The sequence below is a fragment of the Microbispora sp. CA-102843 genome (assembly GCF_050936215.1).
In the GTDB taxonomy this organism is placed as follows: domain Bacteria; phylum Actinomycetota; class Actinomycetes; order Streptosporangiales; family Streptosporangiaceae; genus Microbispora.
In genome coordinates, this window is record NZ_JBNJNF010000001.1 from 443,569 (window position 1) to 499,598 (window position 56,030).

54 protein-coding genes (2 of these 54 only partly in view) are annotated in these 56,030 nt (G+C 69.6%); 25 read left to right on the plus strand and 29 right to left on the minus strand.

The genetic code is table 11. The features are described 5' to 3' along the window. The 4 genes from ACQEVJ_RS02185 to ACQEVJ_RS02200 form a co-directional block, all read left to right on the plus strand. On the plus strand, positions 1-1,034 hold the end of the coding sequence (locus ACQEVJ_RS02185) for an NHLP family bacteriocin export ABC transporter peptidase/permease/ATPase subunit (protein ID WP_433112523.1). It extends 1,231 nt beyond the left edge of the window; only the last 1,034 of its 2,265 coding nucleotides appear in the window; the start codon falls outside the window, past its left edge; its stop codon occupies positions 1,032-1,034. A gap of 71 nt (positions 1,035-1,105) precedes the next feature. Next, on the plus strand, positions 1,106-4,030 hold the full coding sequence (locus ACQEVJ_RS02190) for an NHLP bacteriocin export ABC transporter permease/ATPase subunit (RefSeq protein WP_433096613.1): 2,925 nt from the start codon (positions 1,106-1,108) through the stop codon (positions 4,028-4,030). 32 nt (positions 4,031-4,062) lie between these two features. Continuing rightward, complete coding sequence (locus ACQEVJ_RS02195; RefSeq protein ID WP_433096615.1) at positions 4,063-4,389, plus strand: hypothetical protein; 327 nt, start codon at positions 4,063-4,065, stop codon at positions 4,387-4,389. Between the two features lie 123 nt (positions 4,390-4,512). Further along, positions 4,513-4,821, plus strand: coding sequence for a YciI family protein (locus ACQEVJ_RS02200; RefSeq protein WP_433096617.1), 309 nt, complete (start codon positions 4,513-4,515; stop codon positions 4,819-4,821). A 57-nt stretch (positions 4,822-4,878) separates the two neighbouring features. Here ACQEVJ_RS02200 and ACQEVJ_RS02205 read toward each other — a convergent pair whose 3' ends face one another. The 3 genes from ACQEVJ_RS02205 to ACQEVJ_RS02215 are packed head-to-tail and all read right to left on the minus strand — an operon-like array spanning position 4,879 to position 7,186. Continuing rightward, positions 4,879-5,064, minus strand: coding sequence for a hypothetical protein (locus tag ACQEVJ_RS02205; RefSeq protein ID WP_405088079.1), 186 nt, complete (start codon positions 5,062-5,064; stop codon positions 4,879-4,881). After that, entirely contained in the window at positions 5,061-5,921 is an 861-nt protein-coding gene (locus ACQEVJ_RS02210) for a methyltransferase domain-containing protein (RefSeq protein WP_433096619.1), read from the minus strand. Before ACQEVJ_RS02210 ends, ACQEVJ_RS02205 begins: the two co-directional genes overlap by 4 nt. Continuing rightward, positions 5,918-7,186 (minus strand): cytochrome P450, encoded by a 1,269-nt coding sequence (locus ACQEVJ_RS02215; RefSeq protein ID WP_433096621.1) that lies wholly within the window; start codon positions 7,184-7,186, stop codon positions 5,918-5,920. The genes ACQEVJ_RS02210 and ACQEVJ_RS02215 overlap by 4 nt, the downstream gene beginning before the upstream one ends. 322 nt (positions 7,187-7,508) lie before the next feature. Here ACQEVJ_RS02215 and ACQEVJ_RS02220 point away from each other — a divergent pair, with 322 nt between their 5' ends. Genes ACQEVJ_RS02220 through ACQEVJ_RS02230 form a run of 3 tightly spaced genes read left to right on the plus strand, consistent with a single transcriptional unit; the run spans position 7,509 to position 9,723 of the window. Beyond that, positions 7,509-7,880 carry a hypothetical protein gene (locus ACQEVJ_RS02220; RefSeq protein WP_433096623.1) on the plus strand — a complete coding sequence of 124 codons (372 nt, stop codon included), beginning with the start codon at positions 7,509-7,511 and terminating at the stop codon, positions 7,878-7,880. Positions 7,881-7,915: 35 nt separating this feature from the next. After that, a complete protein-coding gene (locus tag ACQEVJ_RS02225; RefSeq protein WP_433096625.1) occupies positions 7,916-8,872 on the plus strand; it encodes an ABC transporter ATP-binding protein in 957 nt (318 codons plus the stop codon). Further along, on the plus strand, positions 8,869-9,723 hold the full coding sequence (locus ACQEVJ_RS02230; protein WP_433096627.1) for an ABC transporter permease: 855 nt from the start codon (positions 8,869-8,871) through the stop codon (positions 9,721-9,723). Before ACQEVJ_RS02225 ends, ACQEVJ_RS02230 begins: the two co-directional genes overlap by 4 nt. Positions 9,724-9,732: 9 nt before the next feature. On the opposite strand, the gene ACQEVJ_RS02235 is transcribed toward ACQEVJ_RS02230, so the two are convergent. Continuing rightward, entirely contained in the window at positions 9,733-10,929 is a 1,197-nt protein-coding gene (locus ACQEVJ_RS02235) for a cytochrome P450 (protein ID WP_433096629.1), read from the minus strand. Positions 10,930-10,980: 51 nt separating this feature from the next. Here ACQEVJ_RS02235 and ACQEVJ_RS02240 point away from each other — a divergent pair, with 51 nt between their 5' ends. Genes ACQEVJ_RS02240 through ACQEVJ_RS02255 form a run of 4 tightly spaced genes read left to right on the plus strand, consistent with a single transcriptional unit; the run spans position 10,981 to position 14,537 of the window. Continuing rightward, positions 10,981-12,195 carry a flavin monoamine oxidase family protein gene (locus ACQEVJ_RS02240; RefSeq protein ID WP_433096631.1) on the plus strand — a complete coding sequence of 405 codons (1,215 nt, stop codon included), beginning with the start codon at positions 10,981-10,983 and terminating at the stop codon, positions 12,193-12,195. Then, positions 12,192-13,091: a Rieske 2Fe-2S domain-containing protein gene (locus tag ACQEVJ_RS02245; protein ID WP_433096633.1), complete on the plus strand. Its 900-nt coding sequence runs from the start codon at positions 12,192-12,194 to the stop codon at positions 13,089-13,091. Before ACQEVJ_RS02240 ends, ACQEVJ_RS02245 begins: the two co-directional genes overlap by 4 nt. Continuing rightward, a complete protein-coding gene (locus tag ACQEVJ_RS02250; protein ID WP_433096635.1) occupies positions 13,088-13,897 on the plus strand; it encodes an alpha/beta fold hydrolase in 810 nt (269 codons plus the stop codon). Before ACQEVJ_RS02245 ends, ACQEVJ_RS02250 begins: the two co-directional genes overlap by 4 nt. After that, on the plus strand, positions 13,875-14,537 hold the full coding sequence (locus ACQEVJ_RS02255) for a VOC family protein (protein WP_433096637.1): 663 nt from the start codon (positions 13,875-13,877) through the stop codon (positions 14,535-14,537). Before ACQEVJ_RS02250 ends, ACQEVJ_RS02255 begins: the two co-directional genes overlap by 23 nt. On the opposite strand, the gene ACQEVJ_RS02260 is transcribed toward ACQEVJ_RS02255, so the two are convergent. Beyond that, entirely contained in the window at positions 14,532-14,699 is a 168-nt protein-coding gene (locus ACQEVJ_RS02260) for a hypothetical protein (RefSeq protein ID WP_433096639.1), read from the minus strand. The two genes, ACQEVJ_RS02255 and ACQEVJ_RS02260, sit on opposite strands and share 6 nt — an antisense overlap. Before the next feature lie 179 nt (positions 14,700-14,878). On the opposite strand from ACQEVJ_RS02260, the gene ACQEVJ_RS02265 reads away from it, so the two are divergent. Genes ACQEVJ_RS02265 through ACQEVJ_RS02275 form a run of 3 tightly spaced genes read left to right on the plus strand, consistent with a single transcriptional unit; the run spans position 14,879 to position 17,064 of the window. After that, positions 14,879-16,306 (plus strand): NAD(P)/FAD-dependent oxidoreductase, encoded by a 1,428-nt coding sequence (locus ACQEVJ_RS02265; RefSeq protein WP_433096641.1) that lies wholly within the window; start codon positions 14,879-14,881, stop codon positions 16,304-16,306. A gap of 23 nt (positions 16,307-16,329) precedes the next feature. Continuing rightward, positions 16,330-16,896, plus strand: a complete 567-nt coding sequence (locus ACQEVJ_RS02270) for a hypothetical protein (protein WP_433096643.1) — start codon at positions 16,330-16,332, stop codon at positions 16,894-16,896. A 45-nt stretch (positions 16,897-16,941) separates the two neighbouring features. Continuing rightward, a complete protein-coding gene (locus ACQEVJ_RS02275; RefSeq protein ID WP_433096645.1) occupies positions 16,942-17,064 on the plus strand; it encodes a hypothetical protein in 123 nt (40 codons plus the stop codon). 427 nt (positions 17,065-17,491) lie between these two features. On the opposite strand, the gene ACQEVJ_RS02280 is transcribed toward ACQEVJ_RS02275, so the two are convergent. The 8 genes from ACQEVJ_RS02280 to ACQEVJ_RS02315 all read right to left on the minus strand — a co-directional run bounded on the left by ACQEVJ_RS02280 (position 17,492) and on the right by ACQEVJ_RS02315 (position 26,926). Beyond that, entirely contained in the window at positions 17,492-18,265 is a 774-nt protein-coding gene (locus ACQEVJ_RS02280) for an ABC transporter ATP-binding protein (protein WP_433096647.1), read from the minus strand. Continuing rightward, positions 18,262-19,281 (minus strand): FecCD family ABC transporter permease, encoded by a 1,020-nt coding sequence (locus ACQEVJ_RS02285; RefSeq protein ID WP_433096649.1) that lies wholly within the window; start codon positions 19,279-19,281, stop codon positions 18,262-18,264. The genes ACQEVJ_RS02280 and ACQEVJ_RS02285 overlap by 4 nt, the downstream gene beginning before the upstream one ends. Then, positions 19,278-20,045 carry a class I SAM-dependent methyltransferase gene (locus ACQEVJ_RS02290; protein WP_433096651.1) on the minus strand — a complete coding sequence of 256 codons (768 nt, stop codon included), beginning with the start codon at positions 20,043-20,045 and terminating at the stop codon, positions 19,278-19,280. The genes ACQEVJ_RS02285 and ACQEVJ_RS02290 overlap by 4 nt, the downstream gene beginning before the upstream one ends. A gap of 24 nt (positions 20,046-20,069) precedes the next feature. Continuing rightward, on the minus strand, positions 20,070-21,062 hold the full coding sequence (locus tag ACQEVJ_RS02295; protein ID WP_433096653.1) for an ABC transporter substrate-binding protein: 993 nt from the start codon (positions 21,060-21,062) through the stop codon (positions 20,070-20,072). Between the two features lie 139 nt (positions 21,063-21,201). Continuing rightward, complete coding sequence (locus ACQEVJ_RS02300; RefSeq protein WP_433096655.1) at positions 21,202-24,474, minus strand: AfsR/SARP family transcriptional regulator; 3,273 nt, start codon at positions 24,472-24,474, stop codon at positions 21,202-21,204. A 78-nt stretch (positions 24,475-24,552) separates the two neighbouring features. Then, positions 24,553-25,692 (minus strand): serine hydrolase domain-containing protein, encoded by a 1,140-nt coding sequence (locus ACQEVJ_RS02305; protein WP_433096657.1) that lies wholly within the window; start codon positions 25,690-25,692, stop codon positions 24,553-24,555. A 43-nt stretch (positions 25,693-25,735) separates the two neighbouring features. Next, positions 25,736-26,290: a dihydrofolate reductase family protein gene (locus ACQEVJ_RS02310; protein ID WP_433096659.1), complete on the minus strand. Its 555-nt coding sequence runs from the start codon at positions 26,288-26,290 to the stop codon at positions 25,736-25,738. 48 nt (positions 26,291-26,338) lie between these two features. Continuing rightward, complete coding sequence (locus tag ACQEVJ_RS02315; protein ID WP_433096661.1) at positions 26,339-26,926, minus strand: NADPH-dependent FMN reductase; 588 nt, start codon at positions 26,924-26,926, stop codon at positions 26,339-26,341. Positions 26,927-27,128: 202 nt separating this feature from the next. Here ACQEVJ_RS02315 and ACQEVJ_RS02320 point away from each other — a divergent pair, with 202 nt between their 5' ends. Then, on the plus strand, positions 27,129-27,515 hold the full coding sequence (locus tag ACQEVJ_RS02320) for a DUF1801 domain-containing protein (RefSeq protein WP_433096663.1): 387 nt from the start codon (positions 27,129-27,131) through the stop codon (positions 27,513-27,515). Positions 27,516-27,667: 152 nt separating this feature from the next. Next, on the plus strand, positions 27,668-27,814 hold the full coding sequence (locus tag ACQEVJ_RS02325) for a hypothetical protein (RefSeq protein ID WP_433096665.1): 147 nt from the start codon (positions 27,668-27,670) through the stop codon (positions 27,812-27,814). Between the two features lie 69 nt (positions 27,815-27,883). Here the strand turns inward: ACQEVJ_RS02325 and ACQEVJ_RS02330 are convergent, their stop codons facing one another. From ACQEVJ_RS02330 to ACQEVJ_RS02350, 5 genes are all read right to left on the minus strand, one after another. Then, positions 27,884-28,249 (minus strand): DUF6300 family protein, encoded by a 366-nt coding sequence (locus ACQEVJ_RS02330; RefSeq protein ID WP_433096667.1) that lies wholly within the window; start codon positions 28,247-28,249, stop codon positions 27,884-27,886. Beyond that, a complete protein-coding gene (gene dnaE, locus ACQEVJ_RS02335) occupies positions 28,246-31,830 on the minus strand; it encodes a DNA polymerase III subunit alpha (RefSeq protein ID WP_433096669.1) in 3,585 nt (1,194 codons plus the stop codon). Before dnaE ends, ACQEVJ_RS02330 begins: the two co-directional genes overlap by 4 nt. 170 nt (positions 31,831-32,000) lie before the next feature. After that, entirely contained in the window at positions 32,001-33,260 is a 1,260-nt protein-coding gene (locus ACQEVJ_RS02340; protein WP_433096671.1) for an alpha/beta hydrolase, read from the minus strand. A 77-nt stretch (positions 33,261-33,337) separates the two neighbouring features. Then, a complete protein-coding gene (locus ACQEVJ_RS02345) occupies positions 33,338-33,991 on the minus strand; it encodes a response regulator (protein ID WP_433096673.1) in 654 nt (217 codons plus the stop codon). Next, positions 33,988-35,973 carry an ATP-binding protein gene (locus ACQEVJ_RS02350; protein ID WP_433096675.1) on the minus strand — a complete coding sequence of 662 codons (1,986 nt, stop codon included), beginning with the start codon at positions 35,971-35,973 and terminating at the stop codon, positions 33,988-33,990. Before ACQEVJ_RS02350 ends, ACQEVJ_RS02345 begins: the two co-directional genes overlap by 4 nt. Positions 35,974-36,544: 571 nt before the next feature. Here ACQEVJ_RS02350 and ACQEVJ_RS02355 point away from each other — a divergent pair. After that, on the plus strand, positions 36,545-36,844 hold the full coding sequence (locus ACQEVJ_RS02355) for a DUF6342 family protein (RefSeq protein WP_433096677.1): 300 nt from the start codon (positions 36,545-36,547) through the stop codon (positions 36,842-36,844). Between the two features lie 474 nt (positions 36,845-37,318). Here the strand turns inward: ACQEVJ_RS02355 and ACQEVJ_RS02360 are convergent, their stop codons facing one another. Continuing rightward, a complete protein-coding gene (locus tag ACQEVJ_RS02360; protein ID WP_433096679.1) occupies positions 37,319-37,759 on the minus strand; it encodes a hypothetical protein in 441 nt (146 codons plus the stop codon). 1,066 nt (positions 37,760-38,825) lie between these two features. Here ACQEVJ_RS02360 and ACQEVJ_RS02365 point away from each other — a divergent pair. Further along, positions 38,826-39,032, plus strand: coding sequence for a cold-shock protein (locus ACQEVJ_RS02365; protein WP_433096681.1), 207 nt, complete (start codon positions 38,826-38,828; stop codon positions 39,030-39,032). A gap of 284 nt (positions 39,033-39,316) precedes the next feature. Here the strand turns inward: ACQEVJ_RS02365 and ACQEVJ_RS02370 are convergent, their stop codons facing one another. Further along, entirely contained in the window at positions 39,317-39,577 is a 261-nt protein-coding gene (locus ACQEVJ_RS02370; RefSeq protein WP_066950496.1) for a MerR family transcriptional regulator, read from the minus strand. A 1,163-nt stretch (positions 39,578-40,740) separates the two neighbouring features. Here ACQEVJ_RS02370 and ACQEVJ_RS02375 point away from each other — a divergent pair. After that, the gene (locus ACQEVJ_RS02375) at positions 40,741-41,283 is read left to right on the plus strand and encodes a site-specific integrase (protein ID WP_433112527.1); all 543 of its coding nucleotides are present in this window, start codon (positions 40,741-40,743) and stop codon (positions 41,281-41,283) included. Here the strand turns inward: ACQEVJ_RS02375 and ACQEVJ_RS02380 are convergent. From ACQEVJ_RS02380 to ACQEVJ_RS02410, 7 genes are all read right to left on the minus strand, one after another. Continuing rightward, complete coding sequence (locus tag ACQEVJ_RS02380; RefSeq protein WP_433096683.1) at positions 41,248-42,159, minus strand: D-alanyl-D-alanine carboxypeptidase family protein; 912 nt, start codon at positions 42,157-42,159, stop codon at positions 41,248-41,250. The genes ACQEVJ_RS02375 and ACQEVJ_RS02380 overlap by 36 nt on opposite strands. 81 nt (positions 42,160-42,240) lie before the next feature. Next, positions 42,241-43,509, minus strand: a complete 1,269-nt coding sequence (locus ACQEVJ_RS02385; RefSeq protein ID WP_433096685.1) for a sensor histidine kinase — start codon at positions 43,507-43,509, stop codon at positions 42,241-42,243. Beyond that, positions 43,506-44,204: a two-component system response regulator CseB gene (gene cseB / locus ACQEVJ_RS02390; RefSeq protein WP_433096687.1), complete on the minus strand. Its 699-nt coding sequence runs from the start codon at positions 44,202-44,204 to the stop codon at positions 43,506-43,508. The genes ACQEVJ_RS02385 and cseB overlap by 4 nt, the downstream gene beginning before the upstream one ends. Positions 44,205-44,219: 15 nt before the next feature. After that, positions 44,220-45,395, minus strand: a complete 1,176-nt coding sequence (locus ACQEVJ_RS02395) for an ABC transporter permease (protein WP_433096689.1) — start codon at positions 45,393-45,395, stop codon at positions 44,220-44,222. A 2-nt stretch (positions 45,396-45,397) separates the two neighbouring features. Beyond that, a complete protein-coding gene (locus ACQEVJ_RS02400) occupies positions 45,398-46,072 on the minus strand; it encodes an ABC transporter ATP-binding protein (RefSeq protein ID WP_433096691.1) in 675 nt (224 codons plus the stop codon). Continuing rightward, positions 46,065-47,786 (minus strand): peptidoglycan-binding protein, encoded by a 1,722-nt coding sequence (locus tag ACQEVJ_RS02405; RefSeq protein WP_433096693.1) that lies wholly within the window; start codon positions 47,784-47,786, stop codon positions 46,065-46,067. Before ACQEVJ_RS02405 ends, ACQEVJ_RS02400 begins: the two co-directional genes overlap by 8 nt. Further along, positions 47,786-48,571 (minus strand): hypothetical protein, encoded by a 786-nt coding sequence (locus ACQEVJ_RS02410; RefSeq protein ID WP_433096695.1) that lies wholly within the window; start codon positions 48,569-48,571, stop codon positions 47,786-47,788. Before ACQEVJ_RS02410 ends, ACQEVJ_RS02405 begins: the two co-directional genes overlap by 1 nt. A 477-nt stretch (positions 48,572-49,048) precedes the next feature. Here ACQEVJ_RS02410 and ACQEVJ_RS02415 point away from each other — a divergent pair, with 477 nt between their 5' ends. Continuing rightward, positions 49,049-49,345 carry a tyrosine-type recombinase/integrase gene (locus ACQEVJ_RS02415; protein ID WP_433096697.1) on the plus strand — a complete coding sequence of 99 codons (297 nt, stop codon included), beginning with the start codon at positions 49,049-49,051 and terminating at the stop codon, positions 49,343-49,345. Between the two features lie 240 nt (positions 49,346-49,585). Here the strand turns inward: ACQEVJ_RS02415 and ACQEVJ_RS02420 are convergent, their stop codons facing one another. Then, the gene (locus ACQEVJ_RS02420; RefSeq protein ID WP_182887368.1) at positions 49,586-49,903 is read right to left on the minus strand and encodes a helix-turn-helix domain-containing protein; all 318 of its coding nucleotides are present in this window, start codon (positions 49,901-49,903) and stop codon (positions 49,586-49,588) included. Continuing rightward, complete coding sequence (locus tag ACQEVJ_RS02425; protein WP_433096700.1) at positions 49,900-50,214, minus strand: type II toxin-antitoxin system RelE/ParE family toxin; 315 nt, start codon at positions 50,212-50,214, stop codon at positions 49,900-49,902. The genes ACQEVJ_RS02420 and ACQEVJ_RS02425 overlap by 4 nt, the downstream gene beginning before the upstream one ends. 312 nt (positions 50,215-50,526) lie before the next feature. On the opposite strand from ACQEVJ_RS02425, the gene ACQEVJ_RS02430 reads away from it, so the two are divergent. The 5 genes from ACQEVJ_RS02430 to ACQEVJ_RS02450 all read left to right on the plus strand — a co-directional run. Continuing rightward, positions 50,527-51,558 carry an AfsR/SARP family transcriptional regulator gene (locus ACQEVJ_RS02430; RefSeq protein WP_433096702.1) on the plus strand — a complete coding sequence of 344 codons (1,032 nt, stop codon included), beginning with the start codon at positions 50,527-50,529 and terminating at the stop codon, positions 51,556-51,558. Between the two features lie 9 nt (positions 51,559-51,567). Beyond that, positions 51,568-53,685 (plus strand): ATP-binding protein, encoded by a 2,118-nt coding sequence (locus ACQEVJ_RS02435; RefSeq protein ID WP_433096704.1) that lies wholly within the window; start codon positions 51,568-51,570, stop codon positions 53,683-53,685. A gap of 347 nt (positions 53,686-54,032) precedes the next feature. After that, the gene (locus ACQEVJ_RS02440; protein WP_433096706.1) at positions 54,033-54,638 is read left to right on the plus strand and encodes a DUF4255 domain-containing protein; all 606 of its coding nucleotides are present in this window, start codon (positions 54,033-54,035) and stop codon (positions 54,636-54,638) included. A 4-nt stretch (positions 54,639-54,642) separates the two neighbouring features. Beyond that, positions 54,643-55,863: a phage tail sheath family protein gene (locus ACQEVJ_RS02445; protein WP_433096708.1), complete on the plus strand. Its 1,221-nt coding sequence runs from the start codon at positions 54,643-54,645 to the stop codon at positions 55,861-55,863. Between the two features lie 6 nt (positions 55,864-55,869). Beyond that, a protein-coding gene (locus tag ACQEVJ_RS02450; RefSeq protein ID WP_433096710.1) for a phage tail sheath family protein crosses the window boundary here: on the plus strand, positions 55,870-56,030 show its 5' portion. It continues 1,009 nt past the right edge of the window; the window shows 161 of its 1,170 coding nt (coding positions 1-161); the start codon lies at positions 55,870-55,872; its stop codon lies beyond the right edge, outside the window.

Consider the following 56,030-nt stretch of genomic DNA (forward strand, 5'->3'; position numbering starts at 1 on the left):
TCGGCGTGGCCACCGCCACGCTCACCGTGGTGCCCCCGCTGCTGGCGGGGATCAACAGTGGGCTCATCCTGCTCATCGGCGGGTTACGGGTGGTCGACGGGGTGATCAGTGTCGGCATCCTGGTGGCCTTCCAGACGCTCCTCAGCGCGCTGTCGCGGCCGGTGACACAGCTGACCAACCTGGGCGGCCGGCTCCAGGACATCTCGGCCGACATCAGCCGCCTGTACGACGTGGAGCGTTACCCGGTCGCGCACGCCTTCAAGCGGCGGGAGCGGCCCGAGGCGCCGGGCCGCGGGCGCCTCGACAGCTGCCTGGAGTTCGAGGACGTGTCCTTCGGCTACAACGCCATCGGCGCCCCGGTGATCAAGAACCTGTCGTTCTCCGTGGTGCCCGGCCGTCGGGTGGCGATCGTCGGGAACTCGGGCAGCGGCAAGTCCACCGTCGGCAAGCTCGCGGCGGGTGTGTATCCGCCGGGGTCGGGGCGGGTCCTGCTGGACGGCCGCCCGAGGGAGGAACTGCCCCGGCCGGTCGTCGCCGCGTCCGTGGCGTACGTCGACCAGGACATCACCCTGTTCGAGGGGACCGTACGAGACAACCTGACGCTGTGGAGCGACGACATCAGCGACGAGGTGGTGGTCGAGGCGCTCCGCGACGCCGCCATCTTCGATCTGATCGGCGCCCGCCCGGGAGGACTGAACAGCACCGTGCGGGAGGGCGGCCGCAACTTCAGCGGCGGCCAGCGGCAGCGGCTGGAGCTGGCCCGGGCGCTGTCGGTGCAGCCGACCCTGCTGATCCTGGACGAGGCGACCAGCGCGCTCGACCCGGAGACCGAACGCATCATCGCCGACAACCTGCGTCGGCGCGGATGCGGCTGCCTGATCATCGCGCACCGCCTGTCCACTGTCAGGGACGCCGACGAGATCCTCGTGCTCGACCAGGGCGAGGTGGTCGAGCGCGGCTGCCACGAGGAGCTGGTCGACCTCGGAGGCCACTACGCCAAGCTCATCGAGAACGCCCAACGCAACGGAGGTTGACGTGTCCGAAGCCCCGCAGCGGTGCCGGTGAGAGAGCCGGCGAGAGAGCCTGTGAGAGAGATGGTGCGCCGGTGACCGTTTTCGCGCCGTTCTTCACGGAGGCGGCGACACCCGTGGACTATTCGGCCGACCGCCTGCTCGTCCTGTCCGACTTGCGGGAGGTGCTCCTCGTCGAGCAGGGCGCGGTCGACCTGTTCGCCGTACAGCTGGAGAACGGCCGGCCGGTGGGCCGGTGGAACTTCCTGTGCCGGCTGCGCCAGGGCGCACTGCTGCTCGGCGCCCCCAAAGGCCCCAAGCACAGCATCGTGGGCCGTCCGGTGCCGGGCACCCGGGTGTCCAGCATGCCCCTCGCCAGGCTGCGGGGGCTGTCGGCGACCGGCCGGTCCGGCACGCAGTCCACCGCGGAGTACGGCCTCGCCGTCAAGCAGTTCGTCCACGGCTTGGAGGCCGGCATCGTGTCGCTGGCGCAGGCTATGCGGGACAGGCTGCCACCGCGCGAGTTCGTCCCTCTGTCTCCCGGCGAGTCCACCGGGCTGGCCGGTGGCGCGGCCGCCCGGTCGGTGGACGGCGTGTGCTGGGTCACCGTCGAGGAGGGCACCGTCGAGAATCCCGAGGGCCTCGCCGGCCGTCTCACCGGGGGCGCCGAGATCTGTGTGACCGAGCGGGACTGGCTGGTCGCCCTCGGGCCCGCCCGGCTGCGCGCGAAGACCACCTGGGAGCTGCTCGCCGACGAGACGATCTGGCACCGGTGGGTGGAGCACACCACCCGGTTCCTCTACACGGTGGACCGCCGCGTCGAGCGGCAGGGCGTACGCGAGCAGGGGATGCTGGCCCGCAGGAACGAGCGGGAGGCCGGCACCCTGCGCGCGGCCCGGCAGGGGTTCGACGCGCTGGTGCGCGACACCGAGGCGCGGGTGCGGCTGGCCGACGTCACCGCCGACTCCCCTACGCTGGCCGCGGCGCGGCTGGTGGCGTCGCACGGGGGCTTCCAGGTCACCGCGCCGCCGCCCGGGGGCAGTCACGGCGCCCGGACGGACCCGCTGCAGGCGATCGCGCTGGCGTCCGGTGTGCGCACCAGGTCGGTGCGGCTGGACGACGCCTGGTGGAAGAAGGATCTCGGCCCCATGGTCGGCTTCCGCAAGGGCGACGAGACGCCAGTGGCGCTGCTGCCCATCGGCTCGCACTACGTGGTCGCGCAGCCGGGCCAGAACCGGGTCACCCCGGTCACCCGCGCGGTCGCCGCGGCGCTGTCCAACCGGGCCGAGGTGCTCTACCGGCCGCTGCCGCGAGAGGTGCGCTCGGTGGCCGGGCTGCTACGGTTCGGGCTCGCCCGCAACGCCCGCGACTTCTGGGTGCTGACGTCGCTCGGGACACTGGTAGCGATCATCGGCCTGCTGGTGCCCGCGATGACGGGGCTCGTCCTCGGCACGTTCGTGGCCGCCGCCCAGCGCGACCTGATCGTCGAGGGGGCGCTCTTGGTCATCGGGGGCGCGTTCGTGGCCGCTGCGCTGTCGATTGTTCAGAACGTCGCCGCGTTGCGCATCGAGGGGCGGTCGACGGCCCGGCTCCAGGCAGGCGCCTGGACGCGCCTGCTGTCGCTGCCCGCCACGTTCTTCGGCCAGTACTCCACCGGCGAGCTGGGCACCACGGTTCTGGGCGTCAGCGCCGCGCAGGAGATGCTGTCGGGCGTCATGACCACGGCGACGCTCGGGCTCTTCGCTGGGCTGGCCAACCTCGTGCTCGTCTATTTCTACGACGTCCGGATGGCCCTGATCGCGACGCTGCTCGTGCTGATCAGCGTGCTGGTGTGCGCCGCCGCCGGCTTCTTCGAGGTACGCCTGCAGCGCCGCCTGTACGAGCAGGAGCAACGGCTGTCCTCACGGGTGTTCCAGTTGCTCGCGGCCGTCCCGAAACTGCGGGTGGCGGCGGCGGAGGACCAGGCGTTCAGCGTGTGGACCCGGGAGTTCCTGCGGACGCGCAGCACGTCCGCGTCGGCCCGGCGGCTGCAGAACCTGGTGACCACATTCAATGCGGGGTTCCCCCTGGTCTGTTCGCTGATCGTCTTCGCGGTCGCGGCCGGGCCGCTGCACGGGGCGCTCGGCGTGCCCGCGTTCCTCGCGTTCTTCGCTGCGTTCAACCTGCTCATCGCCTCGGTGCTGCAGTTCACCGGCGCCGCCATCACCGCGATGAGCGTGGTGCCGATGCTGGAGAAGCTCGGCCCGGTGCTGGTGGCCGAGCCCGAGGAGCGCCCGGGTAAGGCCGACCCGGGCGACCTGTCCGGCCGGATCAGCCTGTCCCGGGTCTCGTTCCGGTACGGCGAGGACGGTCCGCTCGTGCTCAGCGACATCGACCTGTCCGTCGAGCCGGGAGAGTTCGTCGGCATCGTCGGTCCCACGGGCAGCGGAAAGTCCACGGTCCTGCGCCTGCTGCTCGGGTTCGAGGATCCGGTCGCCGGTACCGTTCTGTACGACGGCCAGGACCTGGCCGAGCTCGACATCGGGGCGGTGCGGCGGCAGTGCGGCGTCGTCCTGCAGAACGGCGCCCTGCTCGCCGGGGACATCCGGCAGAACATCGTGGGCAGCACCAACCACACGGTCGACGACGCCTGGGACGCCGCGGCCATGGCCGGCATCGCCGACGACATCGCGGCGATGCCGATGGGCATGCACACGGTCCTTTCGGAGGGAACCAACACCCTGTCGGGCGGCCAGCGGCAGCGCATCATGATCGCCCGGGCCCTGGTGTCCCGGCCGCGCATCGTCTTCTTCGACGAGGCCACGAGCGCCCTGGACAACCCGGCGCAGAACGTGGTGGCCGAGAGCACGCGCCAGATGAACGCCACCCGCATCGTCATCGCCCACCGCCTGTCCACCATCAAGGACGCCGACAAGATCGTCGTGATGGACGGCGGCCGGATCGTGCAGCAGGGCGGCTACGACGAATTGCTCGCGGACTCCGACGGCCTGTTCGCGCGTCTAGCCAGACGGCAGATCTGACTGATAAACATCACTGTCAGCAAGGAGAGGCGATGGAATTCGCGCTGCTGGTTTACGGGGCCGAACTGGCCTGGACCGAGATGACCGCCGAAGAGCGGCGGCAACACTTCGAACTGCACCGTGATTTCGGCGCCGACCTGCGCAGGGCCGGGGTCCGGGTGGTCTACGGCTTTCGCGGCTGGCCCGCCCCGAATCGGCCGGCGAGAAACCGCGAGAGGACCGGGAGTCCGAGCTCGGTGGTTTCTGGATCCTGGACCTGCCGTCGGAGCAGGACGCCGTCGCCTGGTCGGAGCGCCTGCCGCGCGGGCCGGGTGACCGGGTTGAGCTGCGTCGCTGCGAACGTGCAGGATGAAGCGTAGACCTGCCTCGGTGGCCCCGCCCGCACCCCGGGGCCGGCATGTCATGCGGCGATCCGTTCGCGGAGCAGGATCAGAAAGGGAGGACGACGGGTGGATTTCGTTCTACTGATACATGGCGACGAAATGCTCTGGGACTCCTTCACCGAGAACGAGCGAGAGCGGATGGCCGAGGCGCATAGCCAGTTCGGCCGCTCGATGGTCGAGGCGGGTGTCATCGTGAAGTTCGGCGCGGGACTCACCCGGTCGGGCACGGCCAAGCTGGTCCGTCCCGAAGGTCCCGCCGTCACGGGCCCGTACGCTGTCGGCCGCGAGCAGATCGGCGGCATCTGGGTCATCGACGTGCAGTCCGCCGAGGAGGCGGAGGCGTGGGCCAGGAAGATGCCCTACGCCCCCGGCGACATCGTGGAGATCCGTCTCTGCGATCCCGCCTGAGTGGCGCCCCGGCCGCCGCCGGACCACGAGGGTGCCCCGGCGACAGCCACCAAGCGCTCAGTAGCGCGGCCGGCGGCTCAGGACGATGCCGCCGGCGAGGAACACCACCCCGACGACGCCGTACACCACCGCGAGGGTCGTGGCGGGGGGCTTCTCGCTGGCGTTCAGGACGGCCAGGCCGAGGCCGACGATGCCGGCGATGTAGCAGAAGATGGCGATGAAGATCTTCCAGAACGGGCTCATTGCTTCCTCTCAGGGGATACGTCCGGGCCGCCCGGTGCGGTCCCGGTGACGATGAAGCCGAGCAGCATGACCCACGCGTCCGGGTCGGCCCGGAACCGCCTCCACCTGTCGGCCGCCAGCGCGAGCTGGGCCATCGACAGCGCGCCCGACGCGACGAGCGGAACCAGGCGCTCCGGCCCGAGGTGCGGTGCGAAGGCGTCCGTGGGACGGTCGTCGTTGGTGGTGGCGAAGGGGCGTAGCACGACGTCGGCGAAACCGGCCCGCCGTAGCAGCCGGGTCAGCTTCCTGCCGATCTGGCGGTCGCCCCCGGCGTCGCGCTGGGCGGCGGCCATCGCTTGGTGCACCGAGCCGAGCTCGCCGTACATCGGGTCGGCCAGCCCCCACAGCATGCTGTCGACCTCGACGACGGCCAGCACCCCACCGGGGCGCAGCACGCGCAGCGCCTCGGCGAGCACCGGCACCGGGTCGGCGACGTGCTGCAGTACGTAGCGGAGCAGAACCCCGCCGACGCATCCCGTACGCAACGGCAGCCGGGCGGCATCGCCCGCCAGCAGCGGCGCCCCGGCGCCGGCGGCGTGCGCCAGCAGGACCGTGTCGATGTCGGCGGCCACGACGGGCAGTGCCGGCTCGGCGGCGCGCAGCCTACGGGTGACGGCGCCCGAGCCGGCGCCCAGCTCCAGCAGTGGCCCAGCCCTGGTCAGGCCGAGGTCGCGCAGGATGCGCAGTTCCTCGTCGAAGGAGAGCGCCGCCTGGGCCTCCAGCCGGGCCACCTCGCCGTCCAGGCCGCCCCATGTCGTGTTGGCGGCGTCGTACGAGCCGGCCCTGCCCGCCTCGATGCGTACGGGAGACGTCGTCATCGCGGCCTCGGGATCATCATCATGCCGTGCCGGGGCCGCAGGGTGACCAGCGCCTCCGGCTCGACCGGGAAGCCCTCGACCAGCTCCAGGCGCAGCCGCTGAAGCAGCACCGCGAGCGCGAGCACCGCCTCGACCAGCGCGAAGTGCCGCCCGATGCAGATCCGCGGCCCGCCGCCGAACGGCAGGTACTGATGGCTGAGGTGGCGCGCCGACCGCTCCTGCGTGAACCGCTCGGGCCGGTACGCATCCGGCTCGTCCCAGTACCTCGGGTCCCGGTGCAGCGTCCAAGGGCTGATGCACACCAGCGTCCCCGCGGGCACGTCGTACCCGTCGATGACGTCGGCCTCGACGGAGCGGCGCGAGATGAGCCAGACGGGCGGGTAGAGCCGCATGGCCTCCTGGATCGCCCGCCGGCACGCCGTCAGCCGTGGCAGGTCCCCGGCGGTCGGCAGCCGCCCGCCCAGCACCTCGTCGATCTCGTCGTACACCGCGCGTGCCGCGTCCCTGTGCCGGTCCAACAGGTAGAGCGTCCAGGTCAGCGCCTTCGCCGTGGTCTCGTGGCCGGCCATGACGATCGTCAGCACCTGGTCGCGCAGGTCGGTGTCGGACATCGCGTGCCCGGCGGCGAGCATCGAGGTGAGCAGGTCATCCCCGTCACCTCCGCCGCTGCGGCGGGCCGCGATGATGACCCGGGTCACCTGGTCGAGGAACGCGCGCGCCCGCTGGAACCCGGCGTACCGCCTGGCCGTGTCGGCGGGGTCCGGGTCGTCGGTCGGTACGTAGTGGCCGATGAAGCGGTTGACCGCGTCCACGGCGCGGCCGAACCCCGCGCCGATGGCGCCGACGTCGGTTCCGAGCATGGCCCTGACGATGACCGTGAGAGTGAGCGCCGTCAGGTCGTGGTCGACGCGCACGGCCCGGCCGTCCGGCCCGTCGCTCCAGCGGTCCAGCAGATTGCGGGCCGCGTCGGTGATGACCTGGTCGAACCGCTCCACCTCGGTGAGCCGGAAGGCGGGCGCGCACATCCTGCGCTGCGCCGCCCACTCCTTCCCGTTGCTGGTCAGCAGCCCGTTGCCGAGCAGCGGACGGAGCATGGCGTCGTCGGGGGTGCGGTCCTTGGTGTAGTTGGTCCCGTTCTCCTTCAGGACGTAGCGGGCCAGGTCGGGCCGGTTGAGCATGTAGACCGGCTCGCCGTCGGCGTCGTGCCGCGTGACGTCACCGTACGCGGCCATCGCGGTGACGAACTCCAGTGGCGCGTCGCGCATCGCGCGCAGGCTCTGGGTGCCGCCCGGCCCGGGCGGCAGACGGGGTGACAGAGGCGGTGATACGTACGTCCCGGCCATGGACTCTCCGAATCAATTACGCAATCCGCTATTTGTTATGCGTATTTCGAGGGATCGGAATACGTACTCGAAAGCCGTATTGTTCATGCTGATCCACCTGTAGAGTACTCCCCGTTCCAAGGCCTCTCAATGCTTAATCTGGAGCCTTCGGAAATTAAGTCTGGGCAACGGAATTCAGGCGTGTAAGACTCCGTTTCGAGACGGCGCGCCGCGCCGCGACGGCGAAAGGCTCCAGGAGGAATCAATGGCCCTGAATCCCAGAGAGCGGACGGAATTCGTAAACGCCTACACCCGCATCCTGATCACCGCCTGGTCGAGCGAGGAATTCTCGGCCAAGCTCGACAGCAACCCGCGCGAAGCCCTTGCCGAGGCCGGGTTGGAGGTGCCGGCGGGCGCCACGATCCAGCTGGTCCGCAACGTCCCCGAGGGCGCCCACGACAGCAACCTCGACGTGCAGGTCAGCCTGTGGGAGCGCGGCCTCGAGACCGGGTCCTTCGAGTTCCACGTCCCGGAGACCCCGCAGATCGACATGGCCGAGCTGAGCGAGGGCGACCTCGACTCGATCGCGGCGGGCGACATCAACTGCTGCTGCTGCCCCTGCTGCTGCTGCACCTGATCATTCCCGGCGGTAAACGAGACGGAGAAGAGGTCATGGCCACTGACGTTGATCAGGCGAACCCCATTCACGTGCGCAGGCTGCAGAAGCGGTACGGTGCCGCCCACGCCGTGGAAAATGTCGACCTGGACGTTCATCCCGGTGAGGTCTTCGCCCTGCTGGGGCCGAATGGCGCGGGAAAGACGACCACGGTCGAGATCCTCGAAGGGGTTCGCCGGAGGACGAGTGGCGACGTGCGTGTCCTCGGCCGGGACCCGGCCGAGGACAGGCCCGAGTGGCGCGCCCGGCTCGGCATCGTGCCGCAGAGCACCGGCGCCTACTCCGACCTCACAGTGCGTGAGGTCGTCGACCACTTCGCGGCGTTCTACCCGGCGCCGCTCCCCGCCGGGCAGGCCATCGAGATGGTGGGCCTCAGCAAGCAGGAGCGCAAGCAGGCGCAGACGCTGTCCGGCGGCCAGCTGCGCCGCCTGGACGTCGCCGTCGGGATCGTCGGCGACCCGGATCTGATCTTCCTCGACGAGCCGACCACCGGGCTCGACCCCGAGGCCAGGCAGGAGGCCTGGGAGCTGGTGCGGTACTTCTCCGAACAGGGCAAGACCACCGTGCTGACCACGCACTACCTGGACGAGGTGGAGGCGCTGGCCCAGCGGGCAGCCGTCATCGTGGCGGGCCGGGTCGTCGAGACGGGCCCCGTCGCCGAGCTGGGCGGCCGGCGCGACACCCCGGCCGTAGTGAGCTTCACCCGCCCCGGTGGCCTGGTCGGCGTGCCCCTTCCGCAGCTGCCCGCGGACGCGCTGGTCGACCCGTCGGCCGACCCGGACGACGGCGTCGTCACGCTGCACACCCACAACCCGACGCAGGCCCTGGCCGCGATCCTCCCCTGGGCCGCGGAGGCGGGCGTACACGAGCTGCCGGACCTGCGGGTCCAGCGCCCCACGCTCGAGGACGTCTATCTCAAGCTCATCCGTGAGAACCAGGGGGGCAATCGATGACCATTCCGGAAACGGCCGTGGCCAGGCCCGCCGAGCGCGCGATCCCGGCGTCCGGGTCGGGTCTGTGGCGAGCGTCGGTGGCCAGGTCGTCCGTGGAGCTGAAGTCGTTCTTCCGCAACCGGCAGTCGCTGTTCTTCACGCTGCTGCTGCCGGTGGTGCTGCTCGTGGTGCTGGGTTCGATCTTCTCCGGCACCGTCCCGGGTACGCACACGGACTTCAAGCAGGTGTTCGTGGCCGGGATCATCGCCTGCGGCATCATGAGCGTCAGCTTCAACGGCCTGGCGATCAGCATCGCGATCGAGCGGGACACCGGCATGATCCGCCGGCTGGCATCCTCGCCCATGCCGAAGTCCGCGTACTTCACCGGGAAGATCGTGCGGGTCGTGGTGACCGGCGTGCTGGAGGCGCTGATCCTCATCGCGGTCGGCGTCACACTGTTCCACCTGCCGCTGCCGGGCACCGTCGACCATTGGCTCACCTTCGTGTGGGTGCTGGTCCTCGGCGCCACGGCCTGCTCGCTGCTGGCCGTGGCTTTCAGCGCGCTCATCCCGAACGCCCGGTCGGCCCCCGCCATCGTCACCCTGCCGTTCCTGGTCCTGCAGTTCATCTCCGGGGTGTTCTTCCCCTACAGCCAGCTGCCGGCCTGGATGCAGACGATCGCCGCGTGGTTCCCGCTGAAGTGGATGACCCAGGGCCTGCGGTCGGTGTTCCTGCCGGAGAGCTTCGCTGTCGTGGAGCCCGCGGGCACGTGGGAGCTGGGCCGGATCGCGGCGGTGCTCGGGGCGTGGTGCGTGGCCGCGCTGGTGCTGAGCCTGCTGACGTTCCGGTGGCGCGGGCCCAACGTCCGGTGACGGCCGGCATCAGGGGGCGAGCGTGAACCTCTCCAGCCGCCGGGGCACGAGCGACCGGGACCACACGGGCGGCGATCCCACGGCGTGCAGCCCGGGGTACCCGGTCAGCAGGCCGCGCAGCAGCGCCGCCCCGGCGTGCCTCACCAGTGGAGCTCCCAGGCAGAGATGGGTACCGGCGCCGAACGCGAGGTGTGGATTGGGCGAGCGGGTCACCACCAGATCGTCGGGCCGGTCGAACACGTCCGGGTCCCGGTTCGCCGCCGAGATCAGCGCGAGCACCCGGGATCCGGCCGGGATCGTGCCCCCGTCCAGAGTCACCGCCTGGGTCGTTACCCGGACCGTGAACGGGATCGGCGACTCCAGCCGCAGCAGCTCGTCCACGGCGAGCACCGCCGCTTCGCCGTCCCCGCGCACGATTTCGACGGCCTCCGGCCGCGGCAGCAGCCTGTGCAGGGCGTTACCGACCATTTCGGCCAGCGGCTTCCAGCCCCCGACCACGGCCAACGAGGCGATCCCGAGCATCTCCGCGCGTGACAGCCGTCCGTCGGCGGCCAGCCTCCCGAACGGCGAAGCGGGGACGTCCCCGGAGGCGGCCCCGGCGATCGCGGCGGCGCGGTCGGCGCGGGCGTCCAGGAAGGCGGTCAGCTCTCCCATCGCCGTTCGGCCCGCCGAGGCGGCCTGGGGGCCCGCCAGGGGGTCCAGGTTCACCGACGTGCGGCGGGCCAGGTCGGCGAAGGCCGGGAGGTCGGCGGGCGGGAGTCCGAACAGGCAGGCGAGGACGCCCGTTGCGAACGGCTCGCCGATGTCCGCCGTCGCATCGATCTCGGCCCGTCCCGCCAGGCCGGCCAGCAACGCGTCAACCTCGTCCGCGATCCCACCGGCCAACCCCCGTACCGCCGCGGGCCCCATCAGCAGCGCGCCCGGCGAGCGGAGCCGCTGGTGCTCCGGCGGGTCGGTGGTGAGCATGGACGGAGGCAGGTCGTCCTGCCTGACCCGTTCCCGCTGGCCGAGCGCCGCGGAGAAGCGCGGGTCACGCAGCGCCAGCACGCAGTCGGCGTGGCGGGTCAGCAGCCACATGCGTGAGGTCACGTCGAAGTGCACAGGATCGTTGGCCCGCAGCCACCGGTACGCCGGGTACGGGTCGGCCAGACCGCGCGGCGAGAACGGATGAGCCAGATCGCCGGGCAGGGGGCGGGGCAGCGTCATCGCGTGTCCTCCCGATCGGATCAAGGACAAGCTACTACAAGGTGATCAACCGTGACAGAGTTCGACGTCGTTGTGATCGGGGCGGGTGTCAGCGGCCTGACCGCCGCCGCACGCCTGCACGACGCGGGCCTGGCGGTGATCGTGCTGGAGGCCGCCGACCGGATCGGCGGCCGCATCCGCACCCACCGGCCGTCCCTGCTCGAACTCGGCGCGCAGGTGATCCATGGTGACCGCAACCCCATCATGTCCCTGCCGGACCAGGAGCGTCCCGCGCCCGTGCCGCGCCGGTCGGCCAGGGTCCTGCTCGACGGCGCGCTGCTGCCGATAGCCGCGCTGTCCGACGTAGGGGCGTCACCGCCCGTGCTGGAGGAGCGGCTGCTCGCCACCGCGACCGAGGACGTGTCGGTCGCCGAGTGGCTGAAGCTGAACGCGCCCCCCGCCACGCCCTTCGACTGCGCGTACGAATGGTTCCGGCAGAACTGGGTGGCCGACCCGCACGTGCTCAGCGCGCTCGGGCTCGCCCGCGCCCGGCGCGCCGAGCGGGTGGGACGGGGCCAGTTCGCGTTCCCAGGCGGATACGACCGCCTGCCGGCGCGGCTCGCCACCGGCCTGGCCGTGCGGACGGGCCGCCCGGTCCTGCGCGTCGCCTGGTCGCCCGGTCGCGCGGAGGTCACGACCGCAGAGGACACGCTGGCCGCGCGCGCCGTCGTCGTCACCGTGCCGCCGCCCCTGGTCGCCGAGGGCAGGCTCGCCATCAGCGGCCTGTCCGTCGTCAAACAGGCGGCGGCGCACAAACTGCGGCTCGGCGACGCCTGGTGCGCGGTCGTCACCTACTCCCGCCCGGCTCCCGAGTCGGTCGTGGTCTTCGACGGCGACGGACGGCTCGGGTTCGTCACCGTCACCGAGGGGCGCCCGGAGGTGCACGTGCTGGCGAAGGAGCGCGCGGCCGGGGCGGCCCGTACGGCGGCCCGCTCGCGCGGCCGGCTGGCCGCGCTGCTGGGCGAGGTGATGCCGTGGACCCGCGGCCTGGAGCCCACGGCGATCGATGTGGCCGACTGGGGCGCCGACCCCTGGACGGGCGGCGCGTTCACGTATCCGGCGGTGGGGGCCCTCTGGGCCGCCGCCGCCTGGGCCGAGCCCATGGGCGAGACCGTCTTCTTCGCCGGGGAGGCCACCGCCGGCCGCCTCGGCCCGCCCATGGTCCACATGGCGATGGCCAGCGGCGAGCGAGTCGCCGCCGAGGTGATGGGAGCGCTGGAGAGATGACACTGCACGGGGGATGGTTCCTGCTCGCGCTGGAGGAGGAGCTCACCGAGGACGTGACGCCGCTGCGCCTCGGCGACCGCCGCCTGATCGCGGTCCGCGACGGCGACCGGGTCCGCGTCTTCGACGGCGTCTGCCCGCACCGGGGCGCCCACCTGGGGTACGGCGGAAAGCTCAGCGGTGGCTGCGTGATCTGCCCGTTCCACGGCAAGCGGATCTCGCTGGGGGACGCGACGCGCCGCCTGTCGGTGCCCGAGTTGCGGACCGTGCAAGCCGGCGCCGCCCTGTTCGCCCGGCTCTCCGACGCCCCCCGCGACGACCGGGGCTTCGAGCAGGCGATCAAGCAGATCGCCGCCGACCTGCTGATCGTCGGCGCGGTGATCCAGCCGGTGGCGGTGCCCGCGGAGTACGTCGTGGAGAACGCCTTCGACGCCGAGCACTTCCGTACGGTTCACCTGGTGCCGGCGGTCCGCGGCATGCACGCCAGCATGGGCGAGCACGACGAGCTGCTCATCGAGGGCGAGTTCCGCACCAAGGCGCCGCCCTGGGAGGAGGAGCGGCGGCTGGACTTCGCCTCCCGTTTCATGGCCCGGGCGTTCAGCCCGCACCTGGTGGTCACCGAACTGGGCGACGAGCGGCAGCCGTACACGATCATCACGGGTGCGGTCCCCGACGGGCGGGGCTGCGTGGGGCGGGTGGCCATCGGGGTCAGGCCCGGTCAGACCGGCTCCCTGCCCGCCCTGATCCACGGCGCGCGCTACGCCTTCGAGCAGGACAAGGTGGTCTGGGACCATCTGGACGTCGACGCCCCGCAGCGGTTCGACGCCGCGGACACGCCGGTCGTGGCCTTCCGGCACTTCTGCGCCGGCTTCGGAGACGGGCCGGAGGCGGACTCATGACCCTGCACCTGCGCACGTACGGCGACGGCCCGGCGGTGCTGTGGATCCACGGCTACACGATGGACTCGTCGGTGTGGGAGCGGCACTGGGCGCTGCTGCCCGGGTGGCGGCACATCGGCGTCGACCTGCCCGGGCACGGCCTGTCCGGCCCGCTGCGGCCCGGTACCTCGCTGCCCGGGCTCGGGGCGGAGCTGATCGAGATCGCCAGGACCCATTCGGCTCGCATGATCGTGGCGGAATCCATCGGCTCGATGATCGCCCTGCAGATGGCCATCGACGACCCGGCGGCCGTACGTGCGCTGATCGTCGGCTCGCCGACCATCGCCGGCGCGCCCGCCGAGCCCGGCACCGGTGAGCGCTACCGCGCGCTGGCCGTCCTGGCGCGGCTCGGGGCCAGCGGCGCGCAGCTCGCCGACCTGTGGATGACGTCGCCGCCGGACATCTTCAGGGGCACCGAGCGGCACCCCGAGCTGCGGGCCCGGCTGCGCGGGATCATAGCCCGGCACACCTGGGGTGAGCTGCGCAACGGCGCGATGCACGCCCTCAGCAGGCACGTCCACGCGCCGGAGGACCTGCGCGGCATCAGGGCGTCGACGCTGGTCATGGTCGGCGAGGAGGACATGTCGACGTTCCGGTCGAGCGCCGAGCTGCTGCGCGCGACGGTTCCCCGGTGTGAGACCCGGACGATTCCCATGGCGGGCCACCTGTGCCTCATCGAGCGGCCTGAGACAACGGCGCCGATCATCGGCGCCCACCTGACGCTGACCGCGATGGAGGCGCCCCGTGCCGATTCACGAGCACTATGAGCCGGGCTCGCCCTGCTGGGTGGACTACGCGGCGCTCGACCCCGAGGGCGCGCGAGCGTTCTACGGGGAGCTGTTCGGGTGGACGTTCGACGAGAGCGGCGGGTACGAGTACATCCGCCTGGGTGAGCGGATCGTCGGCGGGTTCGGCCGAGTGCCGCCGGGGCAGCGGCTGCCCGCGTCGTGGAACACCTACCTGGCGGTCGCCGACGCCGACGCCGCGGCGGAGCGGGTGCGGAAGTGGGGCGGAACCGTGGTGTTCGGCCCGATCGACGCCGGGCACGACGGGCGGCTGCTGTTCGCCGTGGATCCGTCGGGAGCGGCCGTGGGGTTCTGGCAGGGGCACCGGCCCGACGGCGTCGTGCTGGTGGACGAGCCGGGCACATGGTGCCGCCACGAGCTGTGGACGGACGACCCCGCCCGCTGCGCCGCGTTCTACGCGGCGGTGTTCGACGGGGCCGGGAGCCAGGCCGTCAGTGGACGTGGGCCGAGGCCGCGATGGATGACGTTCTTCCTGACGGGCGATGGTCCCGCGACGCTCGCCGCGGCCGAGCGCCGGGGCGCCGAGATCGCCGCGGAGCACGGCCGCGCGACAGTCCTGCGGGATCCGTGGGGTGCGCTGTTCGCGGTGACGCCGCTATGAGCGGTCGGGCCGGCGACGGCCCCAGACCACGAAGAACAAGCCGACCAGGATCGCGCCGACGACGACCACGATCCCGCCGATCGTTCTGTCGATCACCAGGGTGACGACGGCGACGAGCGCGTAGACGACCGGGACGATCAAACGGAGGTTGCTCAAGCCCATGATGTGCTCCTCTGTGCGGTTCCAGCCCCGACAGCATCATCGGCTCTTGACAACGTCCGGTCCAGAATAACGCCGAGATTAGGTCGAAGAATACGTATGGCGGATCCGCGCGCATACGTATCCGACCAGCGCCGATGCGTAACTACGTAACCGCAGGAAAAAAGAAGGAACCCCAACTCATGACGAAGGTAATGGTAATCGGAGGCGGCCCCGCCGGCTCGGTCGCGGCGACGCTGCTCGCGCAGCGCGGGATGGACGTCCGCCTTTTCGAACGCGACGTGTTTCCCCGCTATCACGTCGGCGAGTCCGTCTCGCCGTCGTGCCGCGCGATCATCGACTACGCCGGCGCGCATGACAAGATCGAGGCACGCGGTTACACGGTGAAGGAGGGCCTCCTGCTGCGCTGGGGCACCGAGCGGGACTGGACCGTCGACTGGTCCAGAACGTTCGGGCCGGCGGTGCGCTCCTGGCAGGTGGACCGTGCCGACTTCGACAAGGTGCTGCTCGACCACGCCGCCGACCAGGGTGCCGAGGTGATCCAGGGGGCCCGGGTCAGGCGGGTGCACTTCGCGGACAGCCGGGCGTGCGCAGCCGAGTGGGAGTACAAGGGCACGACCGCCACCGAGGAGTTCGACTTTCTCGTCGACGCGTCCGGGCGCGCGGGCGTGATCTCCGTGCAGCACCTGCGCAATCGCAAGCCGCACGATGTTTTCCGCAATGTTGCCATATGGGGTTATTACCGGGGTGGCGCGCTGCTCCCCGATACTCCCGGCGGCGGCATCAACGTCATCTCCTCTCCCGAGGGCTGGTATTGGGTGATCCCGCTGCGCGACGACATCTACAGCGTCGGCTTCGTCACGCTCCAGTCGCGCTTCCTGGAGCGCAAGCCCGGCTTCGAGTCGCCGGAGAAGATGTTCCACGCGCTCGTCGCCGAATCGGCCACCGTCTCCGAACTGGTCGCGAACGGCACGTTCATCGGCCCCGTCCGTGTCGAGCAGGATTTCTCGTACGTCGCCGACCGGTTCTGCGGCCCCGGGTACTTCATGGCCGGCGACGCCGCGTGCTTCCTCGACCCGCTGTTGTCCACGGGGGTCCACCTGGCCCTCTACAGCGGCCTGCTCGCGGCGGCCTCGATCACGGCGACGGTCAACGGGGACGTCGGCGAATCGGAGGCCCGGGGATTCTACGAGGCGCTCTACCGCAACTCGTACACCCGGCTGTTCACCATGGTCTCGGCGGTCTACCGGCAGTACCGCGGCCGGGCCGGCTACTTCTGGCTCGCCCAGCACCTGGTCAGGGACGCGTCCGCGAAGCGGCCCGGTGCGGCGTTCGCCTCGATCACGGCCGGGCTGTCGGACCTGGTGGACGCGAGCTCCGCCGGCGGCACCGCCCCTATACACGAGCTGATCGCCGCCGCCCACACGGCCGAGGTCCGGGCGGCCGGGAACGTGCCCGCCGCGGACAGCACACAGGCCCCGATGCGGATGGACGCCAACGACCTCTACGACGCCGCCACCGGCCTCTATCTGGTGACCCACCCCACGCTTGGCATCAGCCGAGCCACGGCTCCCACGGAATCGGCGCGCGGCCTGGCCTTCACCCGATGAGACCGATATATCGAGGACACCCCATGACGCGACTGATCCGTTTACTGTCGCCGCTCCTGTGCGCGGTGGCGCTCGCGGTCACACCTGCGGCGGCATCCGTCGCCGCCCCCGCGAGCCCGGCGACGTCACTGGACGTCCCCACCCAGCAGGCCGCGATGGACCGGCTTTCCTTCATGGTCGGCAGCTGGGTCGGCTCGGGCTGGACCATCACCGCCTCCGGCACCCGCCAGGAGTTCCTGCAGACCGAGCGGGTCCGGCGCCAGGTGCAAGGCTCGGTGATCTCCGTCGAGGGCCTGGGGCGGGACAAGGCCGACCCTACGAGGATCGTGGACAGCGCACTCGCCGTGATCAACTACGACGACACCACCTCGCAGTACCGCTGGGAGGCGTTCTCCCAGGGCCACGTCACCACGAGCGTGCCCGTCGTCGGCGACGATACGTTCCAGTGGACCTTGTCCATGCCGGGCGTAACCATCAGGTACACCCTTCAGTTCACCCGTACGTCCTGGCACGAGGTCGGTGAGATCAGCACCGACGGCGGCCAGAGCTGGCACAAGAACTTCCAGATGGATCTCATCCGGCTCCGCTGAGCGGCGGGGCCGGGGTCACCCCCAGTCGGCGTGGCACCTCTTCCGGTGCGAGGTCGGCACGGCCTCAGCACGATCGTGCTGACGATGAACACCTACGCCCACGTGCTGCCCGAGCACCAGGCGACGGCGCCCGACAAGCTGGAAAAGGCGCCAGGAGGTCGCGGCTAGGGCAGTTCGCGGCGCACCAGAGCTTTGGAGAAGGGTTCTCCGGTTCTCCGGGCGTACGCCATTCGTGCGCGCACCTCGCTGAGCGAGCGCGGGCGGTAACCAGGGCCCCCACAACAACTCTTGTGAAAGCGGACACCCGCGTGCAGCAGCACCGAGAGCGTCCGCCAGCCTGCGCTGTCCCTACGACGCGGAGCCGCGAAGGCGGAGCCGACATGGACAAGCGGCTGGGCGCATCGAGGGCAGAGCCGATCGTCAAGGCCCAGGCCTGGATATGGCTGCTTGTACGAGGCTCGGCAAGGCAAGCAGACGAAGGAGGTCTTTCCGTGGGCCATACGGCCAGAGTAGGCCGATCACTCACCAAGGGCGACAGGGTTTGAGGCCGGGCGGAGCGGGCCGTCCACGTCGAGGCGGTCGACTCGGATGAGGTTCAGGGGATGGATGAACTCAGGAACCGCAGGCTGGGCCGGCCCGTGGCAGAGGTGGTGATCTCCGCTCGTACACGGTAGACGCGCTCCACCGTCTCCTCGGTGAGGACCCGTCCGGGAGGGCCCGCGGCGATGAGCCGTCCTTCGTGGAGCAGCAGGAGGTGGTCGCAGTACTGGGCGGCGAGGTTGAGATCGTGCAGGGCGGTGACGACAGTGACGGGGGTCGCGGCGAGCAGGTCCAGAAGGGCGAGCTGGTGGGCGATGTCCAGGTGGTTGGTGGGTTCGTCGAGCAGCAGTTCTGAGGGTTCCTGGGCGAGTGCGCGGGCGATGTTCACCCGCTGACGCTCACCGCCGGAGAGCGTGGACCAGCGGCGGTGCTCCAGATCGGCCAGGCCGCACCGGCGCAGGGCGCGGCGGGCGTGCGCCAGGTCCTTCTCGCTCGCGGCGGCCGCCAGGCGGCGGCGATGCGGGATACGTCCCAGCAGCACCACATCGAGGACGGTCAGCTCCGCGTCGGTGCTCACTTCCTGGGCGACCACCGCCATGCGGCGGGCCACGTCGCGCCGCGGCAGACGGTCCAAGTCGCGGCCGTCGAGCAGAACCGCGCCGCCCCGCGGTCGCAGCAGCCCGGTGAGCAACCGCAGGAGAGTGGACTTGCCCGAGCCGTTCGGGCCGAGCAGCCCCGTGAGGCCACCCGGGGTGATCTCGACGGTGATCCCGTCGACGATCGGTCGGCCCTGGGCCGTCCACGTGACGTCATGGGCGCGCAGGCTCACGCCGGCGTCTCCTTTCTCCGCGACATGATGAGCGCGAAGGCGGGGACGCCGATCAGCGCCGTCAGCACGCCGACGGGAATCTCTCGGGGTGCGAAAGCGGTGCGGGCGACGGTGTCGGCGGCGAGCAGGAACACGCCGCCGTACAGGGAACAGGCGGGGAGCAGGGCATGGTGCCGGCCGCCGGTGAGAGCGCGCACGGCATGCGGGACGATCAAGCCGACGAAGCCGATCGCGCCGCTCGCCGCGACCAGCACCGCCGTGGTGAGCGCGGTGACCGTGAACAGGATCAGCTCAGTCCTGGCCGGGGCGATGCCCAGCGACGCGGCGGCCTCCCGGCCGAAGGCGAACGCGTCCAGCGCGGCGGACGCCAGCCAGCAGGCGAGCATTCCCGCCGTCGCGACGACGGCACACAAGGCCACGCTGGCCCAGCTCGCCGAGGCCAGCGAGCCGAGCAGCCAGAACGTCACTCCGCGGGTGCTCTGCGCGTCCGCCGCCCAGATCACGGTGAGGCTGGTCAGGGCGCTGAACAGTTGCGAGACCACCACACCGGCCAGCACGACGCGGATCGTGCTGCCGAACTGCCGGCCGACCATGGCGAGCACGCAGCAGAAGGCGAGCACGCTGCCGCTGAAGGCGCCCGCCGACAGCGCCGCGGTGCCGGCGCCCAGGCCCAGAACCAGCACGGCCACGGCCCCGGTGGAGGCGCCGGAGGAGATCCCCAACAGGTAGGGATCGGCCAGTGGGTTGCGGGTCAGCGCCTGCAGCACGGCCCCGCACACCGAGAGGCCGGCTCCCACCAGCACGGACAGGAGCACCCTCGGCAGGCGCAGCTCCCAGATGATGCCGTCGTCCAGCGGCGAGAGCGGCTCCACCGGCAGGCCGGCATGGGACGCGACCGTGCGCAGCACATCGGTGGGAGACAACCCCGCGGCCCCCACCACGGAGGCGGCCGCGATCGACAGCGCCAGGAGCAGCAGGCCCCCGACGATCGCGAGGGCCGTACCGCGCTTCCTCATCGCCTGGCGAAGACGACGTAGTCGTCGAGGTACTGCCAGACGGTGCCCACCTCGGTGAAGCCGGCCGTACGGAGCGCGGCCTGGTGGAAGGCCAACGGTGCCAGGGGCTGAGGCGGCCGGTCGGCGAAACGCCGCTCGCGCTCGGCGATCCGCCGGGCGAGGTCGGGCAGTTGCCCGGCCAGGGTCCACCATTCGCCCCAGGTGCCGGCGCCGGCGGCGAAGGCGGCCTGCTGCACCTGCTCGTCATGGCGAGCCGACATCTCGGCGAGGGTGGGATGCTCGGCCCCGAAGCGGAGGTGGTCGGCGTTGAGCAGGACCGCCCCGGGCGGCAGGATCGCGGCCAGTTCGGTGTAGACGCCGAGCAACTGCTGAGGCGACAGCCAGTGCAGCGCGGTCGAGGTCAGGACGGCGTCGAAACTCCATTCGGTGAAGCGCCGGCTCCATCCGGGTTCGGCAAGGTCGGCGTCGATCACGGTGGCTCGCTCGCCGTACTCGCCGAGGACGGTCTCGGCGAGCCGGGCCAGCACGGGGTCGTAGTCCGCGGCGACGACGCGGGAGCCGGGCAGGCGGGCCAGCACCCGGTCCGCGATCGAGCCCGGCCCGCAGGCCAGGTCCAGCACGGTCGGCTCGGCGGGGGAGTGCAGGCGAAGGACGTCCAGCATGACCTCGAAGCGGTTCTCGCGGTGGGCGACGTAGGCGCTTTGCTGTTCCTCCCAGCGGGCCAGCAGGTCGCGAGGGGCCAGGGAGGTGGTGGGGGTGGTCAAGGGGGTCTCCTATCGGTGGTGCTTTCAGCCGTACAGGCGGGCCAGGCCCTGACCGACCTGCTCGACGGCGGTGATGCTGCGGACGGACGGGTCCACGGAGGAGCCGGGGACGACGATGAAGCGGTCGTTCTTGACCGCGGTGAGCTTGGAGGCGACAGGGTCTTCGCGCAGGAAACGCTTCTTGGCCTCGGCGCTGTCGCCGTCGCCGCCGCGGGTGAGGTCGGCCAGCACGATCACGCCGGGGTCGCGGGCGGCGATCTCCTCCCAGTTGCCCTCCGGCCACTGCTGCTTCACGTCGGCGAACGCGTTCTGTGCTCCCAGCAGCCTGGTGATCGTGCCGGGCAGGCCGGTGTCTCCGGCGATGGCGGGGGTCTTGGTGCCGGAGTAGTACCACATGACGCTCGCGTTGAGACCCTCCGGTGCCGAGCGCTTGGCCTCCTCCAGCCGCCGGCGCAGGTCGGCGACCACGGCCTGGCCCCGCTCGCGCACCCCGAAGACGGTGGCGACGTCGTCGATCTCCTCGAAGATCGCCTCGAACTCGGCCGTCGCGGGGATGAGCGCCCGGTCCTCGCAGTCGTTGGACGACAGGTACGCGGGGACGCCCAGCTTGGCGAGGTCCTGCCGGGATCCGGCGGCCTCGGGGGCGAAGGCCGAGGCGCGCATGGAGTAGACGAAGTCAGGCTTCTTGGCCAGCAGCGCCTCACGGCCCGGATACTGCGGCGCGAGCACCGGAACCCGGGCGTAGGCCTCTTCCAACTCGGGCAGCACCGGGTCGGTCTGGTAGGCGGTGCCGACCATGCGGTCGGCCAGCCCCAGGGTCAGCATGATCTCTGCCGCGTTCTGTTCCATGGCGACCGCCCGCTGGGGCGGGGCCGGGATCCCCAGCGTGACCCCGCAGCTCGTCACCCGCGTCCCCCGTGGCGCGGAGGCGGTGGTCGTCGCCGTGCCGCTTCCGCACGCGCTGACCAGGGCCAGCACAGCGGCCGCCACACCCAAAGAAATGGGAATGGTTTTCATGTTCATTTACCCTAGCATTGCCGGGGAACATGGTCGCCGGGCGGCCACCTCGCGCGATGCGGTCGCCATCGAGCACGACGACCTGGTCGACGGCATGCTGCGTCGCCGGTGGTGCCGGCCCGCCTGCTCCTGCCGCTCGTCAGCCGACGCCCGCCTGGTCGAGCAGGGCGCGGGCCTCGTCCGGCCGCAGCTCGCGGCCTCGGCCGAACGCCTCGGCGAAGCCGTCGTCGCCCAGGGCGGCCCGTACCGCGGCGGTCGTCCGTTTCGTGTCGCCCCGCTCGGCCGGGGTGGCCGCGACGCGCATCGATTCGCGGGCTGCCGCCGCCGCGCCCAGCAACCGGGCGGCATCGTGGGGGCGGCCGTCGAGCGCGCTCGCGCCGGCGAGTCCGGACAACGCCTGGGCGATGTCCCCCAGGGTTCCGAGCTCCCGGCCGACCGCGAAGGCCTCCAGATGCCGGGCCAGCGCCGCCGCCGCGTTCCCGCGCAGCTCCTCGACGTACCCGAGCTCGACCAGCACGCTTGGCAGGTACAGCGGGCGGCCCGGTCCCTCGTCCTGCCGCTCGGCGGCGTCCATCAGGACGCGCAGGTGGGCCTCGGCGACATCGAGGTCGCCCTCCCTGCGGGCGGCGAAGGCCAGCCCCATCTCGGCGAACACGGTCCCAAGGGGGGAGCCCTGCTCGACGGCGAGCCGCAGGCCCTCGCGGCAGTAGTCGCGTGCCAGGCGGTAGTCGCCGTTCTGCATGGCGATCCAGCCGAGCCAGGACAGGTGCCCGGAGACGTCGGGCCACAGCTCGAGCTCCTCGGCCATGCGCAGGGCGTCGCGGTGCAGGCGGGCGGCCCGCTCGTAGTCGCCGGTCAACCCGGCATGGGCGCCGAGCCACTCGGTGGCCTGCAGCAGGCCCCACCGGTCGCCGAGCCGGCGAAACAGCGCCTCGCTCTCCGCGCCGTCCCGTTCGAGCGCGCCGGCGTCACCCCTCACGTGGGCCTGCTTGGCACGCAGGGCCAGCGCGGCGGCGACTCCCCACTGGTCGTCCAGCACGCGGAAGGCGTCAAGGGCCCGGTCGATCCGTTTTCCCGTGGCGGCCACGTCGCCCAGGTCGATCTCGGCGAACGCGAGGAACCACTCCGCCCTGGCCCGACCTCTCGGGTCGTCCACCCCCTCGTACGGGCGCAGCGCGGCCTCGTGGCGTTCCGGCCAGTTTGTGACGTCGCCGAGCAGGAACGAGATGCCGGTGTGCCAGGCCGCGGCCCGCGCTCGCGCGGCCGGTGAGGCCGCGGCGCCGACGCGGAGCGCGGCCTCGAGCGAGCGCCGGGCCTCGGCCAGCCGCCCGCGCAGGAACCAGTACCAGGTGAGCACGTTGACCAGCCGCAACGCCAGGTCGGCGGCACCCCGCTGCACGGCGGTGTCGAGCGCGCCGCGCAGGTTGGCGGCCTCGGCGTCCAGCCGCCGCAGCCATCGCCGTTGCTCAGGCCCGTACAGGTGCGGCTCGGCCTCCTCTGCCAGCGCGACGTAGTGGGCGCAGTGCCTCAGCCGGATCCGCTGGAGCTCGCCCGCCTCGCGCAGCCGGTCCAGACAGTAGGCGGCCACCGATTCGAGCAGCCGGTAGCGAGGCCTGTCGTCACCGGAGACGGTCACCAGCGAGCGATCCACCAGGCGGGCCAGGGTGTCGAGCGTCTCCCCGCGCGACGCGCCGTCCGCCGAGCACACCGCCTCGGCGGCCTCCGCGGTGCAGCCGTCCGAGTGGACGGCCAGCCGGCGCAGCACGACGCGCTCGGCGGGAGTGAGCAACTGCCAGCTCCAGTCGATCATCCCCGTGAGCGTCTGCTGGCGCGGCGGAGCACCCCGATGTCCCGTGGCCAGCAGCCGGAACCGGTCGTCGAGCCCGGCGGCCAGACCGTTCATCCCGAGTGCCCGTACGCGGGTGGCGGCCAGCTCCAGCGCCAGCGGAATGCCGTCCAGCCGGCGGCAGACCAGGGCGACGGCCTCCGCGTTGCCGGGGGTGAGGGTGAACCCGCGTGCCGCGGCGCCGGCCCGGGTGACGAACAGCCGCACCGCGCTGAAGCGCGCCAGGCTCGCGGGGTCGCTCCCGTGGGCGGGTTCCGGCGCATCGAGCGGAGGCACGGGCCACACGACCTCGCCCGCCAGGCCGAGCGGCTCGCGGCTGGTCGCCAGAACGCGTAGGCCGGGCGCGGCGTGGAGCAGGAGGTTCGCGAGCTCCGCCACGTGCTCGATCACGTGCTCGCAGTTGTCGAGCACCAGCATCAGACGCCGGGCGCGCAGGGCACGGGCGAGCCGCCCGGCCGGCGTCAGCCGCTCGTGCGGCGCGGCGACATCCCGGATGTCCAGTACGGCCATGACCGCATCGGCGAGAGCGTCCACGCCGTCCGGCGCTCCGGGACGGTCGAACGTCCCCAGTTCGGCCAGCCAGACGCCGTCGGGGTACGACTCGACCAGCGGGGTGGCCACCTCCACCGCGAGACGGGTCTTGCCGACCCCGCCGGACCCGGTGAGCGTCACCAGGCGGCTCCGCTCCAGCAGCACGCGCACCTCGGCGACGGCGTCGTCCCTGCCGATGAGGCCGGTGACCGGGCTGGGCAGGTTCGTCGCGGGCCGTACCGCGGCCACGGCGATTTCGGGGACGGCGGGGGACGCGACGGGCACGTCCAGCCCGGGATCCCGGGTCAGGATCGCCTGGCGCAGGCTCGCCAGGTCCTGGCCGGGGACCAGCCCCAGCTCCTTGTCCAAGTGGACGCGCAGCTCCTCGTGGCTCGCCAGCGCCTCGGCCTGCCGCCCGGCCCGGTACAGGGCGAGCATGTGCAGGGCACGCGCCCGCTCTCGCAGCGGGTGCCGGGCCAGCAGGTCACCGAGGTCGGCGGCGACGTCGGCGGCGGCGCCGAGCGCGAGCCGCGCCTCCGCCAGGTCCTCCCGGGCGGCCAGGCGCAGCTCATCGAGGCGGGCGATCGTGGCGCGCGCGAACGGCTCGTCGGCGAAGTCCGCGAACGCGGGCCCGCGCCACAGCGCGAGGGCGTCGGACAGCAGCGCCGCCTTCGCCCGCAGGTCCGTCGTGTCGCGGGCCTCGGCCGTCAGGCGCTCGAACCGGTCGGCGTCCACCATGCCGTCGCCTGCCGCGAGCAGGTAGCCGGGCGGGGGCGAGACGACGAGCGCGCGGCCGCCCGGCTGCGCGTCCTCCAGCGCCCGGCGCAGCTGGGAGACCTTCGCCGACAGTGCTCCCGGGGGATTGCCCGGCAGGTCGTCGCCCCACAGGTGCTCGATCAGCGTGTCGGCGGAGACCGGGCGTCCCGCGTGCACCAGCAGCGCCGCGAGCAGGGCGCGGACCTTGAGCCCGGGCACCGCGACGACGTCGCCCTCATCGCTCCACACGGCCAGCGGTCCCAGGACCCCGAAACGCATGACCGTCACGATAACCGCGCACGGTCGTGCCCCGCCTGCCCCTGTGTAGAGCGCTTCAGGAACGAGCCGTGTGGTCCGTCAGCCGGGAGACAGGGTCTTGGCGACGATCGCACCGATGTGGTGGAAGGTGCTGTAGTCGCCGGCGGTGACCCGGTTCTTGGCGACCGCGAAGGCGACGCCGCTCGCGGTGTCGGCGTACGCGGCGGTGCCGCCGCTGCCGGCCATGCCGAACAGGGTGGGGCTGTCGAGGGGGCCGGGGAAGCCGATGTCGTAGCCCAGCCCCCGGTTCGCCGGGAAGCCGGTGATCTCGTCGACACCGCTGATCGCGACGGCGGTGACCTCGCTGAGCCGCTCGGGGGAGACGAGCCGTACGCCGTCGACCTCGCCCATCAGGGCGGCGTACATGCGCGCGACGGCGCGGGCGGTCACGACGGCGCCCGCGGGGATGTCGGCAGTGAGCACGTCGCGGCGATTGCAGTAGTCGGCGCTCGGCATGGCGGCGGGCGGCGCCGCCGTCCACCCGTCCAGGACGCGGAAGAACGGCACCTGCTCGGCCATCGCCGCCATCATCTCCGGGGTCAGCTCCATGCCGCCCTCGGGCTCCTCGAGGCGGGCCAGGCGGTCCAGCTCGGACTCCGGAACCCCGAAGAACATCTCCGCGGAGACGCCGAGCGGCCCGGCCACCTCGTCCGCGAGTACGCGTGAGATCGGCCGGCCGGTGGCGCGCCGCACGATCTCGCCGATGACGTACCCGTACGACTGGGGGTGGTAGCCGGTCCTGGTTCCCGGCTCCCACCACGGCGCGGCCCCGGCGATCGTCGCGCACATGGCGTCCCAGTCGGTCAGGTCCTCGGGCGTGGTGGCCTGGGGGAGGCCGGGGACGCCCGTCGAGTGGGTGAGCGCGTGGCGGACCGTGGCCCGCTCCTTGCCGTGCACGCCGAACTCCGGCCACAGATCCACGATCGGTGTGTCGTAGCCGAGCACGCCCTTTTCCACGAGCACGTGCACCACGGTCGAGGCGACACCCTTGCCTGTCGACGTGACGTGGAAAGGCGTGTCCGCGGTGACCGGCCGGCCGGTCGTCGCGTCGGCCACTCCGGCGACGGCGTCGACCACGAGGTCGCCGTGCCGGTACACGGCGACCTGCAGGCCGCGCTCGGCGCCCGACTCGACCAGCTGGTCGACGACGTCCCGCACCTGCCGCTGAACGTCCTTCATCCCGGTGTTCCTTCCTGGTGATGGCATGTGATGGTTTCGGCTGTCAGCGCAGCGGCTCGTGGGTCTGCACGACGACGCCTGACCCGAACGTCCTGGTGCCGGCAAGCCGCATGCGGGTTTCGCTCCAGCCCGTGAACAGGTGCTCTCCGCGGCCGAGGACGACGGGGTGGATCCAGAGCCGGATCTCGTCGACCAGGCCCTGCCGCGCCAGGAGGCGGGCCAGGTCGCCGCAGCCGTACATGAGGATGTCCAGGCCCGGCTGCCGTTTCAGCGTGCGCACCGCATCCACGACGTCGCCTTCGATCAGCCGGGAATTGGTCCACGCGAGCTCGCGCAGCGTGGTGGACGCGACGTACTTCGGCATCGTGTTGATCCGGTCGGCGAAGCCCTCCTGGGGGCTTCCCTCGTCCGTGATCGAGGGCCAGCTTTCGGCGAACCCCTGATAGGTCACTCGGCCCATCAGCAGCGCGTCCGCCGCGAACAGCTGATCGCGGGCGTAGCCGCCGTACTCCTCGGTGAAGTACTCGAGCGACCACTCCTGGGGGTCGTCCTGGACGCCGTCCAGGGTCACGAAGACCGATACGATCACTTTGCGCACATCGTGCTCCTCGGGTCGGGCGCATGCCGCCTCCGGCGGTCCCGCGCTTCAGCAGGTGTAGGGGGTCCTGGCTCGCGCCTCGCGCAGCGCGTGCGCCCACCAGGCCAGCTCGTCGAGCAGCGTCTTGACCGTGGTGTTGCAGGCCGCGGTCGGTACGGGCCAGCTGCCGTCGGCCGCGAACAGGTCCCAGTAGCAGGGCAGGCTCACGATGGTGCGGATGGGCACCGCGTGCAGCTCCGTGAACACCTCCCGCAACTGGGCGGCGGCGTGCAGGCCGCCCGATTCCCTCCCGTACGCGACGAAGGTGACGGGTTTGGCCCGCCACTCCTCGTAGAACCAGTCGATGGCTGTCTTGAGAGGAGCGGGGAAGCTCCGGTTGTACTCGGGCGTGACCACCACGAACGCGTCGGCCGCGCTCAACCGCGGAGCCAGCCGCCGCACCTGCTCTGGCGTGGGATCGCCGTGATCGGGGAGGGTGTCGGGCAGTCGCGCGTCGACCAGGTCGATGACGTCGATGTCGAGGTCCCTGCGCCTGCGCGCATGGGCGGCGAACCAGCCGGCGGCCGTGGGGCCGAACCGGCCGTTCCGGGTGCTGCCGATGATGACCGCCAGCCGCAAGGTATCGCTGTCCGACATCTCCGCCCTCCCTCGGGCTCGTCCGTCCCACGCTGTCGACTGTGCCGGAGGGTGCTTACGGCCTGTTTACGTCCGGCGCGGGGGTGAGCGTCAACGAACCGTAAGAGCTGTCCCGCATGGTGGGGCCCGCACATCGAGGAGTGCCGGCGACGTGAGCGCCGGTGGCCCGCAGATCACGATTCGCTTCGAGGAAGGCCCCGTCATGCCTGGTTACGACGTGGACGAGTACGTGCGGAACATGCTCCCGGCGCAGCATCGGAGCGTGGTCGGTGCGTTGCGCGAGTTGATGCGCGAGAGCGCCCCGGACGCCGCCGAGGTGATCAGCCGCGGATCGCCCGCGTGGAAGGGCGACAAGATTCTGGCCATCATCAGCCACAGCAGAACGCACGTCACCCTCGCGTTCGCCCGGGGAGCGGAGTTCGACGACGGACACGGGCTGCTGGAGGGTGTCGGGAAGACGACAAGGCATGTGAAGATCAAGAACCTTGACGCCCTCGACCGAAACGCCCTGCGCGACTACATCCTCCAGGCCGTCACCTTGGACGGTGGCCTGCCCCCCGGTCACGCCGCTGACCCCCCGGCGTCGTAGGGGCTGCAGGGAAGGAGAGGTCGTCAGTGGTAGCAGCCGCCCAAAGCTGCGATCGCATGCCGCTGAGCGCGATGAATAATCGCTATGCGCCCGCTCCCGGTCACGGCTGACGTCTGCGAGCGCGCATAGACGACGCGACCGGAGAAGACCACGTGACGCATCGAATCAGGCTCGCCACGCAGCAGGATGCCCCAACTCTGGCCAGGGTCCAGAGGCACCACGACGGCGCGGTCGTTCTCGACCGCAGCGACGTCCTGCCGATCAGGAAGTTGCGCTACCGCAAAGCCCTCAACCGCTAGCCGACGCGGGCGCGCGGTTTCCAATAAAGGAAGGGCGTTGCGTGCCGTCTATCCGGAAGGCGGCGCGATCTACAGATCGCCTTCTCGCCATGCCTGGATTTCCGCTTCCAGTGCGGCTTCGTTCAGAGGGGGCACTCTCGCAACGGATGCCCACGCGTCGATCAGTTCCGCGGCTTGCCCCACGTTCTCGCTCGTGGCCTCGCCATGGACGGTAAACCACGCGATCAAGGCCCCGGCTTCTGGTTGGCCTATGTCGCAGCGGGGGCACAGCACGACGATGCCGGTGCCCGGAACGGTTTCGTTTCGAGCATTGACGAGACGGTGCGGGACCCGGGCCGAGAGGATCCCTTCCTGGCCGCATCGTCCACACTCGGGTGGCTCTGCTGTCAGGATGACTTCGACTCGGCTCGGGTCCGGGGTGGAGCTGATTGTCACGGCACAACAAGCGCGTTCGCGCCCAGGAGAACTTTGATATCTCCGGCGAATGCGCCGTTGTTGATGTTCACCGCGTAGTCGGGGAGCTCCACAAGGTTAATCTTGCGGTTGAGTCGCTCCACTCGCAAACGCACAGGGGTTTCACCTGGATGTACGGTCAGAATCCGCTTGAGCTCATAGACGAGCTCTTTGTCGATGCGTTCCTCGCGGAGAGCGATCACTACTGGTTCGCGGCCGTCGTCCTGGATACCGGAGATGTCGAGGAACGCGATGTCGGTGGCGTTGAAGGAGATAGTGGCTTCGTCGCCGTCGCCGCGTGAACGGATCCGGCCGGTGACGGAGACGACCAGGTCGGGTGCGAGATTGGTGCCGTAAAGCTGGTAGGTCTGAGGGAAGCAGGGAACCTCGATCGACGCGTCGTGGTCTTCGATTTTGAGGATGGCCCAGACGTCGCCCTTTTTGGTGACCTTCTTGTCGACGCCTGAGATGATGCCGGCGATGCGGACGTTGCCTGCCCCGGCCTGCCCATCGAGAACTTGAGCGATGGTCAGATCCCGGTTGCGTTCCAAAATGCGTTCGGCGCCATTGAGCGGGTGGTCGGAAACGTAAAGGCCAAGCATCTCCCGCTCGAAGGCTAGTTTGGTCCTCTTGTCCCACTCACCTTCCGGGACGGAGATATGAAAGACGTTCGCCGCATCATCGTCATCGTCGAACGCGCCGAAGAGCGAGTCCTGGCCGAGCGCTTCCTTGCGCTTGACATCGATCACCGCATCCACGGCCTGCTCGTGGATCTGGATCAGTCCATGCCGGGCGTGGCTAAGGCCGTCGAACGCTCCGGCTTTGATCAGAGATTCAATTGTGCGCTTGTTGCAGACAACCTGGGGAACCTTGGTCAGAAAGTCGTTGAAGTCGGTGTATGCACCCTTTTCGCGGCGCGCGGAGATGATGCCCTTGATGGCGTTCTCCCCGACGTTCTGGATCGCGCCCAATCCGAAGCGAACGTCCTCCCCGACGGCCGAGAAACGGAGGCCGGACTCGTTGACATCAGGCGGTAGGACCTTGAGCTTCATTCGTCGGCACTCGGCGAGGTAGAGCGCCATGCGGTCTTTGTTCGTGCCGACAGAGGTGAGCAGGGCGGCCATGTACTCGGCCGGGTAGTTGGCCTTGAGATAGGCGGTCCAGTAGGAGACGAGCCCGTAGCCGGCGGTGTGGGACTTGTTGAAGCCATAGGAGCTGAACGGCTCCAGAACGTCCCAGACGGCCTTCGCCGCTTCCTCGGTGTAGCCCTTGGCGGTCATGCCGGAGGAGAAGGTGGCCCATTGTTTGTCCATCTCCTCTTTCTTCTTCTTGCCCATGGCCCGGCGCAGGATGTCGGCGCCACCGAGGGTGTAGCCGGCCAGTTGCTGGGCGATGGCCATGACCTGCTCCTGGTAGACCACCAGGTGGTAGGTGGTGCCGAGGATCGGCTCAAGGGCTTCTTTGAGAGAGGGATGGATCGGGGTGATCTCCTGCTGTCCGGCTTTGCGCAGCGCATAGTTGACGTGGGCGTTCGCCCCCATTGGTCCGGGACGGCCCAGGGCGAGGATCGACGAGATGTCTTCGAAGCGGGCCGGAGCGATCAGCTTGGTGAGGTCCCGCATCATCGAGCTGTCGAGCTGGAACACGCCGAGCGTCTCGCCGCGGGCCAGCAGCTCGTAGGTTTTCTTGTCGTCCAGCGCGAGGCTGAGCATGTCCAGGTCGACGCCGCGGTTGTCCTTGACGTTCTGCACCGCGTCACCGATGACGGTCAGGTTGCGCAGGCCCAGGAAGTCCATTTTCAGGGCGCCCATGGACTCGGAACTGGGTCCGTCGAAGCCGGTGATGCGAGCACCGTCATCAGGGCGCATGAAGATCGGCATGACGTCGATCAACGGCTGAGAGGAAAGGATGACCCCTGCGGCGTGAACGCCGGTGCCCCGGGTCAGCCCTTCCAGACCGAGTGCGGTGTCGATGACCCGCTTGACGTCGGAGTCTTCCTCGTAGAGTTTCCTCAGCTCGGTCGCCTCGGCGTACCGGGGGTGCTTCTCGTCGAAGATGCCGGTAAGCGGGATTTCCTTACCCATGACGGCCGGTGGGAAGGCCTTGGTGATCTTCTCGCCTACCGGGAAGGGGTAGCCGAGGACGCGGGCCGCGTCCTTGACCGCCGCCTTCGACTTGATCGTCATGTAGGTGATGATCAGCGAGACGTTGTCCTCGCCATACTTCTCCGTGACATAACGGATCATGTCGCCGCGCCGACGCTCGTCGAAGTCGAGGTCGACATCGGGCATGGAGATACGTTCCGGGTTCAGGAACCGCTCGAACAGCAGTGAATGCTCGATGGGATCGAGCTCGGTGATGCCGGTGACGTAAGCCACCATCGACCCGGTGGCCGATCCTCGGCCCGGGCCCAGCCAGATCCCGCTCTCCCGCGCGTAGCGACAGATGTCGGCGACGACGAGGAAGTACCCGGGGAAACCCATGCCCTCGATGACGCCGAGCTCGTACTCGATCCGCTCCACGACCTCGGCCGGTACGGGCTCGCCGTAACGTCGCACCGCGCCACGCTGGGCCTCCTTGCGGAGCCAGCTCATCTCGGTCTCCCCTTCGGGAACCGGGAACTTGGCGGCGAGGTCACGGTGAGCGAACACCTCGTCGTACGGCTCGACCCGCTCAGCGATCAGCAGGGTGTTCTTGCAGCCCTCGGCCCACATATCGGAGTTGGGGTCGAGAGCCCACATCTCCTCGGCGGTGCGTACGTAGTAGCCGTTGCCGGAGAAGCGGAACCGGCTGGGGTCGCTGAGCAGGGAGTTGGTGCCGACACAGAGCAACGCGTCGTGGGCGGTGGCCTGGTCTTCGGTCACGTAGTGGGAGTCGTTGGTGACCAGGGGCGGGATACCGAGGGTCTTGCCGATCCGCAGCAGGTCCTCGCGGACCCCCGTCTCGATGGGAATCCCGCCGTGGTCCATGATCTCCAGGAAGTAATTGTCCCGCCCGAAGATTTCCTGGTATTTGGCGGCGTGTTCCAGCGCCTTGTCGTACTGCCCGAGCCGGAGCCGGGTCTGCACCGCTCCGGACGGACAGCCCGTGGTGGCGACGATCCCCTCGTGGTACTCCGCGAACAGCTCGTCGTCCATGCGCGGGTACTTCTTCATGTGGCCTTGGAGGGAGGCCAGCGACGAGATCCTGAACAAGTTCCGCAGACCCTGGGCGTTGACCGCCCACATCGTCTTGTGAAGGTAGGTGCCGCTGGCCGACACGTCACCGCCCAGACCGGTGCGCTCGTCGGACTTACGCTGGTGGGGCTCTCCCCAGAACACCGGCTGTTTGTAGTGGCGGGATTCCGGACTGACGTAACCCTCGATCCCGATGATCGGCTTGACCCCGGCGGCCTTCATCTTCGACTGGAACTCATAGGCGCCGAACATGTTGCCGTGGTCGCTCATGGCGATAGCGGGCATGCCCAGCGCGGCTGCCCGCTCAGCCAGTTTGCCGATCTTCGCCGCTCCGTCCAGCATGGAGTATTCGGTGTGAACATGCAGGTGAACGAACGAATCAGCCACTGGGGATCTCTGGCCTTTCGTGGTGGGGCGAGCGGAGACCCAACTCTATCGAGAGCCCGAAGTGGCCGTCGTGGCTCATCTGGAAACAGGTCATCGCTGGTGCGCGAGAGCCCTCCGATCACACGAGAGGCCCCGCAGCCGGGTTGCTGCGGCCGCCGGAGCCACGCGGGTCAGGCGGGTTCGTCCGCCGACGTGACCGGCGGGAGGGGCAGCGGGCGGTCGAGAAGGAACGCCACGAGCAGGTCGCGGTAGAGGTCAGGGCGGCCGTTGGCGATCGAGTGCCCCGCGCCGCGCACGTAGACGAGGGTCGACTCGGGAAGCGTGCGCCGGTACTCGTAGGTGACCGCCCATTTCAGGTAGTCGCACTCGCCGCGCACGATGAGCGTGGGCACATGGACGGTCCGCAGCTTCGGACGCGGGTCGGGGACGGTGGTGGCGTCGGCGGACGTCATCTGATTGGTGTAGAAGCCGGGCGGGTTGTCGTGGACGGGGGCGGGCGGGCTCCCCGGGCATCCGGTGGCGTCCTTGGCCGCGATCAGCAATTCGCGGAAGTACGCGTCGGCCTCGGCGTCGGGCACGAGTGCGTGTGCGGCAGCCGGGCTGACCTGGAGCAGGAGCGCTTGGAGGAGGAACCGGGGGTTGGAGGTCAGCTCGTCGGAGCGTTCGGCCTCGGCCGGGGGGAGACGGTCCCAGGGACTGCCCGGTCCGCCGGGGAAGGCCGGTTCCCAGATCGCGCCCGGTGAGGTGAGCACGGCTTTGGCGACGTGGCTGGGATGGGCGGCCATGTATGCCGCCGACAGGGTCCCGCCCCATGACCTGCCCACGAGGACGACCTTCTCGGCGTGTATCGCGCGGCGGATCGCCTCCAGATCGGCGACGTGCCGGGCGACGGTGTAGCCGGTCACGTCGGCCAGCCGGGTGGAGCGGCCGGCGCCGACCTGGTCGTAGGCGTAAACGTCGAAACCGGCCGCGGCCAGCTCCCGCCCGGCCTCCGGGACGCCCTCTCCGGGGGTCCCCGGGCCGCCGTGCAGGAAGATCACGGGCGTTGGGCGCGGCGTACCGGACGCGGCGACCTTCACGTAGGCGATGCGGGATCCCGTGGGCAGGTCCCAGTGGGAGACGCCGGGCGGGGCCGCGGCCGTCGGCGGCACGGGGAAGGGACGCATCACCGTGAGGGCCGCGGGCCCGGCCGTCACGAGCACGACGCCGGCGACGTACGGCCACAGCGCCCGCGGTCTGCCGAGCCGCCTTGTCGCGGCCCGCCCGAACACCCAGGCGGTTCCCGCCGCCGCAAGGAGGCCGGCCGCGGAGAACACCATCACGGCCGGGACGGCGGCGGCCGTCCCGACGAAGGCCGCCGTCCCGGCCACGGCCGCCGCGATCACCCCGGCGAGCGACAACGCGCCGCCGGACAACAGGTTGGATCTCATGCGAGCCACGCTAGGAAGCCGAACCCGCGTCGACCTCCTCCCGCGGAACCGTCGTCACCCCCGCCGTACGGCGGGGGTCAGCGCCTGCCCGGGCGGATCAGGCCGGTCTCGTATGCCGTGATGGTCGCCTGGAGGCGGTCGCGGACGTCGAGCTTGGCGAGGATCACCGCGACGTGGTCCTTGACGGTCGAGGGGCTGATCCGGAGAACCTCGCCGATCTCGGCGTTGGTGAGACCGCGGGCGACGTGCGTCAGCACCTCGGTCTCGCGCCGGGTGAGCGTGCCGAGGACGGCGGGGTCACGAGGTTCCGGCTCGGACGCGAAGCGATCGATGAGGCGTCGGGTGACCCCCGGATCGAGGAGGGCGTCTCCCGAGGCCACCACCCGGACCGCTTCGGCGACCCGCTCCGGCTCGGCATCCTTGAGCAGGAATCCGCCGGCGCCGGCCCTCAGCGCCGAGAACACGTACTCGTCGAGGCCGAACGTCGTCAGCACCACCACCCGAGTGCCCGGCGCTTCTGCTCCGATCCGGGCGGTCGCCCGCAACCCGTCCAGGCCCGGCATCCGGATGTCCATGAGGGCCACATCGGGCCGCAGCGACACAGCCAGCGCCACGGCGGCTTCCCCATCCGCGGCCTGGCCCACGACGCTCAGATCGGGTTCGGCGTCCAGGACCGCCGCTATGCCCGCCCGCACCACCGCCTGGTCGTCGGCGACCGTCACCCTGATCAAGGGAGCACCTCCGGAAGCCACACCCTCACCATCCCGTCCCCGGCGTCCGAGAAGCTACCTCCCGCCGCGTCGGCCAGCGCGCGAACCCGCCGGTCCCCGCTCGTGGCGGCAGGCCCCGAGACCGCGACGCCGTCGGCGCGGCAGGCCACCGTGATCTCCCGCCCATCCCGCGTGCAGTCCCGCAGGAACAACTCCGCCACCCTGAACGCGACGACCTCCACGCTGGGGGACGCTTCGCGGCGGGCTCCGGCGTACCGGACGGTGCCCTGGTGCCGCACGGCGAGCAGGGCGATTCCGGCGATGGTCGGGGGCGGGTCGTCGCCGCTTTGGCGGCGCAGCTCACTGAGCGACTCCCTGAGCGCGGCCAGCCCGGCCCTGGCCTCGGCCAGCACCGTGTCCAGCCGCCCCGCGTCCGCCGCGACCACGATGGCCCTGGCATGTCGCAGGGCCGTACGGCGCAGGCCCGCCGCCAGCCGGCTCCGCTCCTCCAGCACGACCGTCGCCGTCTCGCGGCCGAGCAGATCCCGCTCCCAAGCCACGGCCGCATGGCGCCGCGCACGCCTTGACCCCATTGCCAGGCCGAGCGCCCACGCCACCGCCGACGGGACCGCGACGCCCAGGGCCAGCACCGCCCACGCGGCTGCCCGGTCTCCAACGATCCCCGGCCCGCACGCCAGAGCAAGCCCGCCTATCGCCCCCACAGCCGCCGTGGCGAGAGCCCCCCGCCGCCGGCGTGCGCGTGGGCCGTACGCGCCCAGCGCGTAGAGCAGCGCCAGCTCAACCCACAGGCACCACAGGAACACGTCCCCTGCGGGCTGCTCCGTCCAGCCGGCGAGTCCGGCGGCGAGCAGGAGCGGATAGACCGACAACGCCGCCGTCAGGCTGAAAAGCGGCGCCCGCCTGCGCAGGCCGAGCGGCAGAGCGTGCGCGACGAAGAGCGGCACCAGCAGGGCGGCCTCTCCGGGGAGGCTCTCGGGCGTGTCGGTCGTCAACAGGCTCGTACCGATGGACAGCGCCACCGCGAGGATCGCCAGCGCGGCGTCGGACGCCTGCCGGCCACGCCATTCGTACGACGTCGATGCCGGGCCCTCGTCAGGGGTGAGCGGGAGTTCGGCGCGCACGGCCCATCCCCGGTCATCCGGCCCCGCGGACAGGGACCCTCCGCAGGCGGCCACCGCCGTCCTGAGCCCGGCGAGCCCGTATCCACCACCCAGTCCACGTGCCGCGTCCGCGTTGTCCGCGACCGGCTCGCCGGGATCGTTGACGATCGTGACGACCAGGCGGCCGGGTTCGCGGTCGACGCCGACCCGCACGGCGCCTCCCGGCGCGTACCGCAGGGCGTTGGTCAGCGCCTCGCGAACCACCCGGCATGCGACGGCGGCGATCTCAGGCGGGGCGCTCCCGGCTGTTCTGACGTAGGTGAGACGCGGCTCTGGCCACGTGGCGGCCAACGCGTCCACGTCGGCGAGATCGGCCGAGCCGACACCGGTGCCGGCGGTGGTCAGCCGCTCCAGTTCCTGGGTGGCCAGGCGTCCGGTCTCAGCGGCATACCGGGCTGCCTCCGCCACGAGAGCCGGATCGGCGAGACGCAAGGCGGAGGCGGCGCCGACCGCGATGCCGGTGAGTCTGTGGGCGGCGGTGTCGTGAAGTTCGGCGGCGAGCCGGTGCCGCTCGGCCTCGGCGGCCACGCCCGGCACATCGGGTGCGGCCGCGCGGAAGACGGCCACGGCCCTGCGTGCCGCCCGGGCGCGCCGCCGCGCCCTGCCCAGGGCCCAGGTAACCGCGGCGAGTCCGGCGGCCAGCAGTGTCACGCCGGTGACGGACCTGGGTGACTCCCCGAGGACGCTCGCCGTCCCCGCGGCCAGCGACACCGTGACCACGACGCCCCCGGCTGCCACCCCTGCCGTCTGCCGCAGGGCCAAGCCGTACAGCGCCACGGTCACGATGAGCGGCACAACCCACCACAGCCAGCCCGACAGCACGCCGAGCAAGCCTAACGATTCCGCACGTGACAGCACAGACGCGGCGGGTGCCGTCTTCGCCCCAACCCGCCCGGTGGATGATTCGGCGTGCTTTTCCACGGGTGCGGCACCAGGAAAGGTCACGCTATCCGTCGCGAGCGTGCGTCCCGATGGATGCGCGGGGTCGTCATGCGAGGTGTTCGGGCAGCGCGGCGAGCCCCACTGGTCACTGGTCCGCCCGGCTTGTCCGGCGGGCGGGACGATCGGGCTCACCTCAGCCGGCTACGGCCTTCAAGAGACGACCAGTGATCACCCCGGAGCCGGAGTGCCCCGCTGGAGTCATTTCTACTTCGCACTCGACACCTTGCCCCACTCATGACATTCAGACAAATAAGAGATAAGGGAATTTAGCGCCTCTAAGTTATATAAAGCGGGCAATTCTTATATCCAAGAAAAGCCCGGAAGAACTCTAGAAAATCCCTTAAGGACCACATATTCTTCGCTATGGCGCGGTCAAAAGGGAGCGCGTCCGCTATGGCGCGGTCAAAAGGGAGCGCGTCGTTCCAAGCGGGGAGAAAAGAAGGGAGTCGACATGCCGGATATCGACCTCGGGCAGGCCAGCAACTGGGATGAGGGTGACTTTCACGGCCGAATCAAGCTGGCCAACAACCACTTCTGGAACGTCCCTGAACAAAAGGACGTGGTTATAGGCTCGCCGAACAGCGTCGAGATTTCGGTGAACACAAACTTTTCCAGCTCCCAAGAGATGGACAAGATTTACTTCACGACTCACCACGGGTCAACGAAGAAGATCATCGGGGTCCTGGACTCCGACGGGAACCTCTACATCGCCGGCCAGGTGATAACGGGCCAAAAAAACCTGTCCTACTAGTAGCGCCCTACCTCGTGGTGCGTGGGCACTGGTTCGTCGGCTGGCACAGCCCCTACCGGGCGACGGCCAGTTCGCGATAGCGTCCGCCAGGACGAGTTGATGCTCGCGGCCGGCAGCGACGCACCAGTGCCTGTGCGCGACACCTGATCGGGGTCGGCGGAGTTCCCATCGGCCCCGATCAGTAGAGGGAAATGACTACCCCTGCTCGGACGGGGCCCGCCGCCTCGAAGAGGTGTGTGGTGTCCATCGCATGATGTCGAGCAGTTGTTGACGCGGCAGACGATTGTGCTCCGAATGCTCATACAAGTAAGATCGCGATGGATTCGCACCATCAGCGTCCAAATCCATCGAGATGGTCATGCTAATTGGGTGGCACGCCCGATTCTTTAGCCTACTGAGGGAACTCCCGGGCCGCTCCTGCTGAAGTTGTCGAAATCGACGTCTCCGCCAGCCGCATCAGCCATTCGGAAGTTGTCACTCAGCCCGTCCGTTGCCATCTCGAAGGCGGGCATAGAGGCGGCACGTAGCGCCGCCCTTGATCGGCTCCGACCGGAACACTTGGACGCCTTCTATGGCTATTTGAACAAGCAGGACCTCCGGCTGAACACGATCGTGTAAATCCACCGCATCCTGTCGCGCGCGATCAAGCTCGCCGTACGGCGGGAGATCGTCGCCCGGAACGTCTGCGGACTGATCGACGAACCGACCGGGGAGGAAGTTGAGATAGAGCCGCTGTCGGAGGACGAGGCGCGCGACATCCTCGACGTGGCGAAAGACCGCCGGAACGGTGCGCGCTGGTCGGTGGCACTCGCGCTCGGTCTTTGTGAGGCGCTTGGCCTGCGCTGGAAATACGTGGACCTGAAGCGGGGGCAGCTCCGGATCTTCTGGCAGATCAAGCACCAGCGTTACCGGCACGGCTGCGAGGATCCACATGCCTGCCGCGCTGCCCTCCACCGGTACCCGTGCCCGGCCGACTGCCCCAAGGCGAAGCGGACGTCCGGACTTGCGTCAAGCAGCGTTACCCGGCCTCCTGCCACGAGGCACGGCGGCAAGTGCCCGAAGTTCTGCGAACCCCGCTGCACCAAGCACGTCCCCGGTCGCCATTCCTCGGCAATTGGACGCCAAGAGGCACCAGACGGGCTTGAGCCGTAGAAGCCGGCCTGCTGGGCTTGTCCGGGTCGATGGCAGGAGGGATGCACGGGCTCTAGACCAGCCACCTGAAACCCGCGCTCTCCAGCTCGGCGGCATCCCGGAGCCGGAGCGCCCCCGCCGGAGGCACGCGCTCTTCAGCGCATATTGTTGCGCGGTTCCGTTCCCTGCCAACCATCATGAGCTGCCTGCTGTCCAGGCGGGGGCAGGGAACGACGGAGACCATGCGGAGTACAAGAGGGCCGCAAAGAGCAGAGCCCGGCGGCGCGGCGCTGTGGTCGGTGGGTGCGTTGGATTGCGGCGTCTGTTGCGGTGCGGTCGGCGGCCCGAGCCGCCGCCGGCCGGTACCGGCCCCCAGGCCGCATGCCCGGACGGCAGGCGGGCGGCCGCCGCTGACCGGTCTGATCCAGTTGTTCGAGGTGCACGAGACGTCGGAGCAGGCCTTGACGGATCTGGACGGCTCGGAGCCTGACGCGAATGCGGCACGCTCCTCCAGTCTGAGGCGTGAGCGGGGGTCGTCTATCACCTGATGGTGGCGGCGCGGCACCTGTCCGAGGGGCGCTTGGGTACGGCGGGCTGGTGTGCGGCGGGCGGCGCGAGCCGCCGCCGGCCGGCGGCATCCAGGCGGATGGCGGTGGGATATGCGTATCACCTGTGCTAGGTTGGACCTAGTTGCAGTTGTGGTACCCATGATGAACTTGTGTGCACCTGACGGTATGTAGCCTCAGGTGCATTTTTTGTTTGCCGGTCTTCTCCGGGTGTGGGCCTATCGCGGCAACGCGGGATTCGTGACAGTGCGGATTTCGGCTACGCCTATCAAGAGGAGAGCAATATGGCTTCTGGCACCGTGAAGTGGTTCAACGCGGAAAAGGGCTTCGGCTTCATCGAGCAGGACGGCGGCGGCGCCGACGTCTTCGCGCACTACTCGAACATCGTCTCTCAGGGCGGCTACCGCGAGCTGCGCGACGGCCAGCGGGTGGCCTTCGATGTCACCCAGGGCCAGAAGGGCCCTCAGGCCGAGAACATCGTTCCCGCCTGACGAAGTAGCGCCACGTATCAGGGCTCGCACCTTCACGGGTGCGAGCCCTGATACGTTTCCGGCTGCTGCATCGCTGCCGCACGAGAATCGGCGGCACGGGATGTCAATCACAGCCGCACAGCTCCTCAATACCAGTGATCGACAGCGTGTGAAACGTCATCACGCCTGGTAGGAGGCACGTAGCCGGGAGATGTGAGGCCGGCGACAAAAAGCGCGACCAGGTCGCCAAGCTGCACACCAAGACCCGGTCAGCTTCACGCTGCCGGGTCTCCTCACCGCCGGTGCTAGTGTCCGGCCGGGCGGTCGCGCGCGTTGTTAATGCGCAGCGCCTCGGCGAGCTGGTCTTCCAAGATGATGATCCGGCAGGCGGCTTCCACAGGAGTGCCCTGATCGACGAGTTCCCGGGCGCGCGCGGCCAGCCGCAGCTGGTAGCGGGAGTAGCGGCGATGGCCGCCGCTGGAGCGTTTCGGCTCGATCAGTTTCGCGGCGCCCAGAGCCCGCAGGAACGCGGGACTGACACCGAGCATCTCCGCGGCCGCGCCCATGCTGTAGGCGGGGTAGTCCTCATCATCGAACCGGTCTTCGGCGCTGGATCCAGCCCTGGAGCCGGCCGTGTCCGCAGTCCTGCCGTGAGCGAGCGTGTCATCCTCGGTAGCCGAGCGAGGTTGATCCATAGATTCCTTTCCATCACGCGCACAGGGGGCCCCGGCACCTGTCGTGCCGGGGCCCCGAAGAGTTCAACACCATCTACCGGCCATCTGGCCGGCTCATTGTTTTCCGCGTCCGCCGTACTGAGCGGCGGGGGTGCGGGGATCGCGGATGCGTGACCGTAGACCACCTTCCAATCTGTGGAACTGCGGTACCCGAGCGGCGAGACTCAGCCGACTACGGGCGATCCTGATGGCGTCAACACTCCCTTCATCTCTCTTTCCGGACCACTGTCCGGCTTCACCTGCGGCAGCGCGTCCACGATCAGGGCCCCTTACCACTGCGCTGGCCCGTCACGTCCGACCTTCTGCCATCAACTTCCAACTTCGTCTTGCTCCGGGCAGTTCATCGTGGTGCTAGTACTTCCGCCGCCCGGCCGAACCGTTCCTTACGATGCGAGAAACAGTAGCCCCAGCGGCCACAATTGTCTACTGCCGCGAACATAGATTTTCGGTGTCGGGCGCGGCATGCTTCCGGCGGCGTCGTTGACGAGCGGGAACGCCGCCAACGCCGGACCTCGTTCCTGCCGCCCTCGCCTCCCTCTGCCGATGGGCGGTCCGCCACGACCTTCTGCAGGCCAACCCAACGGACCGGATCGACACCGTCAAGGTGCCCAAGACGCCTCAGCGACTACCTGACGTACTGGCTCGAACAGGTCGCCAAGCCCAAGGTCCGGCCGTTCACCTACCGGAGTTACGAGACGTACGTGCGGCGGTACCTGACCCCCCTGGGCTCGGCAAGAAGCAGCTCAAGAAGTTGACGGCCCAGGACATCCATCCGGACGTGGCTCGTGAAGGTGTCCAAGACGTACCAGTGTTGCCTGCAGGGGCACGACGCTAAACGGCCGAAGCGGCGGTGCTGCAACAAGGTGCCGTCTCCCCGGACGGTGCAGTACCTTCACGCCCTGCTCCGGGCCGCGCTCGCTCAGGCGGTCCGCGAAGATCTGGTGCTGCGCAACGTCGCGAAGAACGTCCAACTGGGCACGGTCGAGCGGCCGTAGATCCAGGCGCTCACCCTCGACGAGGCCAAGCAGTTCCTCCGGCAGGCGCGCAAGGGCCGGTTCTACGCGGTGTACGTCGTGGCCTTGGGCGTCGGCCTCCGGCGCGGTGAGGCGCTCGGGCTCCGCTGGGATGACGTCGACCTGGACATCGGCGTGCTCCGGGTCCGGCAGGCACTCCAGCGGCAGAAGGGCGAGGGGCTCAAGCTCGTGCCGCTCAAAACGCAGCGCTCTCGTCGTACGATCCGGCTTCCGGAGAACCTGGTGAAGGTCCTCAAGGAGCACAGGGCCGAGCAAGCCGCGGAGCGCCTGGCGGCCGGATCGGCGTGGAACAACCCGCACGGCCTGGTGTTCACGACGCACATCGGGACCGCCATCGAGCCGGAGAATCTCTACCTGCACTTCCGGGCCGTGTGCGACGCGGCGGGCATCCGGCGGGTACGGCTGCACGACCTCCGGCACACCTGCGCGACGATCCTGCTCGCTCAGGGCGTGGACACCCGGACCGCCTCAGCGGGCCGAGGTCCAGGTGGAGCCGGGCTCTGACACGAGAGTTGCTCGCCTGAGCAGCCACTGCTCGACCGCCGCGCTCATCTTCCCGCCCGCCTCCAGCGCCGCCGCCTTGGCGGCGACCGGGTTGGTGCCCGCCGCCTGGCCGAGGATCACCCCGAGCACCAGGCGGCCCCGCACGCGGGAGGCCCACATCAGGTTGCCGCCCGCGGCGGTGCCGGAGCCGGTCTTGATGCCGATGACGCCGTGCCTGTTCAGCAGCGTGTTGGTGTTCGGCAGCTTTCTCGCGTCGCCGGGGACGGCGGTGTCCGCCTGCGCCACCACCTCGCGGAAGACCGGGTCGCGCATCGCCTCCTTGGCCAGCTTGAGCTGGTCGGCCGCGATGCTGACGGTGCTGTCCTCGTTGCCGCTGGCACCCGTGTACCTGGTGTTGGACATGCCTAGACGGTGGGCGGTGGCGTTCATCCGCTCGACGAAGCGCTCCTGCGAACCTGCGTCCCAGCGGGCCAGGAGGCGGGCCACGTTGTTTCCCGACGGCACCATCATCAACTCCAGCATGCGGCGCAGCCGTACCCGCTGGCCCTCCCTGACCGGGGCGGTGGATTCCTGTAGCGCGTAGGACTCGTCGGCGGCTGTGCGGTCCACCTCGATCAGCGGGCCGTCGTCGCCCAGCCGGAGCGGGTGGCGGCGCAGGATCACGTAGGCGGTCATGACCTTCGTCACGCTGGCGATGGGCACCGGGTTCGGCTCGCCGCTGACGCCGGGGCCGGCCATGCCCTCCACCTCGACCGCCGCCTGGCCCTCGGGCGGCCACGGCAGGGGCATGCCGGAAATGGCGCCGGAGACGGGCGGCACCGCTCCGCAGCCGAACAGAGCGCTCGCCAGCAGGAGGAATATCAAAGAACGTCGCATACCGGACACGGTGGGCTACCCACGTGTCCGTCCGGCCGTGGCCGTGTCTCCACCCGCGCTTGGCTGAGTATCACCTCTGCATCAGCCCGACGGCTGACGGGGGAGGCGGAGGACGGCGACGGCGCCGCCGGGGGCGTTGGCCAGGGTCAGGTCGGCGCCTATGACATGGGCGTGCCCCAGTGCGATCGTCAGCCCGAGGCCGTGACCGCGGCCGCGTTCCGCGGCACCCGTGCGGAAGCGTTTCGGGCCGTCGGCAAGGAGCTCCGGGGGGAAGCCCGGTCCCCGGTCGCGGACCTCGATCACGTGGTCCCCGACCATGATCTCCACCGGGGGTGCACCGTGGCGGTGGGCGTTGAGCACGAGGTTGGCGAGGATCCGGTCCAGGCGACGCGGGTCTGTCTCGGCCACCGGATCCCCCGAAGCCAGCACCCGCACCTGGACCCCCACCCGGGCCGCGGACTCCTCGGCCAACTCGGCCAGCGGCACCCGTACCCGCTCGGCGACCTCGGCCCCCGCGTCAAGCCTGGAGACCTCCAGCAGGTCCTCCACCAGCGAGCGCAGCACCCGCACCCGGCCGCGTACCAGATCGGTCGTCTCGCCCTCCTCCAGCAGTTCGACCACGGCGACCAAGCCCATCAGCGGGGTACGCAGGTCATGGGCGACATCGGCGGTGAACCGCTGCTCGGCCAGCAGCCGGTGCTGCAGGCTCGCGGCCATGAAGTCCACGGCGGCGGAGATGTCGGCGATTTCGTCACGCCCGCCCCAGCGCGCCAACCTGCCGCCCCGGTGCGGGCGGGCCGGGGCGATGCGGGCGTTCAGGTCGCCGTTCGCGATCCTGCGGGCGGTGCGGGCGACCCGCCGCAGCCGCCGGTTGGCCAGCTCGGCCAGGCACACCGAGACCGGCACCACCACGGCGAGTGTGGTCAGCGCGGCCCGGACCATGGCTCGGTCGAAGGCACGCAGCCGGATCATGTCCGACCCCATCTCCATCGTGGAGGTGGCCACGAGTCCCTCGCCCACCCATTGCGCCGCCCACATCCACGGCTCATCGGGCTTCTGGTCGTCGTACCAGATGGCGGGCGACTCTACGGCCAGCTGTTTGCGTAGGGGAGAGGGCAGCTCATCCGGTCTCTTGATCGATTCAGTCCACGGGACAGGCCCCTCGGGGGGAGTGCCCGCGCGGTACTCCTTGGCAACCATCGCGGCCCACTCCAGCGCCCGCCCTTCACCCTGCCGCATCGCGCGCTCAAGAGTCGTGCGGTGGACCAGGATCCCGACCACGGCCACGACCGCGCAGCAGGCCAGTGTGATCAGTGCCGCCACCTTCCACCGCAGCGAGCCCACCATCATGACGGGCGCAACTTGTAGCCGAACCCGCGCACCGTCTCGATCCGGTCCGCGCCGATCTTCTTACGCAGCCGCTGCACGCAGAGGTCGACGACGCGGCTGTCGCCGTCCCAGCTGTAGTCCCAGACGGTACGCAGCAGCGTGGCGCGTTCCAGCACAATGCCGGGGTGGGCGGCGAACTCCAGCAGCAGCCGCAGCTCGGTCGGGGTCAGCTCGACGCGTTGCCCGGCCCGCCGTACCTCCAGCGCGCCGGTGTCGATGCTCAGCTCGCCGAAGTGCAGCACGGCGAGCGCGACGGCCTGCCCCGCCGTGGGTTCGGCGGGCTCCGGCCGGGCGAAGGCGGCCCTGCGCAGCAGTGACCGGATCCTGGCCACCAGCACCGGCAGGTCGACTGGTTTCACCACGTAGTCGTCGGCGCCGCCCTCCAGCCCTGCGACGATGTCCAGTCCGTCACCGCGGGCCGACATCATGAGGATCGGCACCTGACTGGTTTCCCGGATCCTGCGGCACAAGCTGATGCCGTCCAGGTTGGGCAGCATCACATCCAGCAGCAGGAGGTCGTGGCCGCCCGCCTGGGCCGCCTCCAGGCCGCTCAGCCCGTCAGCGGCGGTGGTCGTTCGATAGCCGTAGCGTTCCAGGGCCAGGCTGACCGACGCGCGAATCACCGCGTCGTCTTCGACGAGCAGCAGGGATGTCATGAAAATGCACCATATCTACCGAAGTGCGTTGACCGGTTCCATGCGAGCGGCACGCAGGGCCGGGTACAGGCCGGCGAGCAGCCCGACGACGGCACCGGCAGCCGGTGCCATGACGGCCAGCCGTACCTCCAGGACCGGAGTCCACTGCTTGGCGGCGCAGACCGCGACGACCACGACGATCCCCACGGAAGCGCCGACGATGCCGCCGGTCAGCCCGGTGAGGGTGGACTCCAGCAGGAACTGCGCGGCGACGTGGCGGCGGGCGGCGCCCAGGGCGCGGCGCAAGCCGATCTCGGCGATGCGCTCCATCACGGTCACCAGGGTGACATTGGCGATGCCGACCGCGCCGACGACCAGGGAGACCAGCCCGAGGATCAGGAAGAGGGCGTTGACGTCGCCTTCCACCGCATCGCGCGCTCTGGTGGGGCTGGGCGGCGAGATGACCTGAAGGAGGGCCTCGTTGCCGGGGCTGAGTGCGGTCGGCGCCTGCCTGGCGATCAGTTCGGCGGCGCCGAGGCCGGTGTTGACCAGGACCCGGGTCACCGTGCTCAGGCCGTAGCGCTTGCCGACGGCCGGTGGCAGCATGACGGCGCTCGCAAGGCTCTTTTCGCGTTTCAGGTCGCCGAGCACGCCGATGACGGTGTACGCCTGGGTGCCGATGAAGACGGCCGGAGCCCGTTCCAGCCGGGAGATGCCCAGCATCTTGGCCGCGTGCTGGCCCAGCACGACGACCTTGTCCCCACGGGCGATGTGCCCGGCGTCGAAGTAGCGGCCCTGGACCATCCTCCCTTTGACCGCGGCGGGCAGGCCTGGGCTGCTGGCGATCACCGTGAGAGTCTGGTCGGTGATCCGGGTGGGGTCCACCATGTCGTTGGAGCGGACGCTGAGGTTGGCGCTCTGGTTCGACTCGGCGAGGGCGGCGGCGGAGATTACCCCGCGCAGTCGGGTCACCCGCTCGACGTCGGCCCAATCGACCAAAGGGAACGGGTTCTCCGGGACTTCGACCGTGACAGAGGTGGCGGTCAGCTCGTCGAAACGGCCGACGATCTGGTTGCCCGCCGTCGCGGCGACGCCCAGGGTGACCACGAGGGTGGTGATGCCCAGCACGGTACCCAGCGTGGTCAGCACCGAGCGCACCGGGCGGGCCAGCAGGCCCGCCATGGCCTCGTTCAGCAGGTCGCGTGGGTGCACATCTACTCCTCCGCCAAGGTGCCGTCGGTGATGCGCACCCGGCGCGCGGCGCGCTCGCTCACCTCGTTCTCGTGGGTGATGACCACGATGGTCATGCCCTGGGCGCGCAGTTCGTCGAACAGGTCGAGCACGGCATGGGTGTTCTTGCTGTCGAGGTTGCCGGTGGGCTCGTCGCACAGCAGCAGCGCGGGCTCGCCCATCAGGGCGCGGGCGATGGCGGCGCGCTGCCGCTCGCCGCCGGACATCCTGCCGGGCAGGAACTCCACCCGGTGTGACAGCCGTACCCGCTCCAGAGCCCGCAGCGCGCGCTCGCGCCGCCCCTTGCGCGACCCCCTGCCGTAGACCTCGGCCAGCATCACGTTCTCCAGCACGCTGCGGTGGGGCAGCAGATGAAAGGACTGGAAGACGAAGCCGATACGGCTGCCGCGCACCGTGGTCCGCGCGCTGTCCTTCAGCATGGTGGTCTCGATGCCGTCGAGCCGGTAGCTGCCGCTGGTCGGCCGGTCGAGCAGGCCGAGCATGTTGAGCAGGGTGGACTTGCCGGATCCTGAGGGGCCGACTATGGCGACATAGTCCGATCTCTCGACTCTCAGGTTGATGGCGGAGAGTGCTCTGACGGGGGGATCGGTGGGGAACTCCTTGGTCAGGTCGTCGAGCAGGATGACCGGCTCAGGCACTGTTGATCACCACCATGTCGCCCGGCTTGAGGTCGCCGGTCACCTCCACGGCTCCGTCGGCGGACAGGCCGGTGCGTACCTCGACCTCCTTGGTCTGGTCGGGCGCGGTCTCCACCTGCACCCGGGCCCTGCCATCCGCGGCGGTGACGACCGCCGCGGCGGGGACCACGAGCACCTCCTGGTCGGTGGCACCGATGGTGACGCGAACCGTGACGGGCGCGCCGGCAAGCTTCTTGAGGCCCTTCATCGAGGCAGGAGTGATCGTCACCGGCGTGGCGCCCTTCGTGTCGCGCCCGCCGAGGGAGGTCACCGTGCCGGGGACGATCTTGCCGGCCTCGGTCTCGATGCTCGCGTTCAGACCCGTCTTCATCCGCTCGGCCTCAGCCACGTCCACCGAGCCTGAGACCACGAAGGTGGAGCTGGTTACCGTGGCGATCGACTTGTCCACCAACTCGCCTGCCTTGACGGTCGACCTGTGCAGTCGGGCGGGTAGTTTGGGCAGGAAGACGACCTCTCCCGGCGGGACGGTGGTGCCGTAGGTCCGGGAGAACTCGGCCAGCAGCGCCCGTGCCGCGGCCAGGTCACTCTGGGCGTTGGCCACCCTCAGCTTGACGGGCGAGAGCTGCCTGGCCTGCCTGAGCGCCTGCTCGGCGGTGACGACGGCCTCGCGAGCCACCCGGACGTTCTTCGTCAGCTCAGTCAGCCGCTTGGCCCGCGCGGTCTCGGCCTCTTCCAGTACGCGCTCCAGCGCCGACCTGGCGGCGGCCAGATCGGCTCTGGCGTTGATGACCCTGAGTTCGAGCAGGCGGGTGTCGGTAGGCGGCCCGGCCGTGGCACCCGCAGTGGGCCCTGTGGCGGGGCTGGGGTCGAGGGTGGGCGCGGGGGTGGGCCTCGCGGTGGCCTGGGCGAGTTCCTGCTGGGCCGCCAGCAGGTTCTCCTCGGCCGCCCGTACTGCGCTCTCGGCGGCCTCGACCTTGGCCTCGTCCTCGGTGGTGTGGTCCTGTGCCCGCGCGCTCTTCAGCGCTTGTTCGGCCTCCCTCAGATCCTGCCGGGCGTTGGCGAGCCTGACTTTCAGCGGGAGCACACCCTTGCCCTGATCAAGCGCCTCACGCGCGGTCGCGAGCACTTCCTGCGCGGCCCGTACGGCCCGGCGCAGGTCGTCGCGCCTCTGCCGCAGTTCCAAGGTGGGTTGCTGCGCCTCATACCCCCGATTGGCGTAGAAGCGCGACACCGCGGCGATGGTCGCCTGGTCGAACACGCCGGTCGCGGGCGCGCGGTAGCCGAGCCTGCGCAGCGCCTTCTGCAACTGCTGGACATCGGCCCCCTTGGCGCCGGAGACAATGCTGCGGTGCATCGGCACCGTGCCGGAGAAGACGAACACCGGGCGCCCGTTCACCTCCATCAGCACCGCGCCCTCCGCCAGGGTGCCGCGCCGGGGAGCGCGGGTAGCGCGCTGAGCGGTTTCGCTGCCGCCCACCACCCCGGCCAGGGACACCGGATACGGCGAGCCGTACTCCAGCGTGCCGCTGACCACGACCGTGGCGACCAGCTTGCGCCGCTCGACCGCGACGGTGACCAGCGACGGTTTGGGCGGCTTGCGCGCCGCCGCCTCGTCGGCCGGGGAGCGCAGCAGGGTGCCCACTCCCCAGCCGGTCCCGGCGATCACCAAGACCACGGCCAGCACGAGCAGCAGCTTGCCGCGAGGGGTACGCATCACTGCTCTTGGAACCCGTACTTCACCCGGGCCTCGTTGGTGAGCCGCTTTTGCAGGGGGATGAAGGCGGCGTAGAAGTCCTTGCCGCACTCCAGGTCGACCAGCGCCGACGTAATCTCCTTGGCGAGGTACGGCCTGGCCGCCTCCGCCGTGACGGTGCCCGCCTTGCCGAGTTGGTCGGCCTGCTTGCCCCACACATCCATGCCGCGGACGCTCAGCGCGAGCGGCTTCGCGGAGGTCACCCGCTCGCCTTTGGACTTCAGGCACTCGGCGAAGGCCGCGGCGAGCTCCAGGAGCTTGGGGTCGCCGTCGAGCTCCTTGTCGATGTTCTCGATCTCAGTGCTCATCTGGTCCTGATAGTCGGCGACCGAGGTGACTTTCAGGCCGTTCACCTGCTGGAGGGCGGTGACCCGGCACTCGTTCAAAGTCTTGAGGTAGGCGTCCCGTTTGGCGCCGGAGAGGCTGTCGATCGTCGCCTGGTTGGGGTCCGGCGCCTGCGTTTCCGGCGGCTTCGGATAGACGACGGCGGAAAAGACGCCGAAGCCGTTCTTGCTGCGGTCCGCCTTCATAGCCGCGTAGTCAGCGGGATTCGCATCGGACTGCTTGGGCCGGCTGACCGAGGGGGTGTAGGCGAAACCCTTCTGCTTCATGCAGGTGGCGATGACGTTCTCCCGCTCGCGGGCCTTGTCCATCGAGGCATTCCCGCCACTGGCCACGGGGACGGCGTTCGCCCCGCACCCGGTCAACACCGCAAGGCCGAGCAGACCGCACATCAGTACACGCATGGAGTACTCCTTCACCGTGACATGGGGGAATCGCGCCGACCCTCGTGGCGCCGTGGCCACCTTGGCGGCCGTTTTCCTCCACTCGGTGTTGGCCGGGTATCCATCCGCGCTCAGCCGTGTATCCGCCAGGTATCAGCACCTATTGCTGCGATCTTCAAGAAGAAGATCAATACGCCGCCGACACGGATCGAAAGCGGGGCCGATCGCACGGCAACGGGCGAGGCCTCGGGGTGCACGGACGACTCACCGAAGCTCTCGCCGACGCGCGCAAGGGCGTCCCCGTGGAGACGACCACGCTCAGCCTCGGCGCTCACGGCCCAGGACATCCGGACGTGGCTCGTGAAGGTGTCCAGGACGTGCCAGTGTTGCCTGCAGGGGCACGACGCCAAACGGCCGAAGCGGCACAAGGACCCGGGAAAGCAGCAGCGGTGCTGCGCTGTCGGGAAGTGCTGCAACAAGGTGCCGTCTCCCCGGACGGTGCGGTACCTTCACGCCCTGCTCCGGGCCGCGCTCGCTCAGGCGGTCCGCGAAGATCTGGTGCTGCGCAACGTCGCGAAGAATGTCCAACTGGGCACGGTCGAGCGGCCGGAGATCCAGGCGCTCACCCTCGACGAGGCCAAGCAGTTCCTCCGGCAGGCGCGCAAGGGCCGGTTCTACGCGGTGTGGGCGGTGGCTCTGGGCGTCGGCCTCCGGCGCGGTGAGGCGCTCGGGCTCCGCTGGGATGACGTCGACCTGGACAACGGCGTGCTCCGCGTCCGGCAGGCACTCCAGTAAAAGCGCCATGGATCAGTGCCGCCCGGTGTCGCACCGTGTCGTTTCACGCCGTTTCGTCCGCCATTCTCCCCTGCCGCTCTGCCGGGTGATGACACCGAGTGCCGTGCTGTGCCGGGGACAGGCGAGCAACCAGCGAGCAAACAGGGATCGCTTGACCATCGCCGGGTTGCTCACGCACCCCACGCGGGGTGGCCGCCGAAGTCGGCTACCGCGCCCAGCATGTCGTTCTGCTCGAGTTGGTCAGGCGATCGCGGCGATATCACCGTCATCGAAGTAGATCGACTGGTGGAGTCGGCCTCCGAGAGCGGCCGCGTAGCGGGCCAGGATGTCCTGGCCGGAGATCTTGCCCTGCTCGATCTGAGAGATGCGCCCCTTGGTGACCCCCATGCGCTCGGCCACCTGCTGCTGAGTCAGGCCACGGCTGCGGCGGATCTCCGCCAGCCGATGCCCCTGGACCTCGGCCAGAAGCTCCCGCTTACCGGCTTCGACCGCTTCCTCCCCGCCGGCCCGCTCGACATGCTCCGCCCGGATATCCTTCCAGCGAACGTACCCGCTCATCTGCTCTCCTCTTGCTGAGCGCGCTCCTTCAGATAGACCTCAAACCGGTGCTCGGCCAGCGGAATGGCCTCCTCGTACCAGCTTTTCCACCGCCCGGCCTTGTCACCGGCGACCAGCAGGGTGCTGGAGCGCCACGGGTCAAAGGCGAACAGGATGCGTACCGTGCCGGGCCGGAGTTCCTTAAGGTTCTGAATCGATGATCCGCTGATCGTATCGACCAGCGGCCGCCCCAGCCCGGGACCACCTTCGGCGAGCGCGTCGACCCTCGGCTTGTTCAGCATCCACGCCGTCACAAAGATCAAGCAGACCATACAGGCGATCGGCCGCAACCCCCTACGCGCCATTCCATTGATCACATAGCGTCACACTCGGCGGTCGCCGCCCGACTTTGAAATCGCCCTGGGCCGGCGGTCTGCTAGGCGGACGAGGCCTTAGACAAGTCCGATCACCCCAGTTCAAACACACCTCCTCATGTAAACGATCAAGCTCGCCCGCATTCGCCGCGAAAGACGAAGGCTGCGGGTCTTATTTGCCATGAAGACACTGCGCGTCACTGGTTTATGTCAGGCACTATCGCTTCCGACGGCGTCTTGACTGTCGCAAGTTGCTCGCTTAGCTTTGGCGTGGGCACTGGCGTGCTTGGCGCTATAGGGGAGAAGAGTGAGGAACGCTATTTACCAACATGGGGTGGCTTTCTGATGGCCGGGCTTACTATCCGGCTGTTCGGCCAGATTTCTGTTCAGCGAGACGGGCAACCACTGCCAGGCATTTTGTCCAAAGCGCTGGAGCTTCTTTGCTACCTGCTGCTCCACAGGGAACGCAGCCATACGCGCGAGGCCCTAGCGGCCGTATTCTGGCCAGAGGCGCCAGAATCCCTTTCAAGGAAATACCTCCGCCAGGCCATCTGGCGACTCGGTTCGACGCTGTCTAGCCAGGTCGGCCCGGCACGGGAGGGATCCGAAGGGCTGCTCATAGTGAATCCTGGCTGGATTCGGGTGAATCCGAAAGCGTCCTACTGGCTCGATGTGGCGACGTTTGAGCAGACGTATAACCTTCATCGTGATATTCCAGGCGAGGAACTCACCGATAGCCAGGCGCAGGCTCTTGAGGCAGCCGTCGTCCTTTACGGCGGCGATTTGATCGAGGTGTGGTATCAGGATTGGTGCATACTTGAACGCAACCGACTTCAACTAATCTGGCTGGCAATGCTCGAGCAGCTGATGTCACATTACGAAGCCAAGCGGAGCTACGCGAAAGGAATTGCGTACGGTCAGCGCGTTCTGCGCTATGATCCGGCGCGGGAATGCACTCACCGGTATCTGATGCGGATGTATTACCAGGCGGGTGACCGCACCACTGCGCTGCGTCAGTACGAGCGCTGCGCCGCGGCTATGGCGAAGTATTTCGATCTCGAGCCCTCGCATGAAACGGTCTCCCTCTACCACCTTCTCCGCGGTGACCGCCTGGCGGATCCGCCTCGCCAGGCCACGGACGCCACGTACCCAGGCGGCGATCTGCTTCTCGGGCTGCAGACGAGCCTCGACCGTATCCAGGCTAGCCTGACCGACCTCGAGCGCCAGGTTCAACAACAGCTGATGCGATCAGCCGGATGCCGACTCGATGCACGCCGCATCACTCCGGCACATCCTGGCTGAGTTGGAACGATGTACTCCACGTCGCTTCAGCACATCCTGGCTGAGTTAGAACGCCTGGACCTGCTGCTCCGCATCCAGGTGTGGCGCGCCCGCCAGGCGCGCGGCGAGGCGGGGGACCTGGCTGCGTTCTACATTCCCGAGGCCGAGGCGGACGAGTTCTTTGACAAGGCCCTTGGGGCACCGGTCTGGGCCAGCTTCCCGCTCCCGCCTGAGCAGCGGGAAGCCGCCCAGGCCAAGCTCGACCAGCTTGCGGCCGAGGTTGGCAGGCACGCGGCGGAAAGCCTGGCACAGGGCATACCGCTGCGGCTGGTCAAGCTGGGCCGGATGTTCGGCCTGACCGAGTTCGATCTCGATGTCATCCTGCTCTGCCTGGCGCCGGAACTCGACCGGGGCTACGAACGCCTCTACGCCTACCTGCACGACGACGTCACCCGCCGTCGGCCGACGGTCGAGCTGGCCCTCAACCTTTTCTGTCCCGACCTGGCCGGCAAAGTGGCCGCACGGACGCGCCTTACCCAAGCGGGCCCGCTGCGTGCGTCCCGCTTGGTGGACCTGCACGACGAGCCTGGCCCCCTGCTGGGCAGCAGCTTACGGCTTGAGCCGCGGGTGGCCGGCTACCTGCTCGGGGATGATTCCGTCGATGACCGGCTGCGGGTGTATACGAGGCTGGTCCACCCGGCAGTCGGTCCGGGGGAACCGGCGGTCCCCGATGCCCTGTCCCGGCTCGCCGGACAGCCACCCGAGAACTGCGTGCTGTATCTCCAGGGGGCCTATGGTGCGGGTAGGCGAACCGCGGCTGCCGCGGCCTTCGACCGGCCGCTGCTGGTCGTGGCGGGCAGGCGGTTGGCCGCCGGCGACGCCGACGAGTTCACCGAGCTGGTGCACCTGATCGGCCGCGAGGCCAGGCTGCAAGAAGCGCTGCTGTACTGGGAGGACTTCGAGTCGGCCAAGGAGAACGACACGCGGCTGGCGGCTCTGTTCTGGTTGCTTGAGGCAGTTCCTGGCCCGGCGTTCCTGTCCGGGTCGGCCACCTGGGAACCGGCGGGCGACCTGCGGGGGCTCACGTTCCTGCGGATCCCGTTCCCGTTGCCCGGTCCAGGCGAGCGCCTGCGCCTGTGGCAAGCGGCGCTGGCCGACGCCTGCGTGCCGCCGTCTGACCTGGCCGACCTGGCTGGCATGTTCCGCCTCAGCGGCGGCCAGATCCACGACGCCGCGGTGACCGCCCGCAACCTGGCTCTCGCCCGCGACCCGGCGGCGACGCAGGTCACCCTGGCCGACCTGCACGCCGCCTGCCGCCTGCACTCCAACCGCAGGCTCGCGGAACTGGCCGTTCAGATCACGCCTCACTACACCTGGCACGACATCGTGCTGCCCGACGACCAGATGGCGCAGCTCCGGGAGATCTATGACCAGGTCCGCCACCGCAACCTCGTTTACGACACGTGGGGCTTCGACGGCAAGCTGGCGATGGGCAAGGGGCTCAACGTCCTGTTCGCCGGCTCGCCAGGCACCGGCAAGACCATGGCTGCCGACGTTCTGGCCCATAGCCTTGGCCTGAGCTTGTACAAGATCGACCTTTCCGCCGTGGTCAGCAAGTACATCGGCGAGACGGAAAAGAACCTGGCCCGTATCTTCGCCGAGGCCACGACCAGCAACGCCATCTTGTTCTTCGATGAGGCGGACGCGCTGTTCGGCAAGCGCACCCAGGTACGTGACGCTCACGACAGGTACGCCAACGTCGAGACCAGCTACCTGCTGCAGAAGATGGAGGAATACGACGGCATGGTCGTGCTGGCCACCAACCTGCTCAAGAACATGGACGAGGCGTTCGTGCGCAGGCTGCACGTCACCGTGGAGTTCCCGGTGCCCGGCGTGGCCGATCGGCGGCGCATCTGGGAGCAGATCTGGCCCGCGGCCATGCCGCGCGACCTCGACCTTGATTTGGACTTCCTGGCCCGGCGGGTTGAGGTGGCCGGTGGCAGCATCCGCAACATCGCGCTGGCCGGCGCATTCCTCGCCGCCGCGGACGGTGGCATGGTCACGATGGCGCACCTGTTGCATGCGACTCGCCGGGAGTATCAGAAGATGGGGAAAGTGCTGACCGCCGGGGAACTCGGCGACCACTGAGCCGCCCGACGAATTCCGGATAGGGACCCAAGTAGGGTACGAGTCAGTCCGGAAGGCAGGGTAACTGTCGAAGAACCCGGGCAGTACGTCCCCCGAGTTGTGCACCGAGGTCGTCGGTATGTCCTGATCGAGGGAACACACACGCCCGCAGGCCGCCCGCGATGTGGCCGATTCGGGAAGTTGAAGACTGAGCCGGTATCTCCCCACGGCCGCGGGCTAGACGAGCAGTCATCACGTACATCGACGGCTTCTATCCGTACGGCGGGTTCATTCAGCGCTTGGTTAAGACGCGCCCGCTGACGCGCCGGCAGATGCCGCGTGAACGCCGGCCTGTTATCACAGATGTCATGCTCCACGACCTCGACGCGACGCTGGCGGCGGTCTTGCGGGACGAACTCACCGTGCAGAACGTCGCCGTCAGCTTCGCGGCGCCTGATGACCAGTTCCCGCCGTCCGGCGTCCGCCTGCCCGCGATCTCCTTCTTCCTCTATGACGTACGAGAGGACAAGGGCCTGCGCTCGGCCCAGTGGGAGCTGGACAAGCAGTCCGACGGAACGTTCCAGCGGACACCGCCGTCGGTCCGCGTCACCTGCTCCTACCTGATCACCGCCTGGCCCAGCCCAAGCGCTCCGGACCCCTCCCAGGACGAGCACCGCTTGCTGGGCGAGGCATTGAAGGTGCTGCTTCGCCACCGCACGATTCCGGAGAGCTATCTCAGAGGTGAGCTCTCGGGGCAGCAGGTCCCGCCACCCGCCAGGGTCACCGCCGAGGGCCACCTGCAGAGCCTGGGCGAACTCTGGCAGGCCATGGGCGGCAAGCCCAAGGCCACGCTGAACTACGCGGTCACGATCAGCGTCAACGTCTCCGAGCCCGTCGCGGCCGGCCCGGCGGTGACCAAGACGGTGACCAGGATTACTCAGGGAACAAGCCCGGCCGTAACCAGTCAGGAGTGAACAGATGGCGAGATACGCGTGGCCAGGCGTCTACGTGGAGGAAGTACCTTCGGCGATCAAACCCATCGCCGGGGCCGGAACGAGCACAGCCGCGTTCATCGGCATCTCGGCCGACATCACCGAGGCCTGGGATCCCAAGAACAAGGCCGGCATGCCGGCCAACGCGTCCGGCCAGGCCTACACCCAGGCGGCGAAGCTCACCCCGAAGGCGGTCAACGGCTGGACGGAGTTCACCCAGGGCTTCGGGGACATCCAGGCAGCCAACCAGTACCTTGCTCAGGCCGTCTTCGGATTCTTCAACAACGGGGGCACCCGCTGCTGGGTGATCAGGATCGACAAGGCCGGCGACCTGACCCAGGCGCTGGCGAAGCTCGAGGGCATCGACGAAGTCGCCATCGTCGCCGCGCCACTGCCGCCCGATGTGCCGGCCAAGGAGCTGAACACGGCGCAGCAAGCCCTGATCACGCACTGCCAGAAGCTCGAAGATCGGTTCGCCATCCTGGACAGCAGCAGCGACATCGCGAACAACAACCTGAACATCACGACGGACGCGACCGGTATCTGGCGGCCGGCCGCCAACCCGAAGGGCTACGGCGCGTTCTACTTCCCCTGGATCCTGGTCGCAGATCCGCTGGGCCAGCCCGGCAGCCGGATTGCGGTGCCGCCGAGCGGCCACGTGGCCGGCATCTACGCCCGCAGCGACTCCGAGCGCGGGGTGCACAAGGCGCCCGCCAACGAGGCCATCCTGGGCGCGCTCGACGTGAAGTACCAGGTCAGCAAGATCGCCCAGGGCCCGCTGAACCTGGCCGGCGTGAACTGCATCAGGTCGTTCAACGGCACGATCAAGGTATATGGCGCGCGCACGCTGGCCTCGGACCCGGCGGGCGATCCCGAGTGGGCCTACGTCAACGTGCGGCGGCTGGTCAACTTCCTCCGCGAGTCCATCGACGAGGGGACGCAGTGGGCGGTGTTTGAGCCGAACGCGCCGGACCTCTGGTCGAAGATCCGCCGCAACGTGACCGCGTTCCTCAACGGCCAGTGGGCCGCCGGCGCGCTCGTGGGCGCGACTCCGGAGCAGGCGTTCTACGTCCGCTGCGACGAGACCACCAATCCGCCGGACGTGCGCGCGCGTGGCGAGGTGGTAACCGAGATCGGCGTGGCCGTGGCGCGACCTGCCGAGTTCGTCATCTTCCGGCTGAGCCAGTGGGCCGGACCGGGGCAGTAGCCGACCATGGCTGTGCCGCCGATCACCGGTTACCAGGCGCCCGGGGTCTACCCGCAGGACGTCTTCCCGCCACCCGCGCCGAGCTTGCTCACCGGGGTGCCCGCCTTCCTCGGCTACACCGGCGACGGAAAGCCCGGCGCGCCGTACCCACTGACGCTGTGGCCGCA

Excerpts from the sequence above, each read along its gene's own strand:
- ACQEVJ_RS02195 (WP_433096615.1), top strand. The coding sequence starts at position 4,063 with ATGGAATTCGCGCTGCTGGTTTACGGGGCCGAACTGGCCTGGACCGAG.
- ACQEVJ_RS02200 (WP_433096617.1), top strand. The coding sequence starts at position 4,513 with ATGCTCTGGGACTCCTTCACCGAGAACGAGCGAGAGCGGATGGCCGAG.
- ACQEVJ_RS02205 (WP_405088079.1), bottom strand. The coding sequence starts at position 5,064 with ATGAGCCCGTTCTGGAAGATCTTCATCGCCATCTTCTGCTACATCGCC.
- ACQEVJ_RS02210 (WP_433096619.1), bottom strand. The coding sequence starts at position 5,921 with ATGACGACGTCTCCCGTACGCATCGAGGCGGGCAGGGCCGGCTCGTAC.
- ACQEVJ_RS02215 (WP_433096621.1), bottom strand. The coding sequence starts at position 7,186 with ATGCGCGACGCGCCACTGGAGTTCGTCACCGCGATGGCCGCGTACGGT.
- ACQEVJ_RS02220 (WP_433096623.1), top strand. The coding sequence starts at position 7,509 with ATGGCCCTGAATCCCAGAGAGCGGACGGAATTCGTAAACGCCTACACC.
- ACQEVJ_RS02225 (WP_433096625.1), top strand. The coding sequence starts at position 7,916 with ATGGCCACTGACGTTGATCAGGCGAACCCCATTCACGTGCGCAGGCTG.
- ACQEVJ_RS02230 (WP_433096627.1), top strand. The coding sequence starts at position 8,869 with ATGACCATTCCGGAAACGGCCGTGGCCAGGCCCGCCGAGCGCGCGATC.
- ACQEVJ_RS02235 (WP_433096629.1), bottom strand. The coding sequence starts at position 10,929 with ATGACGCTGCCCCGCCCCCTGCCCGGCGATCTGGCTCATCCGTTCTCG.
- ACQEVJ_RS02245 (WP_433096633.1), top strand. The coding sequence starts at position 12,192 with ATGACACTGCACGGGGGATGGTTCCTGCTCGCGCTGGAGGAGGAGCTC.
- ACQEVJ_RS02250 (WP_433096635.1), top strand. The coding sequence starts at position 13,088 with ATGACCCTGCACCTGCGCACGTACGGCGACGGCCCGGCGGTGCTGTGG.
- ACQEVJ_RS02260 (WP_433096639.1), bottom strand. The coding sequence starts at position 14,699 with ATGGGCTTGAGCAACCTCCGTTTGATCGTCCCGGTCGTCTACGCGCTC.
- ACQEVJ_RS02265 (WP_433096641.1), top strand. The coding sequence starts at position 14,879 with ATGACGAAGGTAATGGTAATCGGAGGCGGCCCCGCCGGCTCGGTCGCG.
- ACQEVJ_RS02270 (WP_433096643.1), top strand. The coding sequence starts at position 16,330 with ATGACGCGACTGATCCGTTTACTGTCGCCGCTCCTGTGCGCGGTGGCG.
- ACQEVJ_RS02285 (WP_433096649.1), bottom strand. The coding sequence starts at position 19,281 with ATGAGGAAGCGCGGTACGGCCCTCGCGATCGTCGGGGGCCTGCTGCTC.
- ACQEVJ_RS02295 (WP_433096653.1), bottom strand. The coding sequence starts at position 21,062 with ATGAAAACCATTCCCATTTCTTTGGGTGTGGCGGCCGCTGTGCTGGCC.
- ACQEVJ_RS02300 (WP_433096655.1), bottom strand. The coding sequence starts at position 24,474 with ATGCGTTTCGGGGTCCTGGGACCGCTGGCCGTGTGGAGCGATGAGGGC.
- ACQEVJ_RS02305 (WP_433096657.1), bottom strand. The coding sequence starts at position 25,692 with ATGAAGGACGTTCAGCGGCAGGTGCGGGACGTCGTCGACCAGCTGGTC.
- ACQEVJ_RS02315 (WP_433096661.1), bottom strand. The coding sequence starts at position 26,926 with ATGTCGGACAGCGATACCTTGCGGCTGGCGGTCATCATCGGCAGCACC.
- ACQEVJ_RS02320 (WP_433096663.1), top strand. The coding sequence starts at position 27,129 with ATGCCTGGTTACGACGTGGACGAGTACGTGCGGAACATGCTCCCGGCG.
- ACQEVJ_RS02340 (WP_433096671.1), bottom strand. The coding sequence starts at position 33,260 with ATGAGATCCAACCTGTTGTCCGGCGGCGCGTTGTCGCTCGCCGGGGTG.
- ACQEVJ_RS02355 (WP_433096677.1), top strand. The coding sequence starts at position 36,545 with ATGCCGGATATCGACCTCGGGCAGGCCAGCAACTGGGATGAGGGTGAC.
- ACQEVJ_RS02365 (WP_433096681.1), top strand. The coding sequence starts at position 38,826 with ATGGCTTCTGGCACCGTGAAGTGGTTCAACGCGGAAAAGGGCTTCGGC.
- ACQEVJ_RS02370 (WP_066950496.1), bottom strand. The coding sequence starts at position 39,577 with ATGGGCGCGGCCGCGGAGATGCTCGGTGTCAGTCCCGCGTTCCTGCGG.
- ACQEVJ_RS02380 (WP_433096683.1), bottom strand. The coding sequence starts at position 42,159 with ATGCGACGTTCTTTGATATTCCTCCTGCTGGCGAGCGCTCTGTTCGGC.
- ACQEVJ_RS02385 (WP_433096685.1), bottom strand. The coding sequence starts at position 43,509 with ATGATGGTGGGCTCGCTGCGGTGGAAGGTGGCGGCACTGATCACACTG.
- cseB (WP_433096687.1), bottom strand. The coding sequence starts at position 44,204 with ATGACATCCCTGCTGCTCGTCGAAGACGACGCGGTGATTCGCGCGTCG.
- ACQEVJ_RS02405 (WP_433096693.1), bottom strand. The coding sequence starts at position 47,786 with ATGCGTACCCCTCGCGGCAAGCTGCTGCTCGTGCTGGCCGTGGTCTTG.
- ACQEVJ_RS02410 (WP_433096695.1), bottom strand. The coding sequence starts at position 48,571 with ATGCGTGTACTGATGTGCGGTCTGCTCGGCCTTGCGGTGTTGACCGGG.
- ACQEVJ_RS02420 (WP_182887368.1), bottom strand. The coding sequence starts at position 49,903 with ATGAGCGGGTACGTTCGCTGGAAGGATATCCGGGCGGAGCATGTCGAG.
- ACQEVJ_RS02425 (WP_433096700.1), bottom strand. The coding sequence starts at position 50,214 with ATGGTCTGCTTGATCTTTGTGACGGCGTGGATGCTGAACAAGCCGAGG.
- ACQEVJ_RS02435 (WP_433096704.1), top strand. The coding sequence starts at position 51,568 with ATGTACTCCACGTCGCTTCAGCACATCCTGGCTGAGTTAGAACGCCTG.
- ACQEVJ_RS02440 (WP_433096706.1), top strand. The coding sequence starts at position 54,033 with ATGCTCCACGACCTCGACGCGACGCTGGCGGCGGTCTTGCGGGACGAA.
- ACQEVJ_RS02445 (WP_433096708.1), top strand. The coding sequence starts at position 54,643 with ATGGCGAGATACGCGTGGCCAGGCGTCTACGTGGAGGAAGTACCTTCG.